At 37.8% G+C, this 57671-nt stretch carries 57 protein-coding genes and 1 tRNA gene; 23 read left to right on the top strand and 35 right to left on the bottom strand.

Translation table 11 applies throughout. The features are described from left to right. Positions 1 to 93 precede the first annotated feature (93 nt). The 5 genes from E6H07_12270 (at position 94) to E6H07_12250 (ending at position 5752) form a co-directional block, all read left to right on the top strand. The gene (locus E6H07_12270) at positions 94 to 711 is read left to right on the top strand and encodes a PorT family protein (GenBank protein ID TMI63551.1); all 618 of its coding nucleotides are present in this window, start codon (positions 94 to 96) and stop codon (positions 709 to 711) included. 93 nt (positions 712 to 804) lie between these two features. Continuing rightward, positions 805 to 2376, top strand: a complete 1572-nt coding sequence (locus E6H07_12265) for an FAD-binding protein (GenBank protein ID TMI63550.1) — start codon at positions 805 to 807, stop codon at positions 2374 to 2376. Between the two features lie 122 nt (positions 2377 to 2498). After that, positions 2499 to 3437: an ABC transporter ATP-binding protein gene (locus tag E6H07_12260; GenBank protein TMI63549.1), complete on the top strand. Its 939-nt coding sequence runs from the start codon at positions 2499 to 2501 to the stop codon at positions 3435 to 3437. A 9-nt stretch (positions 3438 to 3446) separates the two neighbouring features. Continuing rightward, positions 3447 to 4763 (top strand): ABC transporter permease, encoded by a 1317-nt coding sequence (locus E6H07_12255; protein ID TMI63548.1) that lies wholly within the window; start codon positions 3447 to 3449, stop codon positions 4761 to 4763. Between the two features lie 158 nt (positions 4764 to 4921). Next, entirely contained in the window at positions 4922 to 5752 is an 831-nt protein-coding gene (locus E6H07_12250) for a hypothetical protein (protein TMI63547.1), read from the top strand. An 85-nt stretch (positions 5753 to 5837) separates the two neighbouring features. On the opposite strand, the gene E6H07_12245 is transcribed toward E6H07_12250, so the two are convergent. The 3 genes from E6H07_12245 to E6H07_12235 form a co-directional block, all read right to left on the bottom strand. After that, a complete protein-coding gene (locus E6H07_12245) occupies positions 5838 to 6233 on the bottom strand; it encodes a carboxypeptidase regulatory-like domain-containing protein (protein TMI63546.1) in 396 nt (131 codons plus the stop codon). Positions 6234 to 6290: 57 nt separating this feature from the next. Further along, the gene (locus E6H07_12240; GenBank protein TMI63545.1) at positions 6291 to 7274 is read right to left on the bottom strand and encodes a nitronate monooxygenase; all 984 of its coding nucleotides are present in this window, start codon (positions 7272 to 7274) and stop codon (positions 6291 to 6293) included. A gap of 96 nt (positions 7275 to 7370) precedes the next feature. Further along, positions 7371 to 8363, bottom strand: a complete 993-nt coding sequence (locus E6H07_12235) for a glucose-1-phosphate thymidylyltransferase (GenBank protein TMI63544.1) — start codon at positions 8361 to 8363, stop codon at positions 7371 to 7373. 278 nt (positions 8364 to 8641) lie between these two features. Here E6H07_12235 and E6H07_12230 point away from each other — a divergent pair, with 278 nt between their 5' ends. Beyond that, positions 8642 to 9919: a serine hydroxymethyltransferase gene (locus E6H07_12230; protein ID TMI63543.1), complete on the top strand. Its 1278-nt coding sequence runs from the start codon at positions 8642 to 8644 to the stop codon at positions 9917 to 9919. A gap of 22 nt (positions 9920 to 9941) precedes the next feature. Then, positions 9942 to 10361, top strand: coding sequence for a DUF4293 family protein (locus tag E6H07_12225; protein ID TMI63542.1), 420 nt, complete (start codon positions 9942 to 9944; stop codon positions 10359 to 10361). Positions 10362 to 10412: 51 nt separating this feature from the next. On the opposite strand, the gene E6H07_12220 is transcribed toward E6H07_12225, so the two are convergent. Beyond that, positions 10413 to 11060 (bottom strand): outer membrane lipoprotein carrier protein LolA, encoded by a 648-nt coding sequence (locus E6H07_12220; GenBank protein ID TMI63541.1) that lies wholly within the window; start codon positions 11058 to 11060, stop codon positions 10413 to 10415. A gap of 118 nt (positions 11061 to 11178) precedes the next feature. Then, positions 11179 to 13725: a DNA translocase FtsK gene (locus E6H07_12215; protein TMI63540.1), complete on the bottom strand. Its 2547-nt coding sequence runs from the start codon at positions 13723 to 13725 to the stop codon at positions 11179 to 11181. A gap of 123 nt (positions 13726 to 13848) precedes the next feature. On the opposite strand from E6H07_12215, the gene E6H07_12210 reads away from it, so the two are divergent. Then, positions 13849 to 15792, top strand: coding sequence for a hypothetical protein (locus E6H07_12210; GenBank protein ID TMI63539.1), 1944 nt, complete (start codon positions 13849 to 13851; stop codon positions 15790 to 15792). Here E6H07_12210 and E6H07_12205 read toward each other — a convergent pair whose 3' ends face one another. The 3 genes from E6H07_12205 to E6H07_12195 all read right to left on the bottom strand — a co-directional run bounded on the left by E6H07_12205 (position 15793) and on the right by E6H07_12195 (position 18080). Continuing rightward, the gene (locus tag E6H07_12205; GenBank protein TMI63538.1) at positions 15793 to 16182 is read right to left on the bottom strand and encodes a DUF423 domain-containing protein; all 390 of its coding nucleotides are present in this window, start codon (positions 16180 to 16182) and stop codon (positions 15793 to 15795) included. Then, complete coding sequence (locus E6H07_12200; GenBank protein ID TMI63537.1) at positions 16175 to 16681, bottom strand: shikimate kinase; 507 nt, start codon at positions 16679 to 16681, stop codon at positions 16175 to 16177. Before E6H07_12200 ends, E6H07_12205 begins: the two co-directional genes overlap by 8 nt. A gap of 214 nt (positions 16682 to 16895) precedes the next feature. Then, positions 16896 to 18080, bottom strand: coding sequence for an acyl-CoA dehydrogenase (locus tag E6H07_12195; GenBank protein ID TMI63536.1), 1185 nt, complete (start codon positions 18078 to 18080; stop codon positions 16896 to 16898). A gap of 119 nt (positions 18081 to 18199) precedes the next feature. On the opposite strand from E6H07_12195, the gene E6H07_12190 reads away from it, so the two are divergent. The 4 genes from E6H07_12190 to E6H07_12175 all read left to right on the top strand — a co-directional run bounded on the left by E6H07_12190 (position 18200) and on the right by E6H07_12175 (position 21727). Then, on the top strand, positions 18200 to 18643 hold the full coding sequence (locus E6H07_12190; protein ID TMI63535.1) for a hypothetical protein: 444 nt from the start codon (positions 18200 to 18202) through the stop codon (positions 18641 to 18643). Positions 18644 to 18651: 8 nt separating this feature from the next. Continuing rightward, complete coding sequence (locus E6H07_12185; GenBank protein TMI63534.1) at positions 18652 to 20916, top strand: DUF4838 domain-containing protein; 2265 nt, start codon at positions 18652 to 18654, stop codon at positions 20914 to 20916. A gap of 68 nt (positions 20917 to 20984) precedes the next feature. Next, positions 20985 to 21251, top strand: a complete 267-nt coding sequence (locus tag E6H07_12180) for a hypothetical protein (protein ID TMI63533.1) — start codon at positions 20985 to 20987, stop codon at positions 21249 to 21251. Between the two features lie 65 nt (positions 21252 to 21316). Then, complete coding sequence (locus tag E6H07_12175) at positions 21317 to 21727, top strand: hypothetical protein (GenBank protein TMI63532.1); 411 nt, start codon at positions 21317 to 21319, stop codon at positions 21725 to 21727. A 133-nt stretch (positions 21728 to 21860) separates the two neighbouring features. On the opposite strand, the gene E6H07_12170 is transcribed toward E6H07_12175, so the two are convergent. The 5 genes from E6H07_12170 to E6H07_12150 form a co-directional block, all read right to left on the bottom strand. After that, complete coding sequence (locus E6H07_12170; protein ID TMI63531.1) at positions 21861 to 22247, bottom strand: hypothetical protein; 387 nt, start codon at positions 22245 to 22247, stop codon at positions 21861 to 21863. Between the two features lie 464 nt (positions 22248 to 22711). Further along, positions 22712 to 23203, bottom strand: coding sequence for a hypothetical protein (locus E6H07_12165; protein ID TMI63530.1), 492 nt, complete (start codon positions 23201 to 23203; stop codon positions 22712 to 22714). 230 nt (positions 23204 to 23433) lie between these two features. Further along, the gene (locus E6H07_12160) at positions 23434 to 24033 is read right to left on the bottom strand and encodes a hypothetical protein (protein TMI63529.1); all 600 of its coding nucleotides are present in this window, start codon (positions 24031 to 24033) and stop codon (positions 23434 to 23436) included. Positions 24034 to 24396: 363 nt separating this feature from the next. After that, positions 24397 to 24915 (bottom strand): hypothetical protein, encoded by a 519-nt coding sequence (locus E6H07_12155; GenBank protein TMI63528.1) that lies wholly within the window; start codon positions 24913 to 24915, stop codon positions 24397 to 24399. Between the two features lie 113 nt (positions 24916 to 25028). Beyond that, positions 25029 to 25439: a hypothetical protein gene (locus E6H07_12150; protein TMI63527.1), complete on the bottom strand. Its 411-nt coding sequence runs from the start codon at positions 25437 to 25439 to the stop codon at positions 25029 to 25031. Between the two features lie 142 nt (positions 25440 to 25581). Between E6H07_12150 and E6H07_12145 the strand changes: the two genes are divergently transcribed. After that, positions 25582 to 26178 (top strand): hypothetical protein, encoded by a 597-nt coding sequence (locus tag E6H07_12145; GenBank protein TMI63526.1) that lies wholly within the window; start codon positions 25582 to 25584, stop codon positions 26176 to 26178. A 99-nt stretch (positions 26179 to 26277) separates the two neighbouring features. Here the strand turns inward: E6H07_12145 and E6H07_12140 are convergent, their stop codons facing one another. Then, positions 26278 to 26634 carry a hypothetical protein gene (locus E6H07_12140; GenBank protein TMI63525.1) on the bottom strand — a complete coding sequence of 119 codons (357 nt, stop codon included), beginning with the start codon at positions 26632 to 26634 and terminating at the stop codon, positions 26278 to 26280. 327 nt (positions 26635 to 26961) lie between these two features. Here E6H07_12140 and E6H07_12135 point away from each other — a divergent pair, with 327 nt between their 5' ends. Both E6H07_12135 and E6H07_12130 read left to right on the top strand, forming a co-directional pair. Continuing rightward, positions 26962 to 27369, top strand: coding sequence for a hypothetical protein (locus tag E6H07_12135; GenBank protein ID TMI63524.1), 408 nt, complete (start codon positions 26962 to 26964; stop codon positions 27367 to 27369). Positions 27370 to 27503: 134 nt separating this feature from the next. Continuing rightward, positions 27504 to 28199: a hypothetical protein gene (locus tag E6H07_12130; GenBank protein TMI63523.1), complete on the top strand. Its 696-nt coding sequence runs from the start codon at positions 27504 to 27506 to the stop codon at positions 28197 to 28199. A 177-nt stretch (positions 28200 to 28376) separates the two neighbouring features. On the opposite strand, the gene E6H07_12125 is transcribed toward E6H07_12130, so the two are convergent. The 6 genes from E6H07_12125 to E6H07_12100 all read right to left on the bottom strand — a co-directional run bounded on the left by E6H07_12125 (position 28377) and on the right by E6H07_12100 (position 34299). Then, entirely contained in the window at positions 28377 to 28931 is a 555-nt protein-coding gene (locus E6H07_12125; GenBank protein TMI63522.1) for a hypothetical protein, read from the bottom strand. A gap of 133 nt (positions 28932 to 29064) precedes the next feature. Then, on the bottom strand, positions 29065 to 29967 hold the full coding sequence (gene miaA / locus E6H07_12120) for a tRNA (adenosine(37)-N6)-dimethylallyltransferase MiaA (GenBank protein TMI63521.1): 903 nt from the start codon (positions 29965 to 29967) through the stop codon (positions 29065 to 29067). 13 nt (positions 29968 to 29980) lie between these two features. Further along, positions 29981 to 30568 carry a plasmid pRiA4b ORF-3 family protein gene (locus tag E6H07_12115; GenBank protein ID TMI63520.1) on the bottom strand — a complete coding sequence of 196 codons (588 nt, stop codon included), beginning with the start codon at positions 30566 to 30568 and terminating at the stop codon, positions 29981 to 29983. 43 nt (positions 30569 to 30611) lie between these two features. Further along, positions 30612 to 32102 carry an HD domain-containing protein gene (locus E6H07_12110; GenBank protein TMI63519.1) on the bottom strand — a complete coding sequence of 497 codons (1491 nt, stop codon included), beginning with the start codon at positions 32100 to 32102 and terminating at the stop codon, positions 30612 to 30614. A gap of 103 nt (positions 32103 to 32205) precedes the next feature. Next, positions 32206 to 33357 carry a glycosyltransferase family 4 protein gene (locus tag E6H07_12105; protein ID TMI63518.1) on the bottom strand — a complete coding sequence of 384 codons (1152 nt, stop codon included), beginning with the start codon at positions 33355 to 33357 and terminating at the stop codon, positions 32206 to 32208. Between the two features lie 42 nt (positions 33358 to 33399). After that, positions 33400 to 34299, bottom strand: coding sequence for a bile acid:sodium symporter family protein (locus E6H07_12100; protein ID TMI63517.1), 900 nt, complete (start codon positions 34297 to 34299; stop codon positions 33400 to 33402). Positions 34300 to 34424: 125 nt separating this feature from the next. Between E6H07_12100 and E6H07_12095 the strand changes: the two genes are divergently transcribed. Beyond that, on the top strand, positions 34425 to 35246 hold the full coding sequence (locus E6H07_12095) for a 2,3,4,5-tetrahydropyridine-2,6-dicarboxylate N-succinyltransferase (protein TMI63516.1): 822 nt from the start codon (positions 34425 to 34427) through the stop codon (positions 35244 to 35246). A 112-nt stretch (positions 35247 to 35358) separates the two neighbouring features. Here the strand turns inward: E6H07_12095 and E6H07_12090 are convergent, their stop codons facing one another. Beyond that, complete coding sequence (locus tag E6H07_12090; protein ID TMI63515.1) at positions 35359 to 36297, bottom strand: hypothetical protein; 939 nt, start codon at positions 36295 to 36297, stop codon at positions 35359 to 35361. Between the two features lie 224 nt (positions 36298 to 36521). On the opposite strand from E6H07_12090, the gene E6H07_12085 reads away from it, so the two are divergent. Next, positions 36522 to 36605, top strand: a tRNA-Leu gene (locus E6H07_12085). 32 nt (positions 36606 to 36637) lie between these two features. On the opposite strand, the gene E6H07_12080 is transcribed toward E6H07_12085, so the two are convergent. The 8 genes from E6H07_12080 to E6H07_12045 all read right to left on the bottom strand — a co-directional run bounded on the left by E6H07_12080 (position 36638) and on the right by E6H07_12045 (position 44119). Continuing rightward, positions 36638 to 37390 (bottom strand): murein L,D-transpeptidase catalytic domain family protein, encoded by a 753-nt coding sequence (locus tag E6H07_12080; protein ID TMI63514.1) that lies wholly within the window; start codon positions 37388 to 37390, stop codon positions 36638 to 36640. 243 nt (positions 37391 to 37633) lie between these two features. Next, positions 37634 to 38131, bottom strand: a complete 498-nt coding sequence (locus tag E6H07_12075) for a phosphoheptose isomerase (GenBank protein ID TMI63513.1) — start codon at positions 38129 to 38131, stop codon at positions 37634 to 37636. A 10-nt stretch (positions 38132 to 38141) separates the two neighbouring features. Beyond that, positions 38142 to 39545: a sugar porter family MFS transporter gene (locus tag E6H07_12070; protein ID TMI63512.1), complete on the bottom strand. Its 1404-nt coding sequence runs from the start codon at positions 39543 to 39545 to the stop codon at positions 38142 to 38144. 151 nt (positions 39546 to 39696) lie between these two features. After that, positions 39697 to 40860 (bottom strand): galactokinase, encoded by a 1164-nt coding sequence (gene galK, locus E6H07_12065; GenBank protein TMI63511.1) that lies wholly within the window; start codon positions 40858 to 40860, stop codon positions 39697 to 39699. A gap of 10 nt (positions 40861 to 40870) precedes the next feature. Continuing rightward, positions 40871 to 42205: a neuraminidase gene (locus E6H07_12060; GenBank protein ID TMI63510.1), complete on the bottom strand. Its 1335-nt coding sequence runs from the start codon at positions 42203 to 42205 to the stop codon at positions 40871 to 40873. 126 nt (positions 42206 to 42331) lie between these two features. Then, complete coding sequence (locus tag E6H07_12055) at positions 42332 to 42625, bottom strand: SelT/SelW/SelH family protein (protein ID TMI63509.1); 294 nt, start codon at positions 42623 to 42625, stop codon at positions 42332 to 42334. A 54-nt stretch (positions 42626 to 42679) separates the two neighbouring features. Continuing rightward, positions 42680 to 43444 carry a 2-dehydro-3-deoxy-D-gluconate 5-dehydrogenase KduD gene (kduD, locus tag E6H07_12050; GenBank protein TMI63508.1) on the bottom strand — a complete coding sequence of 255 codons (765 nt, stop codon included), beginning with the start codon at positions 43442 to 43444 and terminating at the stop codon, positions 42680 to 42682. A 225-nt stretch (positions 43445 to 43669) separates the two neighbouring features. Next, complete coding sequence (locus tag E6H07_12045) at positions 43670 to 44119, bottom strand: CBS domain-containing protein (GenBank protein ID TMI63507.1); 450 nt, start codon at positions 44117 to 44119, stop codon at positions 43670 to 43672. A 549-nt stretch (positions 44120 to 44668) separates the two neighbouring features. Between E6H07_12045 and E6H07_12040 the strand changes: the two genes are divergently transcribed. From E6H07_12040 to E6H07_12025, 4 genes are all read left to right on the top strand, one after another. Then, positions 44669 to 46129, top strand: a complete 1461-nt coding sequence (locus tag E6H07_12040; GenBank protein ID TMI63506.1) for a T9SS type A sorting domain-containing protein — start codon at positions 44669 to 44671, stop codon at positions 46127 to 46129. A 287-nt stretch (positions 46130 to 46416) separates the two neighbouring features. Next, on the top strand, positions 46417 to 47685 hold the full coding sequence (locus E6H07_12035) for a DUF4407 domain-containing protein (GenBank protein TMI63505.1): 1269 nt from the start codon (positions 46417 to 46419) through the stop codon (positions 47683 to 47685). Positions 47686 to 47861: 176 nt separating this feature from the next. After that, positions 47862 to 48449, top strand: coding sequence for a hypothetical protein (locus tag E6H07_12030; protein TMI63504.1), 588 nt, complete (start codon positions 47862 to 47864; stop codon positions 48447 to 48449). 69 nt (positions 48450 to 48518) lie between these two features. Continuing rightward, a complete protein-coding gene (locus tag E6H07_12025; GenBank protein TMI63756.1) occupies positions 48519 to 49748 on the top strand; it encodes an MFS transporter in 1230 nt (409 codons plus the stop codon). A gap of 19 nt (positions 49749 to 49767) precedes the next feature. Here the strand turns inward: E6H07_12025 and E6H07_12020 are convergent, their stop codons facing one another. Then, entirely contained in the window at positions 49768 to 50127 is a 360-nt protein-coding gene (locus E6H07_12020) for a hypothetical protein (GenBank protein TMI63503.1), read from the bottom strand. Positions 50128 to 50233: 106 nt separating this feature from the next. Continuing rightward, entirely contained in the window at positions 50234 to 52075 is a 1842-nt protein-coding gene (locus tag E6H07_12015) for a metallophosphoesterase (GenBank protein TMI63502.1), read from the bottom strand. Between the two features lie 52 nt (positions 52076 to 52127). Between E6H07_12015 and E6H07_12010 the strand changes: the two genes are divergently transcribed. Next, a complete protein-coding gene (locus tag E6H07_12010; protein TMI63501.1) occupies positions 52128 to 52616 on the top strand; it encodes a GNAT family N-acetyltransferase in 489 nt (162 codons plus the stop codon). 33 nt (positions 52617 to 52649) lie between these two features. Here E6H07_12010 and E6H07_12005 read toward each other — a convergent pair whose 3' ends face one another. The 4 genes from E6H07_12005 to E6H07_11990 are packed head-to-tail and all read right to left on the bottom strand — an operon-like array spanning position 52650 to position 54523. Then, complete coding sequence (locus tag E6H07_12005) at positions 52650 to 53270, bottom strand: hypothetical protein (GenBank protein ID TMI63500.1); 621 nt, start codon at positions 53268 to 53270, stop codon at positions 52650 to 52652. Next, complete coding sequence (locus E6H07_12000; protein ID TMI63499.1) at positions 53263 to 53664, bottom strand: hypothetical protein; 402 nt, start codon at positions 53662 to 53664, stop codon at positions 53263 to 53265. The genes E6H07_12005 and E6H07_12000 overlap by 8 nt, the downstream gene beginning before the upstream one ends. A gap of 23 nt (positions 53665 to 53687) precedes the next feature. Then, entirely contained in the window at positions 53688 to 54116 is a 429-nt protein-coding gene (locus tag E6H07_11995; protein TMI63498.1) for a polymer-forming cytoskeletal protein, read from the bottom strand. A gap of 11 nt (positions 54117 to 54127) precedes the next feature. After that, complete coding sequence (locus E6H07_11990) at positions 54128 to 54523, bottom strand: hypothetical protein (protein ID TMI63497.1); 396 nt, start codon at positions 54521 to 54523, stop codon at positions 54128 to 54130. A gap of 129 nt (positions 54524 to 54652) precedes the next feature. Here E6H07_11990 and E6H07_11985 point away from each other — a divergent pair, with 129 nt between their 5' ends. After that, a complete protein-coding gene (locus E6H07_11985; GenBank protein TMI63496.1) occupies positions 54653 to 57625 on the top strand; it encodes a hypothetical protein in 2973 nt (990 codons plus the stop codon). Positions 57626 to 57671 lie beyond the last annotated feature (46 nt).

Here is a 57671-nt window from a genome sequence, read left to right as displayed (position 1 = left end):
CAAGGTGGCATTCTTCCTCAAATATGCCTCAAAAAACTTTCTTGATATTTTTTGAGTTATTCTTTACTTTCGGGAAATCAATAACTAACTAATATGAGAAAATTATTTACACTTCTTGTAATTACTTTATTATCTGCTGGTATAGTATCTGCACAAACCACTACCAAAAGTGGCAAGAAAAGATGGGGGCATTTTGGTTTGAAGACAGGCGTAAACTTTAGCACCTTACGGCTTGAAGGCATTGAAACTGCAAATGTAAATGCTGAGGGAAAAGCAGGCTTCGTATTTGGCGGATTTGAAAAAATACCTCTTAACGAAAAATTCGACCTCCAATTTGAGTTCGTGTATTCAGCAATGGGTGGTACTATTGCTACTGGAATTGGCGCCAGTGCTCTCTACAAACTGAATTATTTTTCATTTCCAATGCTTTTAAAATATAGCTTTTTCGATGGTGTAAAGCTGATAGGCGGGCCACAACTTGATTTTATTGTTAAAGCCAAAAGAGAGGCCGGAGGCTATGTAAAGAATTTTACTGATAATGTAAACTCCACCAGTGTGGCAATAACTTTTGGAGCAGAAAAATGGTTTGGTAATTTTATTGTATTACAATGCCGTTATATCTCTGGTATAAACGATGCAAACAAAAATTCAACAACATTCCAGTATATCAATAAAGGAATACAGGCAACCCTGGGTTTTTTGATCCAGTAATTGTCAAAATATTTAACTGGCCGGTTTACATTAATATGTAAACCGGCTTTTTTATTTCATCTTTGCCGTGATTTCAGGATAAATACCTGGCTCATGCAAAAAACAATACAATTAAAGGTTGCGCCATCAGAAGCAATGAATGATGGTCTTATTAAATCTGCTGTTTCAAAAGAAACAGGGCTTCCTGTTAACTCTATTTCAGGTTATACAATTCTAAAGAAATCAATTGATGCACGCAGCAGGCAGGTAAAACTACTATTACAACTCAACGTTTTTATTAATGAACCTTTCCAGGAAAGAGAAAGAATAGACTTCGGCTTTAATGATGTAAGAAATTCTACAAAACGTATATTAATTATTGGTGCCGGGCCGGCGGGATTATTTGCCGCATTAAAATTACTCGAGCTGGGGATAAAGCCAATCATTATTGAACGAGGCAAAGATGTAAAATCCCGCCGTCGGGATCTTGCTGTATTAAATAAGGAAGGAGTTATTAACCCGGAAAGCAATTACTGCTTTGGTGAAGGTGGCGCAGGCACTTACAGCGATGGCAAACTATATACCCGCAGCAGTAAACGGGGTGACATTAATCGCATATTGAACCTCTTTGTCCATTTTGGCGCTGAAGAAAAAATTTTATACGAAGCTCATCCGCATATAGGTACTAATAAGCTGCCATCTATCATTTCCGCCATGCGGGAAAAGATCAAAGATTATGGAGGCGAAATTTATTTTGAAACAAAACTGGTTGACTTCATTCTTGAAAAAGATAGGATTTCAGGAATATTAACCGCTAATGGAGATAAAATAAAAGGTAATGCTGTTATACTTGCCACCGGCCACTCGGCAAGAGATATTTTTCAATTGCTGAACAAAAAAAATATATTGATAGAGCCAAAACCTTTTGCTTTAGGAGTAAGAATTGAACATCCCCAATTAATTATTGATATGGCTCAATATCATTGTGACGTAAGAGACCCTTTTTTGCCACCAGCTTCTTATAATCTTGTACAACAAATTGGAGGAAGAGGTGTTTTTTCCTTTTGCATGTGTCCTGGTGGCATTATAGCACCTGCAGCCACCAACCCGGATGAACTAGTAGTAAATGGCTGGAGCCCATCTAAAAGGAATAATCCTTATGCAAATAGTGGAATGGTAGTGCAGGTAGAGTTAAAAGATGCTGAAACTTATTTGAAATCAAAACAATCTCCTTTGATTTTAATGAAATTTCAGCAAGCTGTTGAGCAAAAGGCTTTCAAAGCTGGTGGAGGCAGATTTGTAGCACCTGCTCAACGAATGGTTGATTTTACCGACAACAAGTTGTCAGCATCATTACCCGATTGTTCTTATTTGCCGGGGGTAAGATCAACTGATCTAAGAAATGTATTGCCATCATTCATACATAGCAGCCTGCAACAGGCATTTAAAGAATTTGGAAAAAAAATGAAAGGTTATTTTACAAACGATGCGATAATTGTTGCTACTGAATCAAGAACCTCCTCTCCTGTCCGTATTCCCCGTAACCCTGAGACATTACAACATCCACAACTAAGAAACTTATACCCCTGTGCGGAAGGTGCTGGCTATGCAGGCGGCATTGTAAGTGCTGCAATGGATGGCGAAAGATGTGCAATGATGGCTGCAACCCTTGTTTCTTCGGTATAAGGCGTAAACTGGTCGTTACTTCAAAGCCCAATAAAATCAATTCAACCTGCCTAAAATCATTTCACGAAAAAAAACCAACCGTATAAGCTGCGCAGGTAATTTTGTGCAACAATTTTTTGATTATGGCCATACTTGAAATTAAGAACCTTAAAAAGTATTTTAAGGAACAAAAAGCAGTTGACGATATCAGCCTTTCCATTGAGAAAGGAAGCATATTTGGATTGCTGGGCCCGAATGGAGCCGGTAAAACAACATTGATAAGAATGATCACTGGCATTTTTTATCCGGATGAAGGACAGATAACCTTTGATGGCAGAAAATTTGACCCGGTGAATGATGTAATTCATATTGGTTATATGCCTGAGGAAAGAGGGCTCTATAAAAAAATGAAGATTGGTGAGCAGGCCATGTACCTGGCCCAGCTAAAAGGAATGAGTAAAAAAGAAGCATTTGAAAAAATAAAAGAGTGGTTCCTGAAATTTGAAATGCAAAGCTGGTGGAATAAGAAAGTTGAAGATCTTTCAAAAGGCATGAGCCAGAAGCTGCAGTTTGTAACTACCGTTTTACATGAACCTAAACTGATCATACTCGATGAACCGTTTAGTGGACTTGACCCGGTAAATTCTAATCTTATTAAAGATGAAATTTATAAACTGGCGCAAAAAGGCTCAACCATTATCTTCAGTACACACCGGATGGAACAAGTAGAAGAAATCTGCAGTCATATTGTGCTGGTGAATAAAGGAAAGAAAATACTCGACGGAACTGTAAAGCAGGTAAAACAGGATTTTAAAGAACATTTATTTAAAATCAATTTCCAAAACCAGCTGATGCCCGAGCACCTGGCCATTCATCTTTTCGATGTAAAGCACCAAACGGAAAATGAACTGGTTATTAAACTGCATAAAGAGTATTCGAACAATGATGTGCTGCAGTATTTCATTCATAAAGGATTAGTGATAGAATCATTTAATGAAATACTTCCTTCCCTGAATGAAATATTTATCCGGCAGGTAGAAGGCACACCACTCAGCCGTCAATTTTCACCAATAACCGCTTAAAACTATTGTATGAATAAGATCTGGATTATCATATCGAGAGAATATAGAACCAGGGTAAGAAACAAAACTTTCCTGCTCTCTACTTTTTTGTTCCCTATAATAATTGTACTCTTTATCGTGGGGTCTACTTTTCTTGCTTTTAAATCAAAAAACAAGTCAAGAATTGCCGTTATCAATGATCCGGGTTATCTGCAAAAAAACCTGGACAGCGATTCCTCTTTTGTAATTTTTGAATTTCCGAATGATGTTACCTCTGCCAACTACCAGGAAAAAGGGTATGCAGGCATATTAAAAGTAAATGCTGATACTGCAGCAAAAAAATATGTTATCGAATCAAAAAAATCGCTTGGTATAGAAACAATGGGATTTATAGAACGGCAAATGAAAAAAGCCGTTGAATATAAATTGCTGCAGGAAAGAAACATTAACAGGCAACTGCTGGATTCAATTAACAAGGCCAGCAAGGATGCAGCGGTAATAGCCAATGAACTCGACACAGGAAAAGAGATAAATAATAAAATGCCTTATATCATAGGATTTGGTTGTGGTATTATCATCTATATTACCATGTTTATATTTGGAGCTATGGTAATGCGTGGAGTAATGGAAGAAAAAACAAACCGTATAGCAGAAGTTATCGTTTCCTCGGTAAAACCATTCCAATTAATGATGGGAAAAATAATCGGGATAGCAGCAGTAGGTCTTACGCAAATGCTTTTATGGATCATTTTCCTTATGCTGCTTGTCAATTTGTTACCATTGTTTATTTCATCCGGAACACTGGAACAAATGCAACAGATGCAGCAGGCCCAACAAAGTTTACCAGGGGGATCAAACAACACAGTTGCGATTCAGATCATGAGTGCAACAGATACTTTTGTAAACGATGTAAATTGGTGGCTGATCATCCCTTGCTTTCTTTTTTATTTTCTCGGCGGCTATTTATTTTATGCTGCTTTGTTTGCGTCTGTGGGCAGTGTTATTAATGAAGATCCACAGGAAGCACAATCACTAATGCTGCCGATCATGATGCCAATTATATTTGCCTTTATCATTCTAAGTACATCAATTGAAAACCCTGACAGTCCAATGGCATTCTGGGGCAGCATGATACCTTTTACTTCGCCAATTGTAATGATGGGGCGTATTGCTAAAGGCGTACCTGAAGTAGTGCCCTGGTGGCAATTATTCCTTTCAATGGCATTATTAGTTGCAGGTTTCATATTCACTACCTGGTTTGCTGGAAAAATTTACCGCACTGGTATTTTATTATATGGCAAAAAAGCAACCTGGAAAGAAATGATCAAATGGATCAGGAGATCATGATCAAACAACTCAAATTATTAAAGCCTCCTGTGTTCAACAGGAGGCTTTTTTGTTAAAATTTTCCTCAAAAAAGAAAGAGTGTAACGAAATACGAAATCACTCGTATATTTGATATCGTATAGCCAGAAAACAAAATTCTTAATCTCAAAACTCATTTTATGAAACCAAAGACACCTGTCTTCAGACTTACATTGATCGCTGCTGCCCTTATCAGCGTTTCCCTCATTTTAATATCATGGGATTTCCAGGGCGAAGCTTTTCATTTTACAGACAAAGAATATTCGGACACTGTCCCCCCTAAAAAAGCAAAAGCAGGCAGTGAGAAAAAAGTCCGTGACCTGGATGAAGCTTTAGAAGAACTTGATAATGTAAATATTGATGCGGAGATGAAAAACGCTATGAAAGAAGTAGAAAAGGCAATGAAGGAATTTGACGCTTCAAAAATCCACCTTGAATTAGAAAAAGCATTAAGAGATGTGGACATGAAGAAAATGCAGGAGGAGCTTAGTCAGTCACTTGCAAAAGTTGATGGCGAAAAGATAAAAGCCGAAGTGCAAAAAGCTTTGCGTGAAGTGGATTTTTCAAAAATTAAAACAGAATTGGAACAAAGCCTGAAAGAAGTAGATATGGAAAAACTGAAAATGGAACTGGATATGGACAAAATGAAAGAAGAAATTAAAAACGTGGAGAAAGAACTCAAAAATATCGGCCCCGAAATAGAAAAATCATTGGAGAAAGCTAAAGTAGAAATTGAAAAAGCTAAAGTGGAATTGAAAGAATATAAAACTTTTGTTGATGGACTTGAAAAAGAGGGCCTGATCAATAAAAAACAAGGTTATACCGTAAAGCATAAAGACGGTGAGTTATTCATTAACGGGAAAAAACAGCCGACTAACGTTTATAACAAGTACCGCAGCTTTCTTGAAAAGCATAAAAGCTTTAATATAGATGATGAAGCCGGTGACGATTTTAATATTGATATCGACTGAACCAACCATTAAACCATGTGCTTGCAGAAAAAGAAAGTCCCGCTAAACAGCGGGACTTTTCATTTAAACTATTCTGAAATCAGTTTTAATAAAAATGGAATGGAGAAGGCATCAGATCAGAATCTTTATCCTCAAGCATTTCAACTTTTAATTGAAAAGCTTCATCAACTTTTACAATTACTTTTTCTTTTACCACTTTCTTATAACCGGTTTTTTCAAAAACGAATTTGTAGGTGCCTGGCTTCAACTCATCAAAAGAATAGCCCCCATCTTCATCAGTTAATACTATTTTTTCTTTCTTTGAAGAGAGATAAGCTGTAATGCTAACATCTTTGAGTGGCTTCTTTTCCTCGCCATCCGTCACTATCCCATTTACATCATCTTTCTTACCCTTACCAGTACCTGGATCGGGATCAGCGTTAGCATATGCCGCTGCAGTGCAGCCGACAGACATTAAAAGTATCAATAGCGTCCTTTTCATAAAAAAGGTTTAAGGTGCAAATAAATCCTCATGGCTACGAAACAACACAAATCAAATTTAGAGCTTTTTCACTGGACTGGCCAAAGCATTTATGAACTCAGACCATATTTCATCCACAATAGCTGCCGCTGGTAAAATATTTTTAATGAGTGAGCTGACCTGTCCAATTTCTAGTTCACCTTCGTTAAGGTCGCCTTCGAACATTCCTTTTTTAGCCCTTGCCCGTCCAAGCAACTGCTTTAGTTCATCTACCGAAGCCCCCTTTTGTTCAGCATTTTGCACCGCCTCAAAGAATTTATTTTTGATTAGCCTCACCGGTGTCAATTGCTTCATTGTAAGAATCGTATCTCCCTCATTGGAATTGATAACAGCATTCTTAAAACTAATATGAGATGAAGCTTCTTCGCTTGCAACGAAACGGCTGCCCACCTGCACACCTTCTGCGCCCAAGACCATTGTTGCAAGCATTTGCTTGCCTGTTGCAATACCTCCTGCGGCCATTACCGGAATATTTACTGCATTTGCAACGGCAGGTATCAAAACCATTGTCGTCGTTTCTTCTCTCCCATTATGCCCACCAGCTTCAAAGCCTTCTGCCACCACCGCATCGCAACCTGCTTCTTCTGCCTTCTTTGCAAACTTTGATGAACTCACCACATGCACTACAGTTATTCCTTTTTCTTTTAGAACAGATGTCCATGTTTTGGGGTTGCCAGCACTTGTAAAAACGATCTTTACTCCTTCTTCAATAATGATTTGAATATGCTTGTCAATATCCGGGTACAATAAAGGAACATTTACACCAAATGGCTTGGAGGTAGCAGCTTTGCATTTTTGAATATGCTCACGCAAAACATCCGGATACATACTCCCGCTGCCGATCAATCCTAATCCACCTGCATTACTTACAGCACTTGCCAGCCGCCAGCCGCTTGCCCATATCATTCCTGCCTGGATAATGGGATACTGTATACCAAACAATTTTGTGATGCGATTAGAAAAGCCCCCTGTCCCCCTAAAGGGGGAACTTAGTTCCGTCATAACAATTTTTATTTGGAGATAAAATTATTTGAATTAGAAATGAAGTTACAAAAGAGAAAGTATTTTCATTACTCCCCTTTAGGGGATGGGGGTTCATCAACCAAGGTCGATCTCAGTATTGTCTCCAATATTCAAAGTGCGGCTTTCTCCTACTATGCCTGTATCACTGCCGATAAGAGAGTTGTCAAGCACAATATCAAAGAGGTTAGAAAATGAACCGATGATGGAGCTTTTTATAATTGAATAATCTATAGTAGTGTTTTCGCCAATGGCAACGTTCGGGCCTATAATGGAGTTTTTAATATTGCAACCTCCCCCAATACTTACTGGTGGAATAATAACGGTATTTTCAAAGCCATGATCCTTATTCACATTGCCACCATATTTTTTCAACAAGGTTGCATTGCTTTCAAGCAGTGTTTCCATCTTACCACAGTCAAACCAGTTATCCACTTTAAAACTTTTGAACTTAGCTCCTGATTTTATCATGCAGTCCAAAGCATCTGTAAGACTGTAAGCACCCTGGCTTCTCAGCCCCTGCCGGATATTGTTCTCCAAACAGTCAAACAACATCGCAGATTCCTTTATTTTATATAACCCCACCAAAGCCTGGTTGCTTTTTGGCATTTGTGGTTTTTCTACCACATGGTTTACCATTCCATCTTCATCCAGTTCTGCTACGCCAAAATCTCTCGGATCATCCACCTTTCTTACACCCAGCATGCTAAAAGGACTGTCAAGCACCTCCTTCAAATCAAACTCAGCGATCGTATCGCCAAGCACTACAAATACTTCATCACCACCTACTAAATCCCGGGTTAGTTTTACGGCATGACCAACACCCTGCCTGTCTTGCTGAAAAACAAAATCTGTTTTGAGTTCAGGATATTGTTGATGCATGTAGTCCTCGATCTTTTCGCCAAGATAGCCGACAATAAAAATGAATTCGGTAATACCGGCTTGCTTCAACTGGTCAACGATAATACTCAATATCGTTTTACCTGCCAATGGAATGAGAGCCTTCGGTTGTGTATATGTATGGGGACGCAGCTTTGTGCCTGCACCCGCTACGGGAATTATAGCCTTCATGGTAGTTTTAAAAGCCCGTGAAAATAGCGAATTATTGACAAACAAAAACTTATTCACCTACCGGCCTGCACAACTGCAGCAGCCTTATTTTTGCAACCATATAATTGTGTTACCGGCTTAATTATTACTATTTAACTTTTGTTGCGTCGCACTCTTATACTGAAACAATTCTATTCATCAAACTTCAGCCCACAGAGAACCGCTGAGAATAATAGAGAACCACTGAGAAATTCTCTGTGTAACTCTTTTCCTCTGTGGCCCTCAGTGGCCCAATAAAAATGCAAAAAGACAAATTGGTTTTTGATCTCATTCGTAAAGAACTCGATCGGCAGCGCAATGGCATTGAACTCATCGCATCAGAAAATTTTACTTCATTGGAAGTAATGCAGGCAATGGGAACCGTACCTACTAATAAATATGCAGAAGGTTATCCCGGCAAAAGATATTATGGTGGTTGCGAAGTAGTGGATGAAATAGAAACACTTGCAATTGAACGTTTAAAAAAAGTATTCAACTGCAGTTGGGCAAATGTGCAGCCACATAGCGGGGCTTCGGCTAATGGTGCTGTGTTTCTTGCAGTAATGAAACCCGGCGAAAAATTTCTGGGACTTGATCTTAGTATGGGTGGTCACTTAACGCATGGCAGCCCGGCAAACTTCAGCGGCAAAACATACCAGGCATTACATTATGGTGTTACTAAAGAAGGGATTGTTGATTATGAACAACTCGAAGCAAAGGCCCGTGCTGAAAAACCAAAGATGATCATTTGTGGTGCATCAGCTTATAGCCGCGACTGGGATTATAAACGTATTCGTACAATAGCCGATGAAATAGGTGCTGTTGTTTTTGCTGATATAGCACATCCTGCGGGTTTGATTGCAACTGGTTTATTAAATGACCCGTTTGATCATTGTCATATTATTTCTTCAACTACGCATAAGACATTGCGTGGGCCAAGAGGCGGTATCATCATGCTTCGTCATGATTTTGAAAATCCATGGGGATTAAAAGATCCGAAAGGAAATTTAAGAATGATGAGTTCATTACTTGACCTGGCGGTATTCCCCGGTTCACAAGGTGGCCCACTTGAACATGTGATTGCAGCCAAGGCAGTTTCATTCGGTGAAATACTTTCAGAAGATTTTAAAGCCTATGGTCAGCAGGTGATCAGCAATGCGCAGGCAATGGCCAAAGCATTTGTAAGCCGCGGTTATAATTTAATAAGCAACGGAACAGATAATCATTTAATGCTGATCGATCTCCGGAATAAAAATCTTACCGGTAAAAAAGCCCAGGAAACATTGGATAAAGCACATATTACTTTAAATAAAAATGCTGTTCCTTTCGATGATAAATCTCCTTTTGTTACATCGGGCATCCGTGTAGGCGTACCCGCCATTACAACAAGAGGCATGAAAGAAGCTCATATGGAAACAGTAGTTTCGTTAATTGATAAAATATTGATGAATGCTGACGATGCTGCATTGATCGGATCTGTAAAATCAGAAGTAAAAGAATTCATGCAACAGTTTCCATTATATCCCGAATTAGGATAAACACTGATTAAATAAATAAATCATGATCCAACGTATTCAATCAATCTGGTTATTAGTATCGGCTCTTTGTGCCGCATTCAGTTATGAGTTTCCTTTTTACAGCGGCAACAAGTTAAACCCGGATGCAACACAAAGTTTTGAAAAGTTAGATGCCGGTTCGAATTTCATCCTGCTTATAACAACAGCAGTATTAGCGGCCGGGTGCTTTTATATAATTTTTCTTTATAAAAACAGGGAGCAACAGTTTTGGCTTACACTCGCTGCACTGGGCTTATCAGTGATCAATCTTTTCATTTATTTTAATGAGGTACAAAAATATACCAGCGGCAATATGGCATTGGGTTCAGTTTTATCTATTGGAATACCAATACTACTTCTCCTTGCTGTCATGGGTATCCGGAAGGATCAAAAGCTTGTAAAAAGTGTTGACAGGCTGAGATAAAAAAAGAGATCACATTTCTGCGATCTCTTATCATTTATTTTTAAAGTGTAATTATCTCAGATCTACTTCTTCCACGCCGGGATATTTTTTCTTATCAAAAACAAACTGTGAGTCAGCAATTGTTGCGTTTGATTTCATCGTAGTTACTGTGTAACTGTATTTGCTTCCGGCTTTCTCGGTTACCTTTGTGCTGTAAATTGTTTTAGCCGTTTTATCCACCATTACATTCACTTTACTGAATGCTTTACTTTTATCAGTAGGCGTCATTTCTATTTCCTGCAAAGTTTTACCGCCTTCTTTCTTCTCTCCTTTCAGGAAATAAGTAAAGTCTTTATCGTAAAAATTGGTAAACAATTTCTGTGGACTCAGGGTGCTTCCAGATGCATCAAGGCTGCTGATGGTAACTTCGTTCGCTGCTTTATCATAGTTCCAAACTGTTTTTCCGTCGCAAAAAATTTCCTGGCCGCTGAAACTAACACGATATTTAGTTCCTTTCATCCAAACTGTTCCTTTTTTTGTAGAAAGGTTTTTACCGGCTGCATTTTCCACTTTATACGAAAAGCTGGCATTTACTGTTTTGAAAGTCTTAAACTTTTCACTCACACCATCCAGGACTTTTTTAGCGTCCTGGCTACCGGTTTGCGCCAGAGATATAGCTGATATACCCAAGCTTAAAAGAAATGTAAAAATTTGTTTCATCTATAAAATATTTTTTGGTGACCCCGTCTTTTACAAGACGGGCAAAGATAAAAGAATACGAGGATAAGACTGCAATAGCTAAGCCTAAGTTGGCAGATGGTTTTATCTTAACAAGTTGCTAACCCAAGAGGGTCAGATGTTGCTGTAAATCAGCGTCGGTTTTGATCAAAACTTCTCTTGCTTTACTTCCAAGATTGGGGCCTACTACCCCTGCTGCTTCCAATTGATCCATCAGGCGGCCGGCACGATTATAACCCAGTTTCATCCGGCGTTGAAGCAATGATGTTGATCCCATTTGCGACGAAACAATCAGTTTGGCAGCATCATCAAATAAAGAGTCACGATCACTCAAATCAAAATCTTTTCCTTCCAGTTCTTTTTCATCAACATATTCCGGCAACAGGAATGGTTGCGGATAGCCACGCTGATCGCCAATAAAATTTACGATCGCATCCACTTCAGGAGTGTCAACAAATACGCATTGTAGCCTTGTTACTTCCCCATGATGGGAAATAAGCATATCTCCTTTACCAATCAGTTGGTCTGCACCACCTGTGTCAAGAATGGTACGTGAATCTATTTTTGATGAAACCTTAAATGCAATACGGGCCGGGAAGTTTGCTTTGATAGTACCCGTGATAATATTTACAGAGGGACGCTGTGTTGCTATAATAAGATGTATACCTACTGCACGAGATAACTGAGCCAGTCGTGCTATCGGCATTTCAATTTCCTTACCTGCTGTCATGATCAGATCAGCAAACTCATCAATCACCAATACAATAAATGGCAGGTATTGATGTCCCTTCTCTGGGTTCAGTCTGCGTTTAATGAACTTCTCATTATATTCTTTAATATTTCTTGCCCCTGCTTCTTTCAGCAGATCATAACGATTATCCATTTCAATACATAAGGCATTCAATGTATGAACAACTTTCTTTGTATCGGTAATGATCGCTTCTTCTTCGCCAGGTAGTTTAGCTAAGAAATGATTTTCTATTGCGCGGTAAATACTTAACTCAACTTTTTTCGGGTCAATTAAAACAAACTTGAGTTGTGAAGGATGTTTTTTATATAGCAATGAAACAAGCAGGGCATTAATACCAACTGATTTACCCTGGCCGGTAGCACCCGCCATCAGCAAATGTGGCATACTGGCCAGATCAACAATGTAATTTTCATTATCGATCTTTTTACCAATAGCAATGGGTAAACTGTAAGTGTTATGCTGAAATTTCTCTGAGCCCAATAAAGTCTTCATACTTACGATAGACTTCTTGGCATTTGGCACCTCAATACCAATCGTTCCTTTACCGGGTATTGGGGCAATAATACGGATACCTAATGCCGCAAGGCTTAACGCAATATCATCTTCCAGGTTTTTGATCCTTGAAATACGAACACCGGCAGCAGGAATGATCTCATACAACGTAACGGTCGGACCAACCGTTGCACTGATACGTTGTATCTCTATATCGTAATTACGTAATGTGGAAATGATCTGGTTCTTATTATTCTCCAATTCATTTGCATCCTGTACTATTCTTTCACTTCCATAGTTTTCCAACAGATCAAGAGTTGGATATTTATAATCCCTAAGATCCAATGTCGGTTCATAAGGCGGCATGTTTTCAATCAATGGTTCATCATCTTTTTGTGCTGCTATTCTTTCTGCCGTTTTTATCTCAAGTGGGAGTTCTTCTTTCTTCTTCTTCTCAGGTTTTGGCTTCTCCGGTATTACCAGCTCATCAATTTGCTGAAAAGGTTTCTCAGATTTTAGGTCCAGTACAGCAGCCTTATCCATATTTACGGGAAGAATAATTGCTGGTTTCACTTCCTTCTTTTCTTCAACCGGCAATTCTGCTTTTTCAACCAGTTTCAATTCTTCTCCATCGGGGAAAACAATATTTATATCAGGTGTTGTTCCGTTTTTCTTTAGATAATTTCCATTAGCCGATTCAGGAATAATTGCAGGAACTGGCTCGTTGGTTATTTCGTCTTCTGGTTGTTCAGCAAGAATTGCTTTCCTTTTTGTATCAAATGAAGGATTGAATTGCCAGATGATATACCCGAGTAGTAATACAAATAATAAAGTTCCTGTACCTACATTTCCAATCATACCTGTAAGCCAGTCGCTGATCATACGGCCGGTATAGCCACCAGCACCACCAAACCACAGGTTGACATTTTGAAAAGCAAATGCAAGAATAACAGAGATCACCAGCATGCCGATAGTAACATATTTAAGATTGCGCCAGATGGAAAATACTTTTCTGTTGAATAGCAGGTTTACCCCAACCACAAAAAAGAAAGTGCATATGAATAAAGACGCAATACCAAATCCATTACTGATAAAAAAGTAAGAAGCAAATGCGCCAAGCCTTCCCAGCAAATTCGACGCTTTTACGCTATCATTAAATAATATGGACCAGGAGTTGGCAATACTCTGGTCTTCTTCCCATGTAAAAAAATAACTTACAAATGAAATGAAAAGAAATAGTGCGCCGAGTAATGAAAGTGTACCGGCAATTTTGCGGGTACGTTCATCACGGGCAAGGCCTTTCCAGTCAATCGCCTGTTCTTTATCCGCTTTCAGGTCTGACGGGGCCGGTTTGGTTTTTTTCTCAGGATCTGTTTTTACAGCCTTTTTCAGCTTATTGGCCATAGGGGCAAAGATAAGTATATCAGCAGCAAGATAATGGAAGTCGGGGGCATATGGTTGTTCAGGCCTGTTAATAAATTCCGGGGTAAAATAATTACCGCAAAGTGGTATGCCAACTGATTGAAAATGAAAAATTCATTTTCTACATTTGGAGATTCTGCTATGAGATATCTGATCCCCGGTAAATATTTTTCCACTTTGTTTTTGATCACCCTGGTGATCTTAACAAAAGCTCCTGCTCAAACTGCGGACCAGCTACCGGTAATTGATATGAGTAACATCAAGTTTGCAAGCCGGATAACCGATTCTTCAGCAATGGTAATGACGAAAGAAAAGCCAGCCCCTGCAGAATTGAATTCTCTGAAATATGCTTATCCTTTTAAGGATAAGATCCAATCGTCACTGGTTCCCAAAACAGTAGTTTTAGAATTCAAACTAATGAACCCATCAGCAGACCCGGCAGCAATTTATTTTTACCCGGGCCGCTTCTTTGATAAAATAGATATTTATAAATCTGTAAGCGGCAGTACCCCTGTCCTGCAACCGAAAATTCACCCCGAAGCAAGAAATAAGATCAGTTACAGAAGAATTTCAATGGCCGCTAATGAATCAGCCTCATTTTATGTCATTCTGCACCAGGTAAAGACATTTAACAACCGTGTAAAGCCATCGCTGATCAATGATATTTATATAAACTCGTTTATTATAAATGAAGAAAGCGACCGGGCAAATTTTCGTTTATACACTTATCTTTTATGTGGCTTGCTACTGATGATGATCTTCTTTTCTCTCATCAATTATTCATTGGGTGGAAACAAAGAGTTCTTGTATTATGCTTGTTATGCATTCTTCTTATGTATGCTTTTCTTTTTGAAAGCTTATTTTGGTTTGCAGTCTAACCAGTTCAATTTTATTTATGAAGGCCCACTTGACTTTATTTTGTTCTCTGCCGGTCATTTATTCTATTTTTTATTCTTACGACATTTCCTGGATACAAAACATCAGCACAGTTTTGTAAATAAAATATGTACTGTTGGGGTATATGCTCTCGTAATTTCGATCATCCTGTATTCGGTCTTTCATTTCTTTACTCTCTCATTTCTTCCGGAATATTACCTGGAGAATGTTTTAAAAATTTTATTGCTGGCACTTGCTGCGTTTTTTATTTTTTATGCTTCCAAAAAAAGAGAGGATAAAATACTTGGCTATCTTGGCTGGGGAAATGCGTTGTTGTTTATCTTTTCACTTCTTTCGCTGCTCTTTATTTTCATCGGGCAGGATAAATTAAAGATGCCGGGAATACTTATTAACGCCGGATTCTATTATCAACTGGGCATTTTACTCGAATTGATCTTTTTTCTTGCCGGTTTAAGCTATAAAAACAAACACCAGATCATTGAACAAACCCGGGAACGGGAAAGGCTGAAAGCCGAAAACCAGATGAAAGAATATGAAAAAGAGCTGGCTGTATTAAAAGCACAGGAAGAAGAAAGAAGCCGGATATCGCTGGATATGCATGACGAACTGGGAAGCGGTATGACAGCTATAAGATTGATGAGTGAACTGGCAAAAACAAAAATGAAAGAGGACAGCCCTGCCGAAATTGACCGGATATCAGAATCGGCCAATGATGTGCTGAATAAAATGAATGCCATCATCTGGAGTATGAACAGTGGCAATGATACACTGGGTAATCTTATTTCATATATCAGGATCTATTCAATGGAATATCTTGAGAATACTCACATCAACTGCAATGTGATCATTCCACCAGTAATAGAAGAAAAAGAAATTACCGGGGATAAAAGAAGAAATGTTTTCCTCTGTATAAAAGAAACGCTTAATAATTCATTGAAATATTCGGCAGCATCTGAAATTGTTGTGACCATCGAAGCAACGGACAATCTTACTATCCAGGTACATGATAACGGCAAGGGAATTGACATGCACAAACTAAGACAGTTTGGAAATGGACTAAAGAATATTCAGAAAAGAATGAGTTCTGTCGGTGGCAGTTTCAGTATTGAAAATAAAAATGGTACACTGACCATTCTTACACTTCCGCTTTAATTATTTTCTTTTTATCACCGCTATTAACAAGCAGATCCAGCCAGCAATAAAAAGTAGTCCGCCAAGTGGTGTAACAGGTCCGACAAATTTTGGTACTGCAGATCCCATTGCCTTAAACGCAGTAATGGCATAAAGCGAACCTGAGAAAAGTATAATACCCCAAATAAATAAAGTACCTGCCCAACTTATTTGCTTTGATGAGAAATGTATGGAAAGAATTCCGGTAAGTATAAGTGCTAATGAATGATAAAACTGGTATTGTACTCCCGTTTTAAAAACTTCCACTGACTGTTCATCCACTACTTTTTTTAAACCATGTGCACCAAAAGCTCCCAATGCAACAGCAAGGCCAGCGAGTATGATACCGGAAACAAGAAATGATTTACGCATGAAATATTCTTTGAATCAATTTATCCAATTCAACGGGGTCTTCAGCTACAATGATATCAGCTTGTTCATAATAGATACGTCGGTCAGAATATTTTTTTAAAATAAAGCCTCTTAGCTGATCATCGCTCAGATCTTTTATTAAAGGTCTTTTCTCTTTCTCCTTCATTAATCGTTGATGCAGTACTTCCGGCATCGTATCGATCCACACAGCAGTACCGGAATTTTTCATGTATTCAATATTATTAAAATAGCAAGGTGTACCGCCACCGCATGCCATTATAAAACTATCATGACTTTCAGCAAGCAGATGCAGAGTATTTTTTTCCAGTTCACGGAAATACTCTTCACCATTTTCTGCAAATATTTCGCTGATGGGTTTGCCTTCATGCGAAACCACTTGTTCATCCAGGTCAAAAAAAGGTAGATTGAGCTTTTCAGCCAGCAGGCGGCCCCAGTGTGTTTTACCGGAACCCATAAAGCCGATTAAGAAAATTTTCATACCCCCAACCCCTAAAGGGGTGTTTGTGAACACTCAACTATTTATTGAGTAGCTCGATTATTGATGAATAGAATTATTACAGTATAAGAGTGCGACGCAACAGAAGCTTAATAATAGCAATACTGCTGGTAACACAAAAAAACTGCGAATAAAGAACTGCTAAGATACTATGATAAAATTTCGAACTAAGTCACCCCTTTAGGGGGACAGGGGGTTATTTAAATGCATTAAACCCTGTCACATCCATTCCTGTGATCAATAAATGAATATCATGTGTGCCTTCATAAGTTATCACACTTTCTAAATTCATCATGTGGCGCATTACCGGGTATTCGCCGGTGATACCCATGCCACCCAGCATTTGTCTTGCATCACGACAGATATTCGAAGCGATCTCACATGAATTTCTTTTTGCCATTGATACCTGCTGTGGTGTAGCCCTTCCTTCATTCATTAAAGTTCCTAACCGCCAGTTGAGTAATTGAGCTTTTGTAATTTCAGTTACCATCTCCGCCAGCTTTTTTTGCTGTAACTGAAATGCACCGATCGGTTTATCAAACTGAACCCGTTCTTTCGAATATCGTAAAGCTGTATCATAACAATCCATTGCAGCACCGATAACGCCCCATGCAATACCATAACGGGCTTTTGTCAAACAACCCAATGGGCCTTTTAACCCTTTTACATTAGGAAAAATATTTTCTTTCGGAACTTTTACATTATCAAAAACCAATTCACCCGTTGCACTTGCACGCAGGCTCCATTTACCATGTGTGGTTGGTGTGCTGAAACCTTCCATTCCTCTTTCAACAATTACACCACGTATAACATCTTCTTCATCTTTAGCCCAAACCACTGCTACCTGTGAGTACGGTGCATTGCTGATCCACATTTTTGCACCATTTAATATTACATGGTCACCTGCATCCTTAATATTAGTAAGCATGCTTGAAGGATCACTTCCATGATCAGGTTCTGTTAAACCAAAACAACCGAGCCATTCACCACTTGCCAGTTTAGGTAAATATTTTTTACGTTGTTCTTCATTGCCATATTGATAAATAGGAAACATTACCAACGAACCCTGTACAGATGCAGTTGAACGAACTCCACTATCTCCACGTTCGAGCTCCTGCATCATGAGGCCATAAGAAATATAATCAAGGCCGCCGCCGCCGTATTCAACCGGAACAGTAGGGCCGAAACAACCAAGATCACCTAACTGTTTTACTATTTGCTCCGGAAACTCGGCACGTTGAGCATAATCTTCGATGATGGGAGAAATTTCTTTCTTCACATAATTGCGGACTGAATCACGAACCAACTTATTCTCTTCGGAAAGTAATTCATCTACATTAAAATAATCAGGACTGGTAAATAGATCTGTACGGGAGGCCATTCGTTGTTTAATATTTGATGCGGCAAAGGTAACTGATTGAAGGAAAAGAAAGATATTTGAATTATGACTGAAAGGAAAAAAAGCGGCCGGTTCGGAATTAATAAATCTAAAAAATCAATATGAAACCGATCTTATTCTGTTTAGTACTCGTAAGTGCAGTAGCATGCAACGATAAAAAGAATACAAAACAGGAAACAGAAGCTACGATCGCCCCGGCGAACTATGATCTGCAATCCGACACTACAGTATATTCAAAAGAAATGAAAAGGTTCTGGTTAGTAGAACTCAGAAAAGGCCCCAACAGAAACCAGGACAGTGTATCAAGAGTTAAAATACAAGCTGCCCATATTGCGAATATTGAACGGCTGGCAAAAGAAGGCAAAATTATTATGGCCGGGCCAATTGGTGTTGAAGATGATCTGCAAGGGATCTTTTTAATGAACTGCAGCGATTCAACTGAAGTTGAAAAATTTGTTCAAACCGATACGGCTGTCATCACTGGCCGGTTGATAATGAAATACTATCCCTGGTGGACAGTAAAAGGAAAATTTATATTTAAATAATTATCTCTATGAAGATCGCTATCGCAGCATTGATAATTGTTCTTTGTTCAGTTAGTCTTCATGCGCAGCAATTCACTTTATTTGAAAACGGAAAAACGGATTTCCTGATCAGGATACAATCCAAACCGATGCCATTTGAAAAAAGAGCGGCTGATACGTTAAAGTATTATCTCGATAAGATCTCAGGTGCTGATTTTAAAATTGTTTCAGATCCCCCCTTAACAAAAAAAGAAATTTCAATTACCGGGCTGCAGCCATCTGGTATAAAACAACCATTTGGCGATATAGGAGAAGATGAATCGTATGCCATCTTTATCAGCGATAACAAGATTAGCATCCAGGGAAGGGAGAAAGGGATCTTTATAGCCATTTACCGTTTTCTTGAGAAATATTTTGGTTGTCGCTTATATGCTCCTGATGCTTTGATCATTCCAAAAATGAATAAAGTCGTGTTTACTGAGAAATATGAAGAACAGTTTACGAGACGATCTCTCTTTCGCATCAATCATTATGGGCCGGCATATAATCCGTTCTATACGCAATGGCATGGCCTGAGTAATGAACCACGGAAAAATAATTTTACCAGCAACTCACAATGGGGCATGTGGGTACATACGATGTTTCGTCTCGTTCCGCCGGATGTTTATTATGATCTGCATCCTGAATATTATTCTCTGAGAAATGGGGTTAGAACAAAAGATCAGCTTTGCTTAAGCAATCCTTCCGTTTTGCAGATCACCATTGATTCGCTGAAAGCACAGATAAGCCGAAACCCTGCTGCTAAATACTGGAGTGTATCACAAATGGATAATTATAATTTTTGTGAATGCGATAATTGTAAAAAAGCAGATGCGGTTGATAGCTCAGCCTCCGGTAGCCTTATACAGTTTGTAAATAAAGTAGCTGCAGCATTCCCTGGTAAGATCATTTCAACACTGGCTTACCAGTACAGTCGCAAAGCTCCGTTAAAAACAAAACCGGCAAAGAATGTAAACATTATGCTCTGCACAATTGAATGTGACAGAAGCAAGCCCATTGAAGCCGATAAAAGCAAAGGAAGCTTTTATGATGATCTGAAAAACTGGTCGGCGCTGACAAAAAATATGATCGTTTGGGATTATGTGATAAACTTTTCCAATAGCTGTTCGCCATTTCCTAACCTGCATGTATTGAAACCTAACCTGCAGCTCTTTAAAAAATTCGGCGTACAAATGCATTTCCAGCAGGGATGGCCCAGTTACGGTGGTGAAATGGAAGAACTCAGGGCTTATCTTATCAGCAAGCTATTGTGGAATATGGATATCAATATTGATAGTGTAAAAAATGATTTCCTGAAAGGTTATTATGAAGAGGCAGCGCCATTTATTAAAAACATATTGGACACGATGGAGTATGTACTGAAAAAATCAGGCAAGCCCTTGCTGATCTATGAACATCCTTTTGCGCATCGTGATGATTATCTTTCTCCATCAATGATAAAATTTTATCATGAACAAATTGGGAGAGCCATCATTGAAACATTAAGGAATAGCAAAGTGCTAAGAAGGGTTGACAAATTTGCACAGGCATTCCGCTTTGCTGATATTGAAGTAGCTAAGGCGATGATCAATACTGACCATTGGATATTTGAAAAAACAAGTGACACTACGCTTGCTGTAAAACCTTATTACGATAGTTTACTTTCAGAGTTTACCGGAAAATGCAAAATATTTGGCCCGCCTGTTTTACATGAAACTTCGTTACCGCCGGAAGAATATGAAACAAGAACAAGAAATTATTTTACTAACGGTATAGAAAAACATTTAGCTGTTGGAAGCAAACTCAGTTTTAAAGAATCGTATAACCAGCAATACAAAGCCAATGGTCCGCAAAGCCTTATTGATGGCATTCATGGTTTTGAAAAATGGGAAGTTCTCTGGCAGGGCTGGTGGGGAAAAGATATTGTAGCAACTATTGACCTGGGAAAGACAAAAGAAATTCATTTGGTGAAAATGAATTTTATGGATGATAACCAAAGCTGGATAATGGCGCCTGCTTCATTTACTGTGGAAACAAGTATAGATGGAAAAACTTTTACTAATGTAGGAACAACACTCAATAAAAATGCCGGGGCTAAATTGGAAAAGCAAATTGTGCCGCTTGAACTAAACCTTACAAAACCTGTGCAGGCAAAATATATAAGGGTAACAGTAAAAAATATTGGCAAGCTACCTGCATGGCGAGGAGTAAATGGTGATGCCTGGATTTTTACGGATGAGATCGTGGTGAAATAACTTTATATCCCGAATCAGTTTGCCTTACGGGAAAATAAGGCTAAATTTACTTAGCATAATAAACAGTCATGTATAAAGAAGTAAGAAAAATACATTTGATCGAAGAGGTTCTGAAAATTACCAACGAGGGTACATTATCAGAGCTGGAAACTGTTTTGAGAAAATCGAAAAGAAAATCTGCTGCTAAAAAAAAGAAACCAAGCATTTATGATTTTGTCGGAATCCTATCTGGCAAAGAAGCCGATAAGATGAAATCTATAATTGAAGAAACCTGCGAAATTATTCCGTCCTCCAGGGGTCTTCGCCATAATTATCCTCAAACTGTCTCGTCCTAAAATAAGTTTACAGGTTTATTAGATAATTTTGCCGAAGACATACGGCGAATTGAAAAACAGATAAAATGAAAAGCTATTTTGTATTTTTATTCCTGTGTATAACTCTGAGTGAACCAGCTTTTTCCCAAACTGGTTTTCTAAAGAAAGCAAATGTCTTTTATTTGCCATTTGATATTGAAACCCCTAATCAAATAGATCATGAAGCGATAAAAAAAATGGGGAACTCAATAATTTTTTCAATTCTGGATAGTATAACTCTTGACTCGATAAACTCAGAAATTAAAAAACTGGTACCAACAACTATAAAGATGAAGGACTTTGATCTAAGAATTTATGCAATGTTTGTCTACAAAAACACCGTTGGCGATATACGTGTCCATAGTTCCAAGAAATACATTTTATTCAAAAGCAAAATGTATTTAGCCAGTGAAAGACTAATTAATTTACTTTTAAAAACTTGTATTTTATCAAAGTGAGCTTTAAATAGATTTTAAAGTTTAATTGGCCTATTCAATTTCCATTGTCATAGGGTCCTCGCCGTAATTCTCTTCAACGTAAAGTGCTTAGTGGTGAAACCCAAGGCGGATGGAGATGAAATACCAGTTAATTCTATATACTTTGTTTAAAATAACTTAAAAATTCACATTGATCTTCGTTTAAATAAGTAACATATTTTAGCAATATCTTCAAAATAGAATAAACATCATTGTCATCTCCATAAACGTCGATTTTTTTTATTCCATCGATATATAATAGAAACTGATAGTTGTCTCTGCTAAATGGCCTGTTCTTGTCTGGATTAGATTTAATTGTTTCAATAAGTTTTTTCAAAAAAACTTTATCAGTATCTGTTTTAACATAGAAATTAATTTTACTAATAAGGGAATCGTAAGACCCTAAAGATGTATCGCTCGATATTGTTCTGCGTACTGATGTTAAATGTCCAGCTCCGTTAGTATCCAAGTCAATGTGGGTAAAACATCCAGTAGGACTCATGATGCTTATTTGACAATTTTCATTGATTTCTTTTTTTTGTGAGACGGACGATTTATTGATACAGGAGCAATAAATTATGATCGACAAAAAAACTATTAAATCTTTAAATTTTCGAGTTATCATTGTCATTATTTCTTAATGTTTCTGGTTCCCGTTATTATTTCGTATGCAACTCTTTCTAGCATTTTATGCTCTTTCCTCAATGAGTTTTCTGAAGGGTAACTGCCTCTTTTTTTACTTCCTGGGTGAACATAATTCAGTCCACCCGAGGTCTTCACCATAGGCGGCTATCAAATTTAATAAAACTTGTGGTGAGACAGGCTAGTTAAAAAGATATCTATTTAACTTTAAGTACCCGAGTTTTGCCGACAAATACTTTATGCTTGAAGATAATTATGGCGAAGACGCCGGGAGGAAGGAAGTAAATTCAATCAATTGCTCTTAAGCCTATGTTAGCCGCTTGTTTAATTCAATTTAAGTCCCGCTAATTTAATCATGTCCGCAACTGTGCTCAGATACCAAAAACCATTTGCTCGGTATTCATGTCCGTTAACTTCTATTTCTTTTACCACTTTATCGTTGTGATAGTAAAAAACTGAATGGGTTTCAAACTCTGGATTTGTGTCAGTACGTCTGTATTTTGCTCTGACTATTCCTTTAATCGCAAAGCCTTTATAATAGTAAATAGTAACATAAGTATAGAAGGCACCTTCATTATTCCAAACAATTTTATAAACCTGATTTGATGAAGGATCAAGGTATACAACGAAAGTATCTTCTGTTTTTATCATTGCTCCATAATATGAATATAAAGTGTCAAGCGTTATCGTTTTTGCACTCAAAGAAGTGTCTTTGTCAATGGAACTTGTGACGCTATCAACAAGTGTTGTCGAAAATGTTTGTGCAGATACCGCAAAACAAATGAATACAAGTGAAACTGATAGAATTATTCTCACTGTCAAGATTTTTTGGAAGAACGTCTAAATTGGCGATTTAATTGTGGCTACGTTCAGGACTTTTGTCCGCCCGCATCTTCACCATAGGCGGCTATCAAATTTAATAAAACTTGTGGTGAGCCCCGGGGAATAAAAAGATATCTATTTAACTTTAAGTACCTGAGTTTTGCCGCCAAATACTTTATGTTTGATATAATTATGCCGAAGACCCGGAGCGGACAAATTTTTTATCACTCATCGGCATTTTCCTTTGTCCCAAATTCGATTCCATGCTTAGAAAAAAATGTTTGAATTAGCTTGTACTTCTGATCACAAAAGTCACCGGTTTTTACTGCTGATGAACTTGTCTTATATCCTTGGCATTCGAAACAGAGTTCAATAAAAGCAAATGCCTTACCGGTGGAGTCAGCAAATAAAATCGCATTTCTTGGGTTGTAACACAGGCTTTCCATTTCCATATGAAATTCTCCTCGGTACCCATTATTGTAAAGTATGTCAGTAAGCGAGTCTATTTCCGCTTTTTCAAGAGTCTTAATTTCCTTGAGTTGTGAATAGTCAACCTTTTTGTTTTTCATTGGAAGTTTGCCTTCAATGAGAGTATCAGGTTTGTCAAAGGAAACGATTTGAACTTGTGCGGCTTTATTGAAAGGGTACAACTTTAATCGCTGTTGCTGAGAAAATTTGTCACGATGTACGCAGCTACGATTTTTTTCTTCTAATTCTTCCTGCTTTTCTGTTAATGGTTTTGGAGCTCCTGGAAATGGTTTTAATTGAGCATTTGAAAACTCAAAGCAAATTACAGTAACAAGAAGAATGAAAAGTCTAGCCATTGAGGGTTTAAATTAAAGGACTGGTCACATAACAATTGTCGCTAACGTCTAGGGCTTGCTGCTGTGCTGGAATTTATAACGTCCAGCCCGCAACTGAAGCCCAATAAAATTACTGATGATGAAGTTAAGAACAAAAGCCGAATAGAGTTACGTCTGCCACAATCATACTTAGAATTGAAGAGTTTTCAGTCCGCCGGGGGTCTTCACCAAAGACGGCTATCAAATTTAATAAAACTTGTGGTGAGACCGGGCAGTTAAAAAGATACCTATTTAACTTTAAGCACATGAGTTTTGCCGACAAATACTTTATGTTTGAAGATAATTTTGTCGAAGACCCGGGTGAACGGGAGAAATTATTTAGCCCTAGTTTTGTTTTAAATCTATTACTTTAATCACACTTCTCCTGGAATTTAGATCAGGTACAGGTGTGAGTAGTAACAATTCTTTACTTGAACAAAAAAACTTCACCCGATCAAACTCTTGAAAAAAATATTGATTAAGATGCTTATTCTTTTTTATTAAGTCGCTTGCATTAGCTCCGAACATTGAAGTGTCACTCACAAACATTAACGTATCGTGCCCAAGTTGATAAACCCTACCAATTGAATACTTTTGAAGTAACCCTGTACTTGAATAAAAATATTCAAATGTCTTTTCTTGTTTAATATAAATTGTCGAAATATTTTCCTTGCCTTTATGAGAAAACTTTTTTGTTGAGTCGCCTTTTTCAAATTTAAAAGTAATAGTATTCATTAGACCAACCTCTTGACCTTGGGAAAATATAGATTCTTCAAGAAATAGGGATAATAGCAAAGTAATTAAACAATATTTCATAAAACTATGTTTCAGTCCGCCAGGATCTTCGCCATAGGCGGCTATCAAATTTAATAAAACTTGTGGTGAGACTCAGAAAATTGCCACTTCCACACAATCATTGAACCTTGCACGCCAGCGTCTATTTTTGAGGAAGAAAGGAGATCGAGACCTTTATCTTCTTACTTACAAAATAAAATCCAAGATTCCAGGGTTGGAGAATTAGAATATATCTTATTCCCCATTTTTATATTCCCTAAACTTGCTTCTTCAAATGAAATTGATTGTCGAGAACCATCTTTATAAACAATTTCGCATAGCATATAAATACTTCTCATCATATGATCTCCTTTTACTTCCTTAAGTAATTTTATTCTCTTCTCAATCCCTCTTAAACAAAAGCTATCTTTTATTTCAACAAAATTGGCAGTACTATTTTTTTTTATATTCGTTTCTGTAACGCCGATAAACCGCTCTTTTCCTTTATCAACTTTGTAAACAACAGCTCTTGTTATTTGTTTATCTTGAGAATTGAAATTAATCAACAGAAGCAAACTGCTTACACATAAAAGTTTAAAAAAATAATTTTTCATTATCTACGTACAGTTTTTTCAATCCGCCCGGGGTCTTCACCATAGGCGGTTATCAAATTTACTAAAACTTGTGGTGAGCCCGGGTAGTTAAAAAGATATCTATTTAACTTTAAGTACCTGATTTTTGCCAACCAAATACTTTATGTTTGAAGATAATTATGGGGAAGACCCGGCCGGACGAAAAAAAATCCAAGTAAAAACCCTGAGAAATAAAATGAGGGAAAAAATATTATTCTTATTATTAATAACTTTTTTAATAGGATGCAATAATAATTCTGAAACTAAAGTTATTCTAGAAGCTAATTCTGTAAATCCACAGCGTATCGATAGTATCAAATGGTTTTACTATGCATATTCATATAATGGCCTTGCATTATTTAAGAAAGGGCAAGAAACTTATAGTTTTCAACCTATTAGTTGCAATGTATTAATTGATACTTTAATTATAAGAAATAATGATTCTTTAGAGGTAAGACTAAGTCTTCACAAAGAAGGATATAATTATTCCCATTTGTCTGAGAATTTGAATTATTATGGTTTATTGTATATCAATAGTGCTGCTATTCCTCTTACAGGCAATGTAATTTTAGATCATTTTGATGACCCTAGCTTTGTAAAAAAGGATAACCAAATAACTGACTCTCTATTCAGGAAAGCACTAGAAACTACAGATACTTCTATGCTATCCTCTTGGTTATTTAATGAGGCAAAGAAAAGAGGTATTTATTTCCATGACTAAGGTTAATATATCTCAGTCCGTCCAGATCTTCACTATCGGCGGATATCAAATTTAATAAAACTTTGTGGTGAGATACGAGCAACGAGGTTGTTTATTACTTTAGAATGCTCCAACTTTATAGTCTATCAATTTAGCCTTCTTTCTTACATATTTAAGCTTTAATATCAAAACGGCCCCAGTCGATAACCGATGGAAAAACAAAGTAAAAAGATCTTTCTTCCTATCAATCCTGTAAATTTCAATTCTATCCTTCTTTGTATTATCTAGTTTATCGTAATACACGAATAAGTGATTATTACAGATATCTTCTAATAAGCAAGTCGCAAAAGATCTAGTTGTATCAAGAATAAAGACATCTTCTGTGTCTTTGCAGATATTAAAGCGATCTTGAAAAATATTAGTTTTAACTGCAGCTTGCAGCAGCCCACAGTCTAAATTTGTTTCTTGACCTTTCATAGAGGTAGCCAGATAACAGTACAGTACAAGAAACAAATATTTCATATTCTTTGCTTATAAATTTAGTCCGTCTGGGGTCTTTACCACAGGAGGCTATCAAATTTAATAAAACTTGTGGTGAGACAGGGCATTTAAAAAGATATCTATTTAACTTTAAGTACCTGAGTTTTGCCGACAAATGCTTTATGTTTGAAAATAATTATTGCCAAGTTCTCAATAGACGAAAAACTAGAAAATATTTAAAAAATCATGACCTACTTGTTGAGTCTATTTTTTCTATTTCCAAATGACACATGCAAAGAACGCTATTATAGTGAAGTATTCAATTTGAAGTCTGAAAGAGAATACTATTTTATAGTCAAGGCCAAAAAAAATGAAAGGGTATTTAACGCTATAGTAAGCAATGTTGATTTTATCAAAGACTTAAAGTACAAGAATGAAGTTCTTGATGCAACTCTAATTTCCAAAATTGTTAATGATAAATATGTTTTAGCCCTAAATGATAGCTCTCACTGGTTTTCAGAAGTCAAGTATAATCGTAAGGTTAGTAAATCGGAAAAACAAGGTGAGAAAAATTTTGTGAACAGATATTTTGATAATAACGGCTATCTCAAAGACGATGTACCAATGGATTATTTAGGCCAGATTTTTGAAACCTTAATCAAATGGAATTATTTGATTAATTCAACGGAGGGAGGTCTTTTTTATATTATGAAAAGTCGTTATTGTAATTAAATTAGCATCCTTTCAGCCAGCCGAGGTCTTCGCCATAGGCGGCTATCAAATTTAATAAAACTTGTGGTGAGACCGGCTAGTTAAAAAGATATCTATTTAACTTTAAGTACCTGAGTTTTGCCGCCAAATACTTTATGTTTGAAGATAATTTTGTCGAAGACCGCTGGCGAATGGAAAAAACACTTGTGAATAAAATATTTTTTATACCATTATTGGTTATGGGATTTGTTAGCAATATGAATTCCAGTTTTATCCAAAAAGATAATCTGGATTCAATTTTTGTTAATTGGAATAAAGCAACTTTTGCTTCATTAAATAGACAGCTGCAATCGTCTGATACTACAAAAATGAAATCATATGCTAATAGATTGTTAACGATAAATGGTTATTGGGGCATTGAAGGTATAGAGGACATAAATGTAAATTCATTACGATATAAGTTTTTGCAAATTGTATTTTCAAGAGATGATGCAAAAGAGAAAGATTTTTACATCATTGAGTCTAACGAATCGGGATCAACTGTTCGAATAAGAAATTTTATTCTTTACACAGATTCAATGCATAATACTCAAATTGAATTTTATTTATATGTAAATAATGAATGGAAAAAGCAAGGCACATGTAGAATAAACAAGATAGACATTGAGAATGATTTAAAAAAGTACATTGCACCATTTGGGAAAGGATTTAATTACGACGACATTATTATTACTAAGTTTAGAAGTAGTATTATAGATCAATCTGAATATTATTTATTTGGGACTTTATCCAGCATCAGTAAAATCAATACGATATTGAATTGTTCAGTCCGCCCGGGGTCTTCACCATAGGCGGCTATCAAATTTAATAAAACTTGTGATGAGCCCGGCTAGTTAAAAAGATATCTATTTAACTTTAAGTACCTGAGTTTTGCCGACAAACACTTTATGTTTGAAGATAATTATGGCGAAGACGCCGGCGGACGCAAATTGAAAATTTCAGGGCAAGATCCCAAAAGAACACAAGAATTAAGCAATAGCAAACTTATTTTGTTGTCCATTTAGAAATGGTTGTCTTTTAAGTTGCTCATTGTAATCTTCAACTTTAAGAAAAGGCCAAATGTCAAAATTGCCAAGCTTTTGAAATTCTAAATATGCTTGATGATGTTCTTTTCTTTTGTTCCTATAATACTGTCCTAGTGTCAATATGTTAATAACTACTTCCTTGAATGAAAATTTCAGTAAAGGATTATTTGTGTCAAAATATGGCCACTCATATTCTTGGTCTGAATGTAAGAACAAAATGCAACGGGCAATAATTTTTAAACTTTCGTCTGATAGTTTGTCAGACCCTTTTAATTTGTGTTGCCTTGTGTCGTCATACAAACCCCAACATAGTAAAAGCATTGGCTGAATTATTGGGTCGTCAAACTTTGCTTCTTTTGCTCTGTAAAATTGTTCGGGCAACCAACCATTGGTTACATCGTCCATAAGATTACTTTCAAAGTCGTCATTCGTAATCAGTCCAACTGATAACTGTCGCAAATGAAATGCAAGTTTTTTTCTACGTTCTGTGTCTACCATAATTTGTCGGTATGTAAATTTTGAAAACTAATGTCTGTTTAAAGTGACGCAGATCTCAAAAATATGCGAAAGTTTTCGGCCCTAATAGAAAACATTTTTTTTAAATTTTCCCTTTTCAGTCCACCCGGAGTCTTCACCATAGGCGGCTATCAAAATTAATAATATCAGCTGGATGAAACCATTTCATCTCCTTATCCTTCTTAAACCAAGTCATCTGCCTTTTAGCATATTGTCTTGTATTTGTTTTAATATTTTCAATTGCTTTCTCCAATGAAATAACACCATCGAGATATTCAAATATTTCTGAATACCCAACTGTCTGTAAAGCATTCAACTGTTTAAACTGAACTAACGATCTTACTTCATCTACTAAACCGGCACTTATCATCTGGTCAACCCTTGTATGAATATTCCGGTGCAGTTCTTCTTTCGGTAATTCAATCCCCAATTTTATAATATTAAAATCACGGGTAGCCTTCTCTCCTTTCCGCAATTCCAGTATTGATCTGCCTGTAGCTTGTTTTATTTCCAGTGCCCGCATCATCCGTTGCGGGTTTTTTATTTCGCCTTTTGTATAAAACTCCGGGTCTTTCTCTTTTAGTTCTTCCTGCAGCCATTCAATTCCTTTCAATTCATAGTTTTCAATTATTGTTTGCCTTATTGTTTCCGGCACTTCAGGCATTTCATCCATTCCTTCACAAAATGCTTTGATGTATAAACCGGTTCCGCCAACCATAATCACTACATCATGCGTTTTAAATAATTCATCGAGTTGAGTCAACGCATATTTTTCAAAAATAACTGCATCTACTTTTTCATGAATGGTATGAGAAGCAATAAAATGATGAGGAACTTCGGCTCCTTCTTGCAACGATGGCCGTGCAACACCAATATTCATTTCTTTATAACACTGGCGGCTATCAGCAGAAATAATTTCAGTATTAAAATGTTTGGCGAGTTGAATGGCAACAGAAGTTTTACCAACTGCTGTCGGGCCTGCAATTATTATAACCGTCTTTTGATCGGGAGAAATCATTGAATGCGGTGTGTTACGCTTCGGCAGTACCTTCAGAGCCTTCTTCAGATCCTTCTTCACTACCCATTTCTTCACCTAAACTTACATCCTCACCTGTTTCATCTTTTGCTACAAACCCATCTGCAACCTGTGTGAGGTCATATTTTTCTTCTACATCAGCAAATTTATCACCTAACAAACTCTTCGTTCCATACTGGCTGGGAGCAATTCCTTCAGTACGAACCGTAGCCGGGTAAGAAAGTTTAGGATTTTCTTCTTTAGATACATTGATCAGTTCCACCAGGAACATCCAGTTCTTATTGAAATCGTATTTGTAAACAAATTTCTGGTTGGTATCACGTATTTCCGTACCGATCGCTGTTTCACCCATCAGCAATGGCGGCGCCTTATGTTCACCTTCATATACCTCCAGTGAGATCTCCCTGCCCTGCTGCCAGTGATCATTGCTGCGGAAGAAAGTAGCTTTATGCTTACTATCAAAATCATAAGCCCTTAATATCGCTTCGTGCAGATCGATGAATTTTTGTGAATGACGGATCGCAATGTCGCGATAGACACTCTCATCTTCTTGCATATACACTCTGAATTTCAAAATTGCCATTCAACAAATTTACATGTTTAGTTCAGATTAAATAAAAAATGGATTACTGTTTTACAGGTATAAGGCCTTTTTCTTTTGCTAATAAAATCATATATTCAAATGCAGCATCATAATTGTTGGGAACGATGCCATCAAGTATTGCATCTTTGATCGCATTCTTGATATCACCAACTGGTTTAGAAGGGCTGATGCCGAATGTTTCCATAATAATTTCACCTGTGATCGGCGGTTGCCAGTTACGTACATGATCTTTTTCTTCCACTTCCTGGCAACGTTGGCGTACAGCACCGAAATTTTCAAGGTATTTTTTAACTTTCCATTTATTCTTTGATGTAATATCTGCTTCGCATAATAACATCAGCATATCAAAATCATCTCCTGCATCAAACAACAACCGGCGGATAGCCGAGTCAGTAATTTCTTCTTTTGTTAAACTGATAGGACGCAAATGCAACTCAACCAGTTTACGCACCAACCGCATTTTTTCATTCAGTGGCAATTTGAGTTTGGTAAAGATCTTTGGAACCATCCTCGCTCCTACTACTTCATGCCCATGAAACGTCCAGCCATGTCCTTCTTCAAATTTTTTTGTTGCAGGTTTGCCGATATCATGCAATATAGCAGCCCAGCGCAGCCAGAGATCATCCGTTTTTGTTGAAATATTATCAAGCACCTGCAGTGTATGATAAAAATTATCCTTATGCCCCATGCCATCTTTATACTCTGCACCTGCGAGATCAACCATCTGGTAAAAAATAATATGCAACAGGCCAGATTGATATAACAGATCAAAACCAACAGATGGTTTCTTGCTTAAAACAATTTTATTCAGTTCATCTGTGATCCTCTCCTGTGTAATGATCTTTATCCTTTCCACATTGTCTTTTATACCCTGCCATGTTTTTTCTTCGATCGTAAAACCGAGTTGTGATGCAAACCGGATTGCACGCATCATCCGCAGCGGGTCATCAATAAAAGTTTGCGCAGGATCTAATGGCGTACGGATGATCTTATTATTCAGATCATTTATTCCATCAAAGGGATCAACGAGTTTTCCATAATCATCCTTATTCAAACTTATTGCCAATGCATTAATGGTAAAGTCACGGCGAAGCTGGTCATCTTCCAATGTGCCGGGTTTTACTTCCGGGTTGCGGGAATGATAGGCATAACTTTCTTTACGGGCACCGACGAATTCAATATCGAAAGCCTCGGCCTCACCCCCAACCCCCTCTCCAAGGGGAGAGGGGGCTTTCGAAGAGTCACTATGTTTTGAGAAATCTAATTTGATATGAGCAGTGCCGTAGGTTTTAAAAAAGTTTACTTGCGGCATAGGATTAAAATGTTTCGCAACACGATTTGCCAGTTCAATTGCATCACCCACACAAACGATATCAGCATCTTTTGTTTGCCTTCCGATGATCTTATCTCTTACAAAACCACCTATTAAATAACATGGCAATCCCAGTTCCCCAGCGCTGTGAGCAATCTTTTTTAAAATGAATAATTCCCTTTCTGTACAGTTGATTTCCATAAAGCGACAAAGATAAATTAATGGCCACAGAGAACCACTGAGAAATAAAGAGAGCCGCAGAGATGCTCTGTGGTACTCCAAAAACTCTGTGGCCCTCTGTGGCCTAAAACAATTTTTGATAAACTCCCATTACTGCTGTTGCACATTTTTGTTGAGTAAAATTTTGTGCATGCTGCCAGCCTTTTTCTTTCATTGTGGCTGCTAATGATCTATCAGTAAAGATCCTTTTCATTCCTTCAGCAATTTCATCTGCATTGGCAGGATTCACATAATAAGCAGCATCACCTCCCGCTTCGGGCAAGCATGAAATATTGGAAGTAATTACAGGCAGGCGGCTACATAAAGCTTCAAGTACCGGTATTCCAAAACCTTCAAAGAAGGAAGGATAGATCATAGCAATTGCAGATTGATAGATAGCGGGAAAATCGGCTGCAGATTGAAATGATGATGAAGATTTCGCTGAGGCCGATTCTGAAAGAAAGATGATATCTCTTTCCAATCCGTTTTGTGAAATGTATTCTTTCACCTTTTGTTTATACTCTTTGCCATTACCGATAACTACCAACGGAATATTGAGATCATTCTTCAATTGAAATACTGCCTTGCAAATATTCAGCAGGTTCTTTCTTTCAATGATCGAACCGACATAGAGAAAGAATTGTTCAGGAAGATTGTAAAGCTTTTTTATTCTTGCTTTTTCTTCTTCACTTACTGTTTGTGAAAAAGCAGGATTACAACTCTGGTAGCAGACGGTTATCTTTTCTTCCGGTGTTTTATAAAAATCAATGATGTCTCGTTTTGTTTGCTCGCTGATAGCAATCACATGATCAGCATATTTGCAGGCATGGCGAAATTTTTTCCGGTAGATCTCCACATCTATCTTGCTGTACTGTTCAGGATGACGTTCATGCACCAGGTCGTGAATCGTAACAACGGATCTTATTTGTGTTTGATGAATATCCATTGGTATCTCATGACTGAGGCCGTGGTAAAGATCAATTTTTAATTTTTGCAGATCTTTTTTTACCCAGCTGCTGCGCCATGCAGATGAAAAAGTTTTATGCAAAAAAGAAGACGGTTGCACTTCCTGTATATTTTTTTCACCGAAAGAAAAAAGCGAGGAAGGTTTGGGATTGAATAAATAATATTGATGTTCAGGGTAATATTCCGCCAATGAATGGATCAGTGTGCGGCTATAATGCCCCAGCCCTGTTTGATTGTGATATGCCCGTTTTGCATCGAAACCAATATTCATGTTTGCAAATGTGCGGATAATTTGGTGAACGATGGTAGAGAATTAACTGGTTTTTAAAATACCCGTGTCGATTGTTTTTCGCTTCAGCCTTTTTGAGATGATGTAAACAAACAATGTCGCCGTAAAATACATGATCAGTGAATCGAGAGCTGCAGGAATAGACATGGTACTATTGTTTAATAAAGAAGGGCTCAGGGCAATAGTGATCGCCAATGCACCATTTCGGATACAGGCTCCCATACTTATTGCAATAGATTGTTGAATTGGAATTTTAATAAGCCGGGGAATAATGAAGCCTGCTATTATGGAGATAACATTAAAACACAATACAGCCATTCCGGTTTGTCGCCAGAACGATCCAATGTTTTCCCTTTCTTTAATTACCTGCATCAAAATGATCACAACAAGAAATACAATTGAAAATATTTTAACCGGCTTTTGCAATTTCGTGGCCAATGAATTATTTTTTTTAAGCAAGAACATGCCAATCGCAACAGGGAACAGGATGATCGCAAAAATTTGCAGCACTTCTGAAAACCGGAGAGGGATATACCTGCTTTCTTCCATAAAATACTGCATAGAAAGATTAACGATGATCGGCAATGTGAGAATGCAAAGCAGGCTTGCAACGGCTGTAAGGGTAATACTCAGCACAACATCCCCTTTGGCGAGAAGTGTAAAAAAATTGGAAGTGACACCACCCGGCGAAGCCGATATCAAAACTAATCCTACAGCTATTTCCGGGGTAAGGTTAAATATTATTGCAATACCAAAACAAACTGCCGGCAAGAAAAGCATTTGGCAAACCAAACCAAGAAGGACCGATTTGCGATAAACAAGTACCCGTGAAAAATCTGTAACTGACAGCGACAATCCCAACCCAAACATTATAATACCCAATGCGGTTTGCAGTAAAATGGTTAATAATGCTGATGACTCCATAATTATGTAGTTGATTTCGTTTCCAGGGGGAGTTCATAGCAACAGAGGGTAAAAGGATGGTATATCTAAAAATACTGAATTGGTATAACAATAACTTTTATTTTCGCATCAAATTTTAAAACCGAATGAAAGAATTGATCCTTGAAGCATGGGGTAACCGTGAGTTATTAAAAGATACAAAGTATACTGATGCCATAAGAGCTGTAATTGAAGAAGTAGATAAAGGAAGATTGCGGGTAGCGTACCCGTCAGCCCCTTCGGTTCCGACGGATGGGTGGCAAGTGAATGAATGGGTGAAGCAGGCAATACTGCTTTATTTCGGCATTCAGCAAATGCAGACCTGGGATGTAGCACCCTTTGAGTTTTATGATAAGATGTTGTTGAAGAAAAATTATAAAGAGCTAGGTGTTCGTGCCGTACCACATGCAGTAGCGAGATATGGAGCTTACCTGGCAAAGAATGTGGTGTTGATGCCATCGTATGTAAATATTGGTGCTTATGTAGATGAAGGCACAATGGTGGATACATGGGCAACTGTTGGTAGTTGTGCACAGATCGGTAAAGGCGTTCACTTAAGTGGCGGTGTTGGCATTGGCGGTGTGTTAGAGCCATTGCAAGCCTCACCAGTAATTGTTGAAGATGGTTGTTTTATCGGAAGCCGTTGTATCGTTGTGGAAGGTGTGATCGTTGAGAAAGAAGCTGTGCTGGGTGCGAATGTTGTATTAACTCAATCAACAAAAATTATAGACGTAAGTGGAAATGAACCTGTAGAAATGAAAGGTCGTGTACCTGCACGTAGCGTTGTCATTCCCGGTTCATATACTAAAAAATTTCCTGCCGGTGAATATGGTGTTGGTTGCGCATTGATCATTGGTAAACGCAAGCCAAGTACAGATCTGAAAACAAGTTTGAATGATGCGTTAAGAGATTTTAACGTGAGTGTTTGATTGAGATATTAGGATATTGTGATATTAGATGCTAGATAGCAGATCACAGTTTCACAAAAGCAAAAGCCTCTGCTTATTGACAAGAGGCTTTTGCTTTTGTATTAAATCATTTTTAAATTTTCACTCTGCACCTGTACTGTGTTTTCTGCTCGCAATGTGTTCTCTGTTGCTGGCAATTCGTTTGTTTTTTATTTGAAGATGGTTTTTTTGCAAATGAAATAGGCACTCCAAAATTCAGGCTCCAGGAAGAAGCACGGGAAGAAAATTTAGTTTCAACAGATTTACTTCCATCATGTGTTGTAAGTGTCGTGTTGCCGAGATTGCCAATTCCTTTTAAGTATTGAACATTTACCTGGAAGAGTTTGTTTTTTCCTTTCGCAAATTCAAAACCCATTCCACCAATGACCGCAGTATTCCAGTTGCCTGCATAATAGGTATAGACTGACTGAGTTGCTTCTGTTTTTACATCAAAATCATTTTCAACAGATGGAATATATGCCATACCTAACTGTGGTTGTAAACGCATCTGCATTGGTTGTTTAGATGATTTTTGTTTAGCTGAACTGGTATTTGATTTTCCGCAATGAGATGAGCTTCGTGAATAACTGCCGCATCCGTGTTTCATATTGCTTTCTCCTTTACTGCAACCAGTTTTACGTTGCTGGGCAGGTTTACTTTTATTCGAGTTTGATTTAAATAAAATCGGTTTTGTATTAAACTGGTAGCCTCCTTCAAGACGAACTTGTGTAGAAGAACGGGATGAGAAATTATTGGTGAGGCTTTGCTCAGGGTTTGTAAAACTAAAAGCAACTGCAGTATTGCTTGTTGAAATTCCGGCAAACACCCCATGTCCTCCTTTTTTGAACTTATAATCGAACCTGGCCCCTGCTTGCGGTGTAAACTGATTGGATAAGGGTGAGATAAAGTTTCCATCATTAATACTTACACAGGTCTGTGCATTTTCAAAACCAATACGTGGTGTGAAAGTAAGCTGGGATTGACCTACCTGAACAATCAATGCCAGGCATATGGCTAATACTGAATGTCTCATAATAAGAGGTTTTAGGTATCCTGAATCTACGACAGTAAGAAGCCGAAAAAAAATCTAATGTATGAATGGCAAAAATTGGTTATTGGGAAAAATCTAAAGGGTGTTCACGGGCAATAATTAACTGCCAAGTCTTATATTTGCCCCCCGCAATCAAAGCCCAGATGGCGAATCCCGATAGCTATCGGGAGGTAGACACCGGGAAGTTCTTATATGTTTGAAAAATTGCCCAGATGGCGAAATTGGTAGACGCACTGCCTTCAGGTGGCAGCGTCCGAAAGGATGTGCTGGTTCGAATCCAGTTCTGGGCACTTAAAAAGCAATCCAAGTCTGGGTTGCTTTTTTAATTCAGATAAACAGATTTTGACTGGTAAGATTCTTCAGGAGAATAGATAAAAAGACAAGTTCCTTCTTTTATAGTATTGATGATCTGGTTGCTTTCTTTAGGTGAAACAGCCGGGCAGCCCTGGCTTCTACCGATATAACCTTGTGAATGGATCAGCGATTCGTTTACATAATCAGCTCCATGAATAACTACAGCCCTTTTTTCTGCATTATCATTTATTCCTTTTTCTAAACCTTCAAGCTTTAATGATTTTCCGTGTTTTCCCGTGTACATATTTCCAGTTATATAAAAGCCCGGGCTACTTTTAAAAGAAGATTCGCTATTTGAAAATGACTTGGCAAATTCTTTCCCCGAATTCCGGCCGTGTGCTACATAAGTATTAAAAAGTATCTCAAAGTTTTTCAAATCAACTATATATAATCTTTTCGCAGAACTGGGCAGACTGAAATCAATGATTGAAACAATACTGTCATTTAAAAGGCGACCTTCTTCAATAATTTTTTCATACCCTTTTTCGGCCATTTCAAATACTTTTCTGTTTATTCCCGAAATATTAAGGTGTAAACTATCATAAACAGATATCACTGTGGGTTTTAGAGAAGCGAAATAGTTAGCAGAGTCAGCTGTTGCACTTAATAACTGCTTTGATCTTTTTTCTACTGTTTTGGCAAAAGCAAAGGGGAAAGAGAACAGGCCTATGACTAAAGAAGAAATAAATAAATAAAGACTTTTAACTTTTCTTTTTTGCATGCTGCTGATTTTAAATTTTACCAAGTATTAGACGCTTTACTAACGTCTAGCTTGCATGAATTGTATCTTAATTTCCTTTAATTGTCAAAAAAAATACTCAATATGAGATATTCTGAGAAGTATTTCCAACAAATAAAGTCATTGGCAAAACTTTATTAGATCATTGACAGAACTTCAATAAAATATTCAAGAAAGAAAAACTATGCGGTAGTGGGTTAAGGGAGAACAGTTTAAACATTATAATTATTTTCTTCCAAAATCATCCTGTAGTCTTATAATATCATTCTCATCACTTGGATTATTTGCATCTGTATGCTGCCAAATCTCTGCTACTATGCCCCAATCTTCTAATCCCATCAGCCGGTGGCGTTCGCCCTGCCGAAGGCGGATTATATAACCGGGTTCCAGAATATGTCTTACACTCTCAATATCTGTGTCACTTGTCATTACGCCAACCGGGCCTTCTATACAACTCCATATTTCAGCCCTGCGGTTATGATATTGCCAGCTTAGTTTCTTACCCGGCGCCACCATCAGGATTTTGGGACTGAGTTTATTTGTGATCGTTAAGGACTGAAAATCCACATCATTAAAAAAATGTGCTGCAAAATCCTGTGCTTGTGATTCATCTATCACAATAAAGCCACCCCATGGACGATCATAATCTCTATCAATGATCGTAAATCCTAATTGCTGCAGATGCTCTTCGATCTGTGAAAATATTTTTGATTTATCATTCATAATTTTTGCTCTATTCTTTTACCAATTTTTTTTCTAATTCTTCAAGCGATACCCCTTTTGTTTCCGGCACTTTTGTCAATACCCAAATTAATTGCAATAACATCATAAATGCAAGAAACGCAAAAATACGCCATGGATTATCTTTATAGATACCTGTTTGTTTATCCAGGAAAACCGGTGTAATAAGTGTTATGATAGCTGCAAATATCCAGTGTATACTGGCACCGAATGATTGTCCCTTTCCTCTTATTTTATTAGGAAAAATTTCAGAAATAAAAACCCAGATAACTGCGCCCTGCCCAACAGCATGTGAAGCAATAAATAATAAAAGGAAAAAGAGTAGAAACTCAGGATTTGTTCCTGTTTTAAAAGCATAAGCAACCAACGCAAGACTTATGATATAACCAATTGAGCCAATAATAAGCAATGTCTTTCTTCCCAACCTGTCAATCAGGTAAAGTCCAACAAAAGTAAAGAGAAGGTTGGTGCCTCCGATATAGATTGAATTTTTTAAAGAATCAATTGAAGCTAGTCCTGCCCTTTCTAAAATTTCCGGTGCATAGTATAAAATAAAATTGATACCAGACCATTGATTAAAAAATGCGACCATAAAAGCCAGCCAGATAATAACATTGTATTTACGGTTGAAAAATCCTGAACCTCCTCCTGCAGCTGATTCATGTTGAATGCTTGTCTTAATATTTTGTATTACTTCATCGGCATTTAAAACACCCAATCGCTGAAAAATTTTCTTTGCACCGGCATCATCTGATCTTTTAGATAATATCCAGCGTGGACTTTCAGGAATACTTATTATGAGTAATGTGTAGAGTATTGAAGGAATAGCCATCACACCGAGCATCCATCGCCAGTCATTGACACCACCCATTCCTTTCAGAAAAAAGTTAGAAAGATAGGCTATCAATATTCCGAACACTATATTGAATTGGTACATTGCTACCAGGCGACCTCTTGTTTTCGGTGTGGAAATTTCAGAAATATAAGCTGGCGCCGCAACAGATGATACACCAATGCCCAGACCGCCGATAAAGCGAAAGAATGAAAAACTATAAGGATCGGGTGCAAAGGCAGAACCCAATGCAGATATGCTGAAAAATATCCCAACCCAAAAGAGTACTTTTTTTCTTCCATACTTATCGGTAGGCTTCCCGCCAAATATGGCACCTACCACCGTTCCCCACAATGCCATCGACATAATAATGAACCCATGAAACCAGGGAGAAATTTCAGTTGTATGCCAGAGTTCTTTAATGGGTTGATTGGCTCCGGATATAACAACAGTATCAAATCCGAAAATAAAACCTGCAAGGGCAGCGATCATTGAAATACCAAAAAGATTACCTGAACCTTTAACCGATACATTGGAAGCAAAATCGTTTGATTGTATTTGCATATGGCGTATTTGAATTCGTTAATTCTGATCGATAAAACTATTTGTCCGGGAACTTTTACAATTTGTCTTACCACAAGTTTATTAATGGAAGATACCTAATCAGTACTGTTTAACAATTATTGGAGGAATAAAATTTATGCCCGAAACCGTTTCAGGAAATTATTTCTGTACCATTTTCAATAGATGCTACATAATAAGTAAGAGGTAGCTTCATTTCCTTTTCATATGCCAGCTTAATTTCAGCTACCAATTTTTCTATCATATCTTCTTTTACGAGGTTGATAGTACAGCCACCAAAACCGCCACCCATCATTCTTGCACCCAGTACTGCATCATTATCTCTTACACAATCAACAAGCCAGTCAAGTTCTTTACAACTGACTGCATACATTTTACTGAGGCCATCATGTGTAGCAAACATTTTTTTTCCCAGTAATTTAATATCCCCTTGTCGAAGATCATTACACCCTGTTTCCAGTCTTTGTATTTCCTGGACAATAAACCGGCTTCGCATGTCGATCAGTTTATCTTTTGGTAAAACATATTTGTCAAGCATCGCTTCAGTTACATCCCTCAATGAGTTTACCTGTGGTTCATGTTCCTTTATCCATGCCACTGCCTGCCTGCATTCATTACGACGGGTATTATATTCAGAAGAAGCAAGTGAGTGTTTTACATTCGTATTTAAAAGAAGTATTTTGATCCCATCCAGTTTAAAAGGAACATACTCATATTCCAATGAACGGCAATCTAGTTTTATTACATGTTCTTTTTTCCCCATCATAGATGCAAACTGGTCCATGATCCCGCATAATACACCAGCATATTCATGTTCTGCTTTTTGTGCCATCTTCACCATATTCACTCTATGAATTCCTGTTTGAAGCAAATGATCCAAAGCAAATACTGTAGCACACTCAACAGCTGCAGATGATGAAAGTCCTGCGCCTATTGGCACGTCGCTGGTGAGCATTGCATTGAATCCTTTTGGCACAATCCTCTTTTCTACAAACTGCGCCACAGCACCCAGTATATAATTCGGCCAACTGATATCACCTATTGGTTTCAATTCATCTATTTGAATGGAAAAAGTCTCATTCAGATCTTTTGCAAAAAGATGTATTTCGTTATCGTCACGCAATGATACTGCGAGGTAAACAGCTTTGTCGATTGCAGCCGGTAAAACAAATCCATTGTTGTAATCAGTATGTTCACCAATTATATTCACTCTGCCCGGTGAACGAACTATCAGTGGAGATGCTGAATCAGGAAATTTTTCTTTAAAATCTGTAAGAATGGTTTCTATTGATATCATTCTATTAAAATTAATTCTTTATCCCAGGTTTCCATTCAATTACCTGTATCATTTGTGGTTGCAGGCCTGATATGCCTTCTGCATCGGTTTGTTCCGTTTTCTGAACAAATAAGTTGAGTATCTTTTTCTTCTTCCACAACTCAGTATCGTAAGTCGGCTCCCATGAACCAACCGATGTTGATGTTAAGTCAAATATTTTCCAATTCTTACTACTGTTCACATTATCATTTATCGCAACTGAAACTTTGTTGTTTCTTTCTTCATCTTTAAAAATTAAACCGACACATGTCCTTTTATTTTCATTCCATACAATTACATGCGGCCGGGAAATTGGAATTCGTTTTGTACCTCCGCCACTTAAGCTAAATGGAGTTTTTCTAAAATCCAGGCTCTGCATATTCCACTTGTTGTTATTATTAAATAGAATATGATACTGCGGAATTGCGGAGTCCTCTTCTCTCCAGTAACTTGCGATATACGGATTACCGTTAGCGTCTGTACACATCGAAGTTTGATTGATCAACTCAGTTTTCTGTGGAATTTTCCAAACATACTCTGCGGTTGCTGCTGTTATAGGTAACGAATATTTTTCACTGGTAGATCTTTCCCATGTCACACCTCCATCCGTTGAGCGGGCATAGCACATATCATGATTACTGCTTACATCTGAACTTTCCCTCCAAACCCATGAAATATGAATGATACCTTTATTATCAACACATGCCTGCCAATAAGCATTTCTTTTATTTTCTCCATCAATCAAATTACTATGAAGCTGCCTCCATTGCTTTGATTTGATACTATACTTATTAATAACAAGATTACCCTTACCGGACGCTCCATCCCTGTAGAGGAATAACAGATCGCCATCGGGCATTTTATAAAACTCTGGATATGTAACACTGGTTTCAAACAAACTTGTCATTTGAATTTTATCAGACATCTCCAATGATAAAGGCTGCTTGCTAATTGAATAGTTGAGTGGATTAGTATGATGATTCCAGGCCATATGCAGGTAACCTGCACCATCAATCATAATGCTGATATCATTGTGAGCATCTTTAATATTGCCTTTATGATTTGTTTTAATTAATTCCCAGTTCTTATTTCCTGATTTTCGTTTACCCAAGATCACATCCCCATCTTTGTTATAAAAACCTATGAATTGAAAATCGCCATAGGTGACTAGCGAGTTTTTTCTGAATACAACTGTGTTGATTGAATTTCCAGCCCATCCGCTGTCAACATTTGTAACTGTAACATTTTTTAAAATATTTTTCTGTGCAGAAGCATTGTCAGTTAAAATAACTATGGAAAAAAGAAATGCTGCCGCTTTAGTCCTCATAAATGCTCTTTAATTAATTTCAGCATTATAATAGTTATATGTTTTTCTAAATCCAGCACCTTTGTCTTTTACCCACCAGTATAAATTATTACTATTATGGCCACTCTAATAAATCTTGAAACTAATTTATAATGAATGATGAGGCTTTGTATCTGTGTGGCCCAGGCTTTTACCCGGTGCAACTGCATCCCGAACTAACTGCTTAAGTTCTTTTATTTCAGGGAAGCCGCCATATTCTCTCCGGTTAAAAATTTTTTTGCCATCAATGCTGATGTGAAAATCACCATTCACTAAACCGGGTTTAAGTGAAACAGCATCTAACTCATTTTCGAATGTAGTTAAAAACTCCTGCGCCATATATGCTGCACGCAATAACCAATGGCATTTGGGACAGTATTCGATAGTGATAGTTGGTTTCATAATTATCAATTGAATTTAAAATTTAACTCTTATTAATTCGAATAACATGTGAAATCATCTCGCCATCCAGCCGCCATCAACAAACAATACTGTTCCGTTTACATAATCAGATGCGGATGATGCAAGAAATACAACCGGGCCTTTAAAATCATCCGGCAAACCCCAGCGACCTACGGGTATCCTGCCAAGGATTGATTGACTTCTTTCAGGATCTTCACGCAAAGCCTGTGTATTATTAGTAGCAATATAACCCGGAGCAATACCATTTACACAAACACCTTTACTGCCCCACTCATTACCAAATGCTCTTACTAATCCTGCAACAGCTGATTTACTCGCTGTATATCCCGGCACATTGATGCCACCCTGGAAACTTAACAACGAACAAGTAAAAATAATTTTGCCGCCGCCATTTGTTATCATATGACTACCAAACTCACGACCTAAAATGAATTGTGCGTTGAGATTGATGTCAATTACTTTATCCCAATATTCATCCGGATGTTCAGCAGCAGGTTTACGCATAATGATACCTGCATTGTTTACGAGTATATCAATTTTCTTATTATCAGCTTTTACTTTATTGATAAATGCATACAATGCTTCACGATCCGAGATATCAACTTTATGATAAGTAAATTTTCTGCCCGTTGATTCAACTGCATTTTTTACTGCTGAATAATCATCAACAATTGATGCTCCTACAATGTCAGCACCAGCTTCCGCCAAAGCGGTAGCCATACCCATACCCAACCCTGTATCGCAGCCTGTAACAACTGCTGTCTTGCCTGATAGATCAAAAAGTTTCAATGTTTCCATTACCTGTGTTGTTTATTTAATAAAGAGTATTGACTTGTCATGGTTTTTCATGAAAAACCAATAATTGACCGGAATTCCCGAAAATACAAAACATCATCATTCAACCATTCTGCACCTTCATTTATATTCATGTCTTCCGGACCGGAGGAGTGCACAACAAGCCTTTTCTGGTTTTGATTATATGGTAGGGGAAAATAAGAACGATCATTGGTTATTAAAGCCATGTCAGAATATTTTTTCGTCATTATCCAGCAACCGGGAAACATCTCCGCTGTCAAATACATCAGACCTTGCAGCTAATACCTGTCTCAGCAGATCGTTGATAGTTATTACACCGGCAAATTGTTTATCATCAAATGCCAGCAGGTAACGGGTTTTATGATCATCAATCAGGTGAAAACATTTTTCGACTGTATCATTTACACTTACCATAGGCACATCCACACTCATAATGTCTTTCACTTTTGTATCCGAGCTATGTCTTCCTTTTAAAATTACCTTGCGGCTGTAATCCCTCTCACTTATAATGCCTTTATACTCCTCATTATCCATTACCACCAGGTAACTGAGATTAACTGAATTGAGCATTTGCAAGGCCTTATAAACTGTTTCTTCCTGCGAAATGATATTTAAGGATTTTGTTTTACTGTTAAGTATATCACGAACCGTACGCATAGTTTTGATTTTTTTAAAAGTACAATAATTTTGACTCTGCAATACTGAACAGATATAAAATTTATTTTGTAATTCAACACCACGGGGAGAAAAAGAACAATGACAGGGAAATCATTCCCCGTATATTTTTAAATTTTACTTGTGTATTCCTTGCTATCCCCGGATTTAATTCAATTATTCGTTTGGTATGCTTATTGGATAATTCCTTCTCAAGTTATAATTCAGGAGTAAACAATGATCGCTGTTTAAAAAAAAGAGAGCCGACCGGGGAAAGCTTTACTTGATTTTGAAAACGAAGACATAACAGGCTATTATAAATGAAGAGACCTGTTATCAATTGAACATACTGCATATGACGAAGTAAATGCATTGGGAGAATTGGCAGCTTCAAAATATCTACGACAGTGGGAAAAAGCAGGAAAAAATTTCCCCACTGTTCAGCTACGGAGAGTTATCCATATCCAAAACCATATTCAATGAAAAACAAAATTAAAATCGATACCCTCATGAAAAAGAAAAATTATTTTTTTTATCCGTTAATTTAAAATTATGAAAACAGTTTTACGTACTCTTCTTTTTAGCAGTGTTCTTTTATTGAGCACAAAAATTACAAAGGCACAATGCACAGTTTCGAATATCGTAGTTCAAAATGTAAGGGGGATTGCCTCAACACCCACCAGCTGTACTGCCAAATTTGATGTTACCTTTAATATTGAAAACAACAATGGAAATAAATTTATTTTTATTCATGTCTGGTTGCAGAATGATTATCCGAATTATTTCCACTGTGTGAATGGACAGTCTACAATTAATGGCTCTATACGGGCTCCGGAAGCTGCTGATCTTGGGAATTCATTTAATATAGGCTTAAATAATGAAGACACAGCTATAACGGCAATGACAACCTATCCCCCTGATGCATCAGTTCCATTGGCTTCAATGGATTCGTTAAAGAGGGTTTTATTACCGGACGGATCTGCCAATATCACTTTGTATGGTGTTTTGATCACTACACCCTTTGCTTGTAATACGCCTATGGTAATCGTAGCCGACCTATGGTCAAGCCAGGCAAGCAATGCGCAGAGGGCACATTGTGTTGATTGCGGAATAAGATACTCTTCGGGTTTTTTGACTGCAACTGGTTTTGCTAATTGCTCCACTCTCAGATTTGGAGGTACTCTTTCAAATCTCACCGGCAATATTCTGGATGGATACTACAGGATATTTGCTGATGTAAACCGTGATGGATATTTTACACCTCTTATCGATACTTTATTGCGAGGCAATACTTTATTTTCGATATTAGCTGGTGGAAATATAAGTTTCACTGGTGATATACTCAGGGCAAATATTAATCAGGATATATTTATTATAGTTACACAAACGACAGGTGATGGAGCCGGTGCTTCAAGAGTTTTTCGGCTTCCTAGCAGCTTTTGTAGTGTCCTTATCCTACCTGTAAGTTTCAGTTCATTTACCACAACCCGTACAAGCAGAAGCAATGTACTGCTGAAGTGGGAAACTGCGACTGAAGCAAGCAACACAGGCTTCTCCATCCAAAGGAATATGGGAAATAATAAATGGGAAACTGTTGCTTTTGTTAATAGCCTTGCACAGGACGGCAATAGCAGCTCGACTCTTAGCTATACTTTTAATGACTTAAACTCAAGCGCTGGTATTACACAGTACAGGCTTGAACAAGTAAACATTGATGGAAAAACAAAACTAAGTGAAATAAGGGCAGTGCGTGGCTTTGCACAAAAAGAGAAAACTATTGTCTTCCCTAACCCAAGTACTGATGGTCGTGTAAGTATTTTATTTGAAAACAAAGAACAGACCCGGGATATTATTCTTACAGATATAAATGGTAAGGTTATTAAGCAATGGAAAGGATTTAACAATAATATTCTAAAAATAGAAAACCTGGTTACGGGTATGTATACGATCAGGATCATTACGCCTCAGACCGGGAATCAAACAGTAGAAAAGATAATCGTTTCACAATATTAAAAAATGACTAAACAAGATATTAATCCATAACAAGAGGATTAATCGATCCGTACAGGTTGTTCTTGTTATTCAAAGCGGGAAAAAGCATGTTCATTTAACTAATGAATGTGCTTTTTTATTAAACAGTTATATCATTTACGCATCACAGTGTAACTAGCCAGGAAAGTTTCCGGCGATGTTTTATCCTTTCCTTAACGTACCGGGTAAAATTCATTTCTCATCGTTTCGTTTCAACTAAATACAAATACTGCTTTCTATAAGGTCAGCTCTACACAAATCATTTATTTATGAACGAAACCAGCAATACCGATAACTATCGGGAGAATGGCCTCTACTCGTATGACTCATTTGGTGTAAGCAAAAAACCTTCTGATTCAAATTTTCTTTGGTGGTGTGCCGGTGCACATCAAAAATTATTAAAGCAATATCCTTCCGAACATAGTAAATACTCAGGGCTAGGTGGCGTATTGCTTGCAACATTTGTACTGGCTACTTTATCGGGCGGCTATGCTGTCCATTCAGTTTTTAATAATTGGTTATGGACGATCGGTTTTGCACTTATCTGGGGCTTGATCATTTTCAACTTCGACCGTTTTCTTGTTTCTACCATGCGGAAGTACGGAGTAAGCCGCAGCAAACAGATCTGGATGGCGGTGCCTCGTCTTTTACTTGCATTACTCATCGGGTTGGTAATAGCACGGCCACTGGAGCTAAAGATTTTTGAAAAAGAAATAAATGTGAAGATGACAGAGAACCTGCACAAAAAAATTCAGCTCAATGATAGTTTGCTTGCAATGGAATACAAAGCCCAGATACAAACAGCCGAAACAGAACGACAACGAGCTGTAAACAGGAAACTGGGGATTGAAGATACACTGCACAACCTGCAGCAGGCTTATGTGCATGAAGCCGATGGTACCGGCGGAAGCGGTCAGCGTGGAATAGAAAATATAACACGGTTAAAAATGGACGCGTATAACCTGGCAAAGGTTCAGTATGCGCCGGAAATAAAATTGCTGGGCGAAACAATTGCATCGCAGGACAGCATTATGAACACAGCAAAATCAGGAATGGAAGAAAAAAGAAAACAGTATGAAATCGCTGCTGCTGCCAATATGGGTTTTCTTGAAAAGAATAAAGCATTATCTGATCTGTCACAACAGGAAGCAAGCGTATTTTGGGCTACGCTACTCATTTCGCTACTGATAATATTAATAGAGATCGGGCCAGTGCTTTCAAAACTCATAATGCCTGTTGGCCCTTATGACATTGCTCTTGCAAAAGAAGAACTAATACAGATGGCTACGAGTGAGTCGGAGATCAGGAATGATAAAGAAGTTCGCTATGAAAAAAGAAGGGTGTACAGGCAAAAACAAAAAGAAATGTCGGATCAACTTGCGGAGCAATTGACATCACTGCAAAAGAAAAATATTGATAAAGAACTGGACAAATGGGAACGGGGCGAATGGGAACCACAAGATCACCGGGCAAGCATGGATGAAGTAATGAGAAAAATAAAACAACAGTATCACTTCAAAGAAGACGATATGCTGTAACCATTAAAACACTATTCGTTAGCGAGGCATTTAAGTTTAAATGCCTCGTTTTTTTATGCCCTTTTTTAAGATTTCAGCTCAGAAAAAATACTGTGACAGAAATCATTTTTCCACAGGAACCCGTCAGTTGCATGATTCTTGCTTAATATTCTCCAGTTAATTAAAAACCTGTTACTATGAAAATAATATCCTCCGTTTTGCTTTCAGCCTCTTTGCTGATCTTATCAACTTCAACAACCAATGCACAGAACCTCAAAAGTCTTGATGATAAAAATGGTTTCAAAACCTATAAGCTTGGCTCGAAATATACTCCTGTAAATGGAACTAAATTTAAAGATGAAAGCGGCGCTGAAAAAGTTGTTATTAATTCAACAAAGGATATGATCGGTGAAATTCCTATTAAATCCATTGAGTTGTTTTATCTGCGAGATACACTGGCAAGAATCGAAGTAAAGGTTTCACCAGAAAATCATGCAAAGCTGATAGAAGCATGTAAAAATTCATTTGGAACACCAACCACCGATAATTGTGATAATGAAGCCACCCGTACAAAGAAAAATGAAAATCTTACAACCGGTAAATATTACCATGATCTGTATAAATGGAAAACATCAAAGATCACTCTTGATTACTATTATCAGTATCCGATCGTAAGCGGTGACCCGTATGCAGTAAAGGATCTATACATCGCTTATAGCCTTAACAACTATGCTGCTCGTTTACAAAACGCAAAGAAAGGAACTTATACCCCGAAGGATTTTTAATTGCCATTAATATAATTCCCGTTTTCAATACTGTTCAGCAGGATGCTTCCAATATCTTTGCGCCTTTCCATGCTCAAAGCAACTGCACATACTTATCAAAAAGCATTCTCGGGTCTATCTAAAGAAACATGGTTACTGTCTGTGATCATGCTTGTCAACCGTAGCGGCACTATGGTTGTTCCTTTTCTTACACTTTATCTCACCAGCGATGAAATGGGATATAGTATCAGCCAGGCTGGAATTGTTTTTGGCCTATTTGGTCTCGGTGCATTTACCGGTGCCTATTTTGGCGGCAGACTTACTGATAAGATCGGTTTTTACCCGGTTCAATTATTTACATTATTGATGGGTGGTTTATTGTTTTTTGTATTGGGGCAAATGAAAACTTATCCACTGATTTGTTTATTCACTTATCTGCTTAGTTTTTTTAATGAAGCATTTCGTCCTGCTAATTCAACGGCCATTGCTTTTTATAGTAAAGAAGAGAACAGAACCCGTTCTTATTCATTGAACCGCTTAGCAATTAATATTGGTTGGGCCTTAGGCAGCAGCCTTGGGGGTGTACTTGCACATATCAATTATGAATTACTCTTCTGGGTGGATGGATTCACCAATATCGCTGCAGCAATCATCATGTGGCTTTTTCTAAAACCGGTAAACTATAAAGCTCCTGAACATAAAAAAGAACAAAGCCATCTGTCTTTATCTGCTTATAAAGACAAAACTTATCTCGCTTTTATCCTTCTGACTGTTTTGTTTGCATCTTGTTTTTTTCAATTGTTCACCAACCTCCCTATATTTTTCAGAAAGGAATTACATTTTTCAGAACCGGTTATTGGTTTTCTGAATGCGATCAATGGAATTATTATTGCCATTATTGAAATGGCATTGATCTACCGGCTTGATGGAAAAAGAAATAACCTTTTCTTTATTACTATCGGTGTTTTTATAGTTGGAGCTTCATTGGCCATGTTGAATATTCCGGGTATTGGCATATTGCTGGCATTTGTTGTAATTATTCTTGTTACTGTTGGTGAAATGCTGGCAATGCCATTTATGAATTCTTTCTGGATCAGCAGATCACAACATAGCAACCGTGGTCAATACGCAGCATTATATACAATGGCATGGTCAGCTGCACAAACATTGGGACCAATGGGAGGTGCAAGGGTAGCAGATAAGATGGGATTCAATATTCTTTGGTGGTCGATGGGTGGAATTTGCTTTATCGCATCATTTTTCTTTTACCGGATGTTGAGGCAAGCAAATAAAAAAGCCGGTTATGAAACCGGCCTTTAAACTTTATAATAATTAAAAATTATTTTTCAGCTGTTCCGTCTGCTTTCCACTTTTTAAATAGATTGATCGTTGCTTCATCCAATTTTGCAGTTTTCTTAAATGGCATAAAACCCCTGTCGGTTGGATTCAATTCTATTCTCCTGATAATATCATCGATATTGTCACGTACTGCTGCATAAGTATCTAACGGTTTTTTATTACCACCTTTTGCAGGAAAATGACAAGGTGCACAATTAGCCAACATAGCAGATTCAACATTTGCAGCGTAGACTGTAGCAACTTTTGTTTCTGTTTTCGCTGCTGCCTTTTTGGAGGAATTACAATAAGAAAAAATGGCAACTGTAGCGACTAATAAACTAAATACGGTAAGTTTTTTCATGCTTTAAAAATTTGGTGGTAAATATATTTATAATATTCAGAAAATAAAACTTTATCCTTCAAATGGCCATATCTACAGACGAAAGACAAATCAAAACCCTGCGGCGCTACCGGACATTTAATAATGCCACTTTTCCATCCATTGTTGCCGCCACTAGTTTTTTCTTGCCTATTATATTCAGCGTATTCACCATTGAGTTATCAATTTTATGCGCCCATTCTATTGTTTGTTTCCGCGGATCGATGCAATAAACGACACCACTGCGTGTACCAAAAAACACTAATCCATTTTTTTCGATCAGTACGCTGGGCGAATGCTCATACCCGAACCCGCAATGCATTTTCCAGGCAGCATTTTGTTTTTCACGGCTTGCATTGTATGCAACTATCGTATCCTGCATGGTTTTACCATAAATGATTTTCCCATCTTCTGAAATGCCAACCGACTCCCGGATAGTTGCATCATTATTTCTCCAGAGAGTTTGTCCTGTTTCAATATCAATCGCCGAGATATAACGATCCGGCGCCACGATAAAAATTGTGTTACCTGAAATAACAGGTACACAAGCGGCAGGCGAAAAATTCCTGACCGGTGAACCATTATTCCATTTCCAGATCAGGTTGCCATTATTTTTATTCAATGCATATAAATGCCTGTCCCATGCACCGAAAATAATTTTATCATTATATAAAACAGGCTTGCTCACTACAGGGCCGTCCAGCCCATCAAACTTCCAGATTTCTTTTCCGGTAGCAGCATCCAATGCACGGAAATGATGATCGCTGCCGCCTATATAAACTCTGCCCTCATCAACAATTGGCGAACCGAGAAAGGCAGCATCACTATTAAAAGTCCAAACTGGTTTACCGGATTTTATATTGAAACAATAAACGCCACCATCAGCAGAGCCAACAATAAAATTTTCTCCTGATGCGGCTGGTGATGAAAAAATGGCACCTGCTGTTGAAGCGGTCCAGGCTGTTTTTCCTGTCTTTAAAGAAACTGCTTCTACCTTTCCATTTTGATTACCGAATATGACAAGATCATTTGCAACTAATGGAGTTGAAATTACATTTGCATCAGAGCTAAATGTCCATTCAGCTTTTACAGCGGGATATTTTTCATTAATACTGAAGTCTGGTTTGGGTGAAACGACGATCTTATTTCCTTTTTTCAAATCTACTGAACCCCATATCTTGTAATAATCAGTGCCGGGTCTGTGTTCGGTATAGATCATTGAATCATTCCGAATGTCAACAATATTAAATCCTCCTACTTCTGCTTTTGCACGAAGATTAGAACGACCCATAAAAGCAGGAATGCTATCGAAATTCATCATCTTGTTTACATGGCCATGCCCGCATAATACAGCCAATGTATTAAAGCGATTCAGCCGATCAGTTATTTCATACCAGTTATCTAATCCCGGATCAAGCGGGTAATGATTTAAAAAAATAAGTGGTTGTGTTAATGGAGTTCTTGCAAGGATCGTATCCATCCATACGAGTGCATTGCGTGGCACATGCCCATCACTCATACGTACATAGGGGCCCGATGCACAACCAATAAACCGGATGCCGCCATGATCAAATACAAATTTGTCATAGCCAAATGTTTTAATAAAACTGTCACCGCCGCTTTCGCTCCAGCCACTATCATGATTGCCGGGTATGATATGCCATTGAACTTTCAGTTCATCAAGGATCTTTTTTGCCAATGCCAGTTCTTCATTTGTGCCCAGCTCAGTAATATCACCGGTAATAACAACAAAAGCTATATCAGTCCTGCTGTTAATATCTGCAATTGTTCTTCGCAAATCCTCTTCCGCTGAACCATTGGGTGAGCCAATATGTGTGTCGGAAATATGAATAAAACGGAGTGATCCTGTTTGGCCAAAAGACATCAAGCCACTTACCAGGATCAACCAGGATAGAAGAAATTTTTTCATGCCGTTAAGATAAGATTTTACGGTAAAGCTTACAGTTTTCTATTTTTACAAAATGGAAGCGAAAATAACGATCAGAAATATTCAGCCCTCCGATAATCCGGCATTAGCAAAAATTGTAAAAGACACATTAGCAGAATTCGGAGCCAATCATCCAGGCACTGTTTACTATGATGAAACAACAGATGCATTGTATGAATTATTTCAAAAAGAAAGATCGGTTTATAATGTAGCAGAAATAAACGGCGAAGTGGTCGGTGGTGGTGGTATTTATCCTACTGATGGTTTACCGGAAGATACCTGTGAACTGGTAAAAATGTACCTGCTGCCACAGGCAAGAGGCCATGGATTGGGCAGAATGATGATTGAAAAATGTATCGGGCAGGCGGAAGAAATGGGCTTTAAAAAAATTTACTTAGAAACAATGCCTGAACTCAAACAAGCTTTAAAAGTTTATGCCAAATTTGGTTTTAAATACCTGAAAGGCCCGATGGGCAACAGCGGACATACAGGCTGCAGTTTGTGGATGCTGAAAGAACTATAGATGACAATTGATAGATAAAAACTTCACGAACTATCATCTTACCTCTTCCACCTCATACACAGGACTAAACAAATAAACCCGCCTCGAACCGACTTCTTCACATTGAAAACGTTTTCTCAATTTAATCCCTTTCTTAAATATCCTTCCGTCATGAATACGAAAAGCAGAACCTGTTGCTAACTCTTCCAGTAATCTATGATGCGTTTGTTTTGAATCGTACTTTCTTAATACACGCAACAAGCCATCTTCGGCACAACTGCTGGCAGCAGGATTACTCAATGAGCTACGCAATTCTTTTTCAATATCAGTCGGAAATATTTTGTGCTCAACAAATTGTTTTAATACCAACCCGTATTTTCTTTTCCATTCAGGGCCGTGTGCGGCTACTTTATTGCCGAATTCATCGAAAGTGAGTAAATGTGCAAGTTCATGCAGCAGTGTTATAAGAAAAGCATATTGATTCAAATTACCATTTACACTGATGCGGTGATTCTGATGATGTGTCGTATGCCGGTAATCGCCAAGAATACTTTTTCTTTCTTTAGAAACTGTGAGATGTACTCTATAATGACGCAGATATTCCAGAACCGGTAAATAAGTTCCTTCTGGCAAATACTCTTTTAAACTGTCGATCGGCGCTTCTTGCTTAGGCATCTTTTCTTGAGGAGGAAAGTTTCATCAAACCATTTACTTCGATAAAGGTATACACGATATACAAACCCATGCAAAGAAATAACCCCGGCTTATTCACATCTTTTTTCATCGTCATAATGTATACGAAAGCGGCGATCAAACAACTGAACAGTTTTACCATCATACCGCCATATACTCCCCGTAGGAAAGCAGAAGTATTTTTTGTTTTCATTCCATTGGCCATCATCCAAAATGATAAGCCGGTAATAACAAACAGGAATAAATTGCCTATCAGCAATACATCCTGGTCAAAACCTTTCTTTTCGAGGAAACTTTTACCCGAAATAAAAAATGCTGTGAGGATAATAAAAATAATTATTGCCGGCCTGAAGTGTTTTAGCCATTCCCTGTTCATGCAGTCAGTTTAAAAGTGTAAGATCATTTGGCAGCCGCCACCTGTGTTTCGTTTTGTTCTTTCATCTCAACAATATTGGCGCCCATATGACATTCACCGTTGAAGGTAGCTGTCGGTTCAATATGCAGTTTGCCTGCATAAACATTTCCGTTCACAATACAACTGCCACCCAGTTTCAGCAGATCTGAAACTTTGATATTACCGCTTATTTTTCCGAGTATATCGGCTTGCTTGCCGGTAATATTTCCTTCAACTACACCATTGCCCCCGATGATCACTTTTGAACTGCCGTAAAGATTTCCATCAACTTTTCCATCGATCCGGATGTCATGATCAGAGGTGATGTCGCCTTTTACTACTGTGCCGGCACCGATGAGTGTAGCGCCATTGCCATTGGTTTTAGGCGCAGGTGCCTCAACGGTTGTCTCGTTTTTAGGTTTGTTGTTAAACATAGGTATGTATTTTAATCGTTGATAAATTCATCTTTGGGTACTTCGATCTTGTTGGTATCAAGAGCAAGCGTAGTTTGTCCGCTTAGCACTTTTTTTATACTCTCAATATACTTTGCGTTTAAAACTACCTGTTTTTCCAATGAATCGGTACGGTATTTTAACTGCCTGTATTCCCGTCCTATTTTTACCTCATCATTGCCGGGCAAATAATACTTCAAATCAGTAAAAACCATCAGCGCAACAGTGAGCCCGACCAGCAGGACAAAGACGGATGAAAGCATCACATAAACACTCAGTCTCGATAACTTAAACGTCACAACTTCCTCGTAAGTATCATCGTTCATAACCACTAGCCTATAGCGGTTCCGCAACGTCTTCAGGGTCGACCCAGCCTCCAGTTTTGCCATTCTTTGTTTTTTGGCAGCTAAAGGTAAGGAATGCGAATTTGTTTTACCACCCTTTTAACTCAAAAAACCGGGGCAATTTTATAATAAATTATTTGAAATTCAGTTATTAAGAAATTAGATTGCGGCGAAATGCGACCTTACAAAAACCTGCTTTTTTTACTGTTTTTATCCCTTATCTGCCAGGCATTCCAAACTGCTTACGGACAGTTAGGGGTTTCCTTCAACCTGAAGAAACCAAAAGAGTACGAGGACAGGGAGCTCAGAAGCGAAAAATCCGACCAGAAAAAATTTACTTTACCCAAACGCTTTGTTCAAAATACCGTCACCCATTTCAACTACGTTTTTAATGCCAATCAAAAACTGAACGAGATACTTGAAAAGGCAAAAACCCAGCATATAGATGATTATTCCAAACTGCTCCCGTTCTATAATTATTCGCTGGATGTAACTCAGCTCGACTCTCTTTCAATCGATAGCATTTTAGATAAATCGCAAACCGGTATTGCATTGCATGATCTGAGGAATGATTGGGTAGACAACCTGTACCTGCTTTGGGGTATCGCCTACTATCTGCGCAAGGATTTTGACAGCGCCTATATGATGTTCCAGTTTATCAACTATGCATTTGTTCCAAGAGATAAGGATGGCTATGCCGGAACTATTGGCAGTGCAAAAGACGGTAACTCGGCCTTCAGCATTTCAACAAAAGAAAAAACAGACATCGCTAAAAGAGCACTTTCAGAACCGCCAAGCCGTAATGATGCTTTTATCTGGCAAATAAGAAATCATTTGGTTCGGGATGAGTTTGCCGAAGCGGCCAGTTTGATCATTACGCTACGATCGGATCCGAATTTTCCATCCCGGTTAAAAAATGACCTGGAAGAAGTGCAGGCTTTTTGGTTTTATAAACAAAATAACTGGGACAGCGCTGCGGTGCATTTATCTAATGCACTCGGTACGGCAACTAATCAATTGGAAAAAGCAAGATGGGAATACCTGATCGGCCAGTTGTATGAACTCGCAGGAAATTTTAAAGAAGCTGAAACCTATTATGAAAAAACAATTGGACATACTACTGATCTTATACTCGAAGTATTTGCAAGGCTGGCCACTATCCGTGTAAACAAGGATGGCGGCGAGAATTATATTGCTAAAAATATTGAAGAATTATTGAAGATGGCCAAGCGGGATAAATACAATGACTACCGCGATATCATTTACTATATGGCTGCGCAAATGGAGCTGGAACGAAATAATATTGACGGCGCATTGGCCCTGTTACAAAAAAGTTCACAGGTACCAAGCAACGATCCTTCTATCCGAAACAAAGCATTTTTACAAATAGCTGAATTAACGCTTTCAAAAAGACAATACCAGCTCTCTTATAACTTTCATGATAGCCTCGATCTCAATGACCTCGCCCTGGAAAGCAAACGTGAAATGCTTGTAAAGAGAAAAGAATGGCTACAGAAAGTTGCTGACAATATTTCTATCATTGAGAGGGAAGACAGCCTGCAACGGATCGCTGCTATGCCGGAGGATGAAAGAAAATCATTTGTAAAAGGTATAGTAAGAGATTTAAGAAAAAAGCAGGGATTAAAAGATGAACCATTGACTACTGGTTCGATTGCAGGAATGTCAGCAGACCCTCAACCCCTTTTCAGCAATTCAACCGGTGGAAAAGGTGAATGGTATTTTTATAATCCATCAGGCAGGCAAAAAGGACAGGCTGATTTTAAAGCCCGTTGGGGTAACCGTCCGAATGTCGACAACTGGCGCCGCAGTGCAGGTATCAGCGGAATAGCAGTAGCCAAAAATGATGCGAAAAATGCCGCAGCCGCAACCGATAAAAACAACCGGAGACTGGCCAATACATTGCCACAGGAAATCACATTTGATGCATTATATGCAGATCTGCCACTTACACCTGAAGCTAAAAAAACTTCTGATAGTATCATCTCCGTTTCATTATTTGAAGCAGGAAAAACTTTTATACAGGAAGCCGAAGATTGTGAGGAAGGAACAAACAGCCTTGAACGGCTCATAACACTTAGTCCTGATTTTGATAAAATGAATGATGTTTATTTCAATCTCTATTATTGCTACCATAAGGTAGGTGAAACAGCAAAAGCGGCGGCTATTAAAAAACTGATGAGTGAACAATATCCTAAGGACCGGTATACACAAATTGTAACAACAGGAAAGGACCCACAATCAAGATCTGCGAATTCTGATGCAACGAAAATCTATGAAGGAATTTATGACCTCTTCATAGAAGGAAATTTTAAAGAAGCAATTAACCAAAAGAAAATAGCCGACAGCATTTATGGCTATAATTACTGGACACCACAATTGCTGTACATCGAAGCAGTCTATTATATCAAACAAAGAGAAGATAGTACCGCTACAAGTGTTTTGCATAATATCGTTTCGAGCTTTCCTGGAACTCCTATTGCTGCAAGGGCTACGACCATGATAGATGTGCTAAGCAGAAGAAAACAAATTGAAGATGAACTGACCCGCTTGAATATTTCAAGGCCCGCTGAAGTACAAGATCAAAGACCAAGACCCATACAACAGGATGTTACCCGTTTAGTAGCTATTCCTAAACGAGTTTTAATAGATACCGGTGCAAAAAGACCACCACCGGTGGCAGTAACAACTGCGCCAAAAGATTCAGTTACGAAAGCACCAGCAATTGTTCCTGCCGTCGCCACTGCATTTGCACTAGATACTGCATTGGCACATTATGTAGTCCTCGTATTAAATAAAGTTGACCCTGTATTTTGCAACGAAGCAAAAAATGCCTTCTTCCGCTACAACAGGGAAACTTATTACAATAAGCAATTCACCACTGACCTTACTGAATTTGATACAGACAATAAATTGCTTCTGATTAGTCCTTTCAAAAATAGCCGTGAGGCCATTGATTACATCGCAAAAGCAAAACCACTAGCCGCCACAGAAATTATCCCCTGGTTGAAAGGTGGTAAATACGAATTCATCATTATCAACGAGAAAAATCTGAATGTTATAAAAACCAATAAAAACTTAACAGACTACAAAACTTTCATCAATTCCAAGTTTCCGGGAAAATTTTAACCATCCCGTAGCAGCCTATTTCTTAGCTTTGGTTCCACTTCTTTTT

This window comes from Bacteroidota bacterium, assembly GCA_005882315.1.
Classification (GTDB): domain Bacteria; phylum Bacteroidota; class Bacteroidia; order Chitinophagales; family Chitinophagaceae; genus VBAR01.
This window is presented reverse-complemented; position numbering and strand designations above follow the sequence as displayed.

Coding starts and splice junctions, on each gene's coding strand:
- E6H07_12270 (TMI63551.1), top strand. CDS start 94: ATGAGAAAATTATTTACACTTCTTGTAATTACTTTATTATCTGCTGGT.
- E6H07_12265 (TMI63550.1), top strand. CDS start 805: ATGCAAAAAACAATACAATTAAAGGTTGCGCCATCAGAAGCAATGAAT.
- E6H07_12260 (TMI63549.1), top strand. CDS start 2,499: ATGGCCATACTTGAAATTAAGAACCTTAAAAAGTATTTTAAGGAACAA.
- E6H07_12255 (TMI63548.1), top strand. CDS start 3,447: ATGAATAAGATCTGGATTATCATATCGAGAGAATATAGAACCAGGGTA.
- E6H07_12250 (TMI63547.1), top strand. CDS start 4,922: ATGAAACCAAAGACACCTGTCTTCAGACTTACATTGATCGCTGCTGCC.
- E6H07_12245 (TMI63546.1), bottom strand. CDS start 6,233: ATGAAAAGGACGCTATTGATACTTTTAATGTCTGTCGGCTGCACTGCA.
- E6H07_12240 (TMI63545.1), bottom strand. CDS start 7,274: ATGACGGAACTAAGTTCCCCCTTTAGGGGGACAGGGGGCTTTTCTAAT.
- E6H07_12235 (TMI63544.1), bottom strand. CDS start 8,363: ATGAAGGCTATAATTCCCGTAGCGGGTGCAGGCACAAAGCTGCGTCCC.
- E6H07_12230 (TMI63543.1), top strand. CDS start 8,642: ATGCAAAAAGACAAATTGGTTTTTGATCTCATTCGTAAAGAACTCGAT.
- E6H07_12225 (TMI63542.1), top strand. CDS start 9,942: ATGATCCAACGTATTCAATCAATCTGGTTATTAGTATCGGCTCTTTGT.
- E6H07_12220 (TMI63541.1), bottom strand. CDS start 11,060: ATGAAACAAATTTTTACATTTCTTTTAAGCTTGGGTATATCAGCTATA.
- E6H07_12215 (TMI63540.1), bottom strand. CDS start 13,725: ATGGCCAATAAGCTGAAAAAGGCTGTAAAAACAGATCCTGAGAAAAAA.
- E6H07_12210 (TMI63539.1), top strand. CDS start 13,849: ATGAAAAATTCATTTTCTACATTTGGAGATTCTGCTATGAGATATCTG.
- E6H07_12205 (TMI63538.1), bottom strand. CDS start 16,182: ATGCGTAAATCATTTCTTGTTTCCGGTATCATACTCGCTGGCCTTGCT.
- E6H07_12200 (TMI63537.1), bottom strand. CDS start 16,681: ATGAAAATTTTCTTAATCGGCTTTATGGGTTCCGGTAAAACACACTGG.
- E6H07_12195 (TMI63536.1), bottom strand. CDS start 18,080: ATGGCCTCCCGTACAGATCTATTTACCAGTCCTGATTATTTTAATGTA.
- E6H07_12190 (TMI63535.1), top strand. CDS start 18,200: ATGAAACCGATCTTATTCTGTTTAGTACTCGTAAGTGCAGTAGCATGC.
- E6H07_12185 (TMI63534.1), top strand. CDS start 18,652: ATGAAGATCGCTATCGCAGCATTGATAATTGTTCTTTGTTCAGTTAGT.
- E6H07_12180 (TMI63533.1), top strand. CDS start 20,985: ATGTATAAAGAAGTAAGAAAAATACATTTGATCGAAGAGGTTCTGAAA.
- E6H07_12175 (TMI63532.1), top strand. CDS start 21,317: ATGAAAAGCTATTTTGTATTTTTATTCCTGTGTATAACTCTGAGTGAA.
- E6H07_12170 (TMI63531.1), bottom strand. CDS start 22,247: ATGAGTCCTACTGGATGTTTTACCCACATTGACTTGGATACTAACGGA.
- E6H07_12160 (TMI63529.1), bottom strand. CDS start 24,033: ATGGCTAGACTTTTCATTCTTCTTGTTACTGTAATTTGCTTTGAGTTT.
- E6H07_12150 (TMI63527.1), bottom strand. CDS start 25,439: ATGAAAAATTATTTTTTTAAACTTTTATGTGTAAGCAGTTTGCTTCTG.
- E6H07_12145 (TMI63526.1), top strand. CDS start 25,582: ATGTTTGAAGATAATTATGGGGAAGACCCGGCCGGACGAAAAAAAATC.
- E6H07_12140 (TMI63525.1), bottom strand. CDS start 26,634: ATGAAAGGTCAAGAAACAAATTTAGACTGTGGGCTGCTGCAAGCTGCA.
- E6H07_12130 (TMI63523.1), top strand. CDS start 27,504: ATGTTTGAAGATAATTTTGTCGAAGACCGCTGGCGAATGGAAAAAACA.
- E6H07_12125 (TMI63522.1), bottom strand. CDS start 28,931: ATGGTAGACACAGAACGTAGAAAAAAACTTGCATTTCATTTGCGACAG.
- miaA (TMI63521.1), bottom strand. CDS start 29,967: ATGATTTCTCCCGATCAAAAGACGGTTATAATAATTGCAGGCCCGACA.
- E6H07_12115 (TMI63520.1), bottom strand. CDS start 30,568: ATGGCAATTTTGAAATTCAGAGTGTATATGCAAGAAGATGAGAGTGTC.
- E6H07_12110 (TMI63519.1), bottom strand. CDS start 32,102: ATGGAAATCAACTGTACAGAAAGGGAATTATTCATTTTAAAAAAGATT.
- E6H07_12105 (TMI63518.1), bottom strand. CDS start 33,357: ATGAATATTGGTTTCGATGCAAAACGGGCATATCACAATCAAACAGGG.
- E6H07_12100 (TMI63517.1), bottom strand. CDS start 34,299: ATGGAGTCATCAGCATTATTAACCATTTTACTGCAAACCGCATTGGGT.
- E6H07_12095 (TMI63516.1), top strand. CDS start 34,425: ATGAAAGAATTGATCCTTGAAGCATGGGGTAACCGTGAGTTATTAAAA.
- E6H07_12090 (TMI63515.1), bottom strand. CDS start 36,297: ATGAGACATTCAGTATTAGCCATATGCCTGGCATTGATTGTTCAGGTA.
- E6H07_12080 (TMI63514.1), bottom strand. CDS start 37,390: ATGCAAAAAAGAAAAGTTAAAAGTCTTTATTTATTTATTTCTTCTTTA.
- E6H07_12075 (TMI63513.1), bottom strand. CDS start 38,131: ATGAATGATAAATCAAAAATATTTTCACAGATCGAAGAGCATCTGCAG.
- E6H07_12070 (TMI63512.1), bottom strand. CDS start 39,545: ATGCAAATACAATCAAACGATTTTGCTTCCAATGTATCGGTTAAAGGT.
- galK (TMI63511.1), bottom strand. CDS start 40,860: ATGATATCAATAGAAACCATTCTTACAGATTTTAAAGAAAAATTTCCT.
- E6H07_12060 (TMI63510.1), bottom strand. CDS start 42,205: ATGAGGACTAAAGCGGCAGCATTTCTTTTTTCCATAGTTATTTTAACT.
- E6H07_12055 (TMI63509.1), bottom strand. CDS start 42,625: ATGAAACCAACTATCACTATCGAATACTGTCCCAAATGCCATTGGTTA.
- kduD (TMI63508.1), bottom strand. CDS start 43,444: ATGGAAACATTGAAACTTTTTGATCTATCAGGCAAGACAGCAGTTGTT.
- E6H07_12045 (TMI63507.1), bottom strand. CDS start 44,119: ATGCGTACGGTTCGTGATATACTTAACAGTAAAACAAAATCCTTAAAT.
- E6H07_12040 (TMI63506.1), top strand. CDS start 44,669: ATGAAAACAGTTTTACGTACTCTTCTTTTTAGCAGTGTTCTTTTATTG.
- E6H07_12035 (TMI63505.1), top strand. CDS start 46,417: ATGAACGAAACCAGCAATACCGATAACTATCGGGAGAATGGCCTCTAC.
- E6H07_12030 (TMI63504.1), top strand. CDS start 47,862: ATGAAAATAATATCCTCCGTTTTGCTTTCAGCCTCTTTGCTGATCTTA.
- E6H07_12025 (TMI63756.1), top strand. CDS start 48,519: ATGCTCAAAGCAACTGCACATACTTATCAAAAAGCATTCTCGGGTCTA.
- E6H07_12020 (TMI63503.1), bottom strand. CDS start 50,127: ATGAAAAAACTTACCGTATTTAGTTTATTAGTCGCTACAGTTGCCATT.
- E6H07_12015 (TMI63502.1), bottom strand. CDS start 52,075: ATGAAAAAATTTCTTCTATCCTGGTTGATCCTGGTAAGTGGCTTGATG.
- E6H07_12010 (TMI63501.1), top strand. CDS start 52,128: ATGGAAGCGAAAATAACGATCAGAAATATTCAGCCCTCCGATAATCCG.
- E6H07_12005 (TMI63500.1), bottom strand. CDS start 53,270: ATGCCTAAGCAAGAAGCGCCGATCGACAGTTTAAAAGAGTATTTGCCA.
- E6H07_12000 (TMI63499.1), bottom strand. CDS start 53,664: ATGAACAGGGAATGGCTAAAACACTTCAGGCCGGCAATAATTATTTTT.
- E6H07_11995 (TMI63498.1), bottom strand. CDS start 54,116: ATGTTTAACAACAAACCTAAAAACGAGACAACCGTTGAGGCACCTGCG.
- E6H07_11990 (TMI63497.1), bottom strand. CDS start 54,523: ATGGCAAAACTGGAGGCTGGGTCGACCCTGAAGACGTTGCGGAACCGC.
- E6H07_11985 (TMI63496.1), top strand. CDS start 54,653: ATGCGACCTTACAAAAACCTGCTTTTTTTACTGTTTTTATCCCTTATC.